Genomic DNA, 57,671 nt, shown 5'->3' on the forward strand with positions numbered 1-57,671 from the left:
CGGCAAGGGCAACTTACCGGAAAATTGCTGAGGACCGGCTAACTTAAGTTCAGCTTGCAGATACCAGCGTCCGGAATCTTCAGGTTTAATCCAGGGCCCGCCCATGCACCAGCCAGAACTCATATTGATCCCTACTGCTATGCCTACCCGCTTGGCCTCTTTCATCGCGTGCCGGTACAAGGCTTTCCATTCCTCAGACATGAACTTTGTGCCTTGAGGGAAGGGTACACCGCCTAAGCCTCCCGAAGAGTTTACCAGCAAAACCTCGCCCATACCCTTGGCTTTAAATTCTTCCATATCGCGGGTAATGCCCTCCTCATCTACCAGACCATTGAACCACCACCAGTAGCAGGAGGATTTTGAGGCATTTGGCGGCTGGATAAAATTCCTTTCCAGCTCACTCTGGCCCTCATAAGGGAAATCATCCCATATTGCCGCAGACCCACCAAGACTGAGCAGCGTTAAGTTAAGCGTACCAACAGAGCCTATCTTTATAAAATTCCTTCTTCCTAATTTCATTTTCTACCTGTTATATGATAAGGCCAATGTTAATATTCAAAATGATAAGTACCAGAACCCAGTTTCAATTCCGTATTGTTATCCACCTGTTTCACATCACTTAATGCTTTCACTTTATTGATGGGCAGGTTTGATTCGGTAATCGCAGCATTTCCGGTTCCCGGTAAAACAACCCTTGCAGTAGTATTAGGAGGAATAATCAGGTCTATTCTGGTTTTACCGCCATCAAGGGACCAGGCCGATTTTACTTTGCCATAAATGGTTTCCAGTTCGGCACTTGCGTTTTTAAGGTTACCCCCGGGTTTAGGTGCAATACTGATCTCTTTATAGCCAGGAGCTGCCTCAGTAATCCCCGCAACCGTACGGTACATCCAGTCGCCGATGGCCCCATAAGCATAGTGGTTAAAAGAATTCATACTTACTGCCTGGAAAGAACCGTCAGGCTTTATACCATCCCATCTTTCCCAAATGGTTGTGGCCCCTTTTTTAACCGGGTAAAGCCATGATGGATAGGTGTCCTGCAGCAACAGTTTATACGCAACATCGTTGTATCCAAAACGGGTAAGTACATGACAAAGGTAAGGAGTACCTAAAAATCCTGTAGTCAGGTGATTTCCATAAGCAGCCACATTATCTGCCAGCCTTTGCGCCGCCTGGGGCCTTAGTGCTTCCGGTAAAAGGTCAAAATTTAAAGCCAGTACATAGGCCGTCTGAGAACTGGAAACCAATCTGCCCGAAGGGGTAACATACTCCTCCAAAAATGCCTTTTTGATCACCTTCAGCAAATCCGTATAGGTTTTCACATCAGCATCATTGCCCAGCACTTTAGCCGCATTGATCAGATTTTGTGTAGAATGTGCATAAAAGGCCTGTGCTATAAAAAACTTGTCTGTAATGGCCGCCTTGCCGTCACGGTCATCGGCCATGGTATAAAAAAGCCAGTCGCCGTAATGGGGTCCGCTGTTCCATAAGTTATTTTTACTGATGCTGCGGATATATTCTACCCAGGCTTTCATACTGCTGTATTGCCGGGAAAGCAATTCCTTATCACCATACGCCTGGTAAAAATCCCATGGGATGATGGTAGATACGTCCCCCCATCCTGCCGATCCGGCATTTTTTACAGAACGCACATCCGGTATAACCACAGGTACATTTCCGCTGGGGTGCTGATCTACTTTCAAGTCATACAACCACTTGCTAAAAAACCCGGCAACATCCATATTGTAAGCTGCTGTCCTAAAAAACACCTGGGCATCGCCTGTCCAGCCTAAGCGTTCGTCACGCTGCGGGCAATCTGTAGGTACATCTACAAAATTGCCTTTTTGCCCCCACTGTATATTGCTTTGCAATTGGTTGAGCAGCGGGTTTGAAGTAGAAAACACACCTGTAGGCTTCATATCCGAATAAACGGCAATGGCATTAACAGTGCTGCTGTCCAGTTTACCTTTATATCCTGTAACCTTAATATAGCGGAATCCCTGGAAAGTGAAATGCGGTTCCAGCACGTCCATTTTAGTCCCACTCAGGATATACTTATTTTCCTGCCTTGCTTTCCTCAGGTTTTCTGTATAAAAATTACCTGCTGCATCCAGTACCTCGGCATGGTTAATAGTAACCGTATCTCCTGCTTTCCCTTTAATTTTTAATTGTACCCAGCCCACCAGGTTCTGACCAAAATCAATTACGGTTTCCCCTTTAGGCGTTTTGATCAATTTAACAGGAGCAAAACGCTCATGTTTGCTAACTGTTGGCCCAAGGGGCGCAACAAGATTATCCGTTTTAACATCAACAATTTTAGCTTTCTGCCATTCGCCGGCATTGAAGCCCTGCACTAATGCATTTTTCTCCAACCGGGCATCGTAGGTTTCGCCATTATAGATATCTGAGGCCTTAACAGGTCCGCCAAAAGAAGTTTTCCAGTCCTCGTTTGAATTGATGACTTCTTTATTACCATCCGTATATTCAATTTCGAGCTGAAACAACAAACCCACCTCTTTACCATACAGGTTACGCTTATTGTTAAACTCCAGGTTTCCGCGGTACCATCCATCACCAATAGTAACCAGCGCTATATTTTTTCCTGTTTTCAGGGCATGTGTTACGTCATAGGTTTGGTATTGCAGCCGTTTATGATAACTTGTCCAACCTGGTGTAAAATAATGATTACCGATCTTCTTCCCGTTTAACTTTGCTTCGTAAAGACCATGGGCAGTGATGTAGAGCCTTGCATTTTTCACTGGTTTTATCGTGTTAAAAGCAAGGCCAAACATTGGTGCAGGCCCTACCTTGCCCTCTGTATCTTTTGCGGTCTGGATCCATTTTGCGGTCCAGTCGTTTGGCGACAGCAGACCCGTTTCCCAGAAATTTACTTCGCTCCAGCCGGAGGATTTTCCCGCATTGTCCCATATCCGTACCTGCCAGTAATACCGTTGTCTGGCCTGCAATGCAGCCCCTTTATAAATAATGTGTGCTGATTGATCAGAATTTACCTTACCTGTTTGCCAAACGAGGTTTTTCCCGTTTAGAATGTCTTTGTCGTTAGTGGACACCCTTAATTCGTAAGCTTTCTGCGACACATTTCTTTCACTTGCTGTTAATTTCCAGCTGAACTGAGGCTGTAATACATCCGTGCCGATAGGATTGTGTTTATAATTGGTGGTTAATTGTGCTACCTCCAGTTTTTGGGCCTGCACCGTGACCGAGAAATAAATAAGTAAAAGGAATGCGCTGAATTTGTTCATCTAATGTTCGATTTGGTTTCATTTATAATACAAGATAGAAATAGTAATGTTAAGTATTTAATAAAGTTAAATTAACTTTCAAAAAATAACATTAAGCATTTCATTTCATTACTAAAGTATAACAATATGAAAGCAAAACTGTCATGAACTGTCCTGTTTAAGGACTTGAAATGGCGCATAACGGAATTAAAGTAGCGTTTTATTTTTAAAAGCGTAATTTCCAATCATTTTATACAAACTGCCATTGGCAATCATCAGCCTCAGTTCAGCTAAATGTTGATGATGATGCAGGTCTGTCCCAGCAAAATCGTAGAATTTTTTTTGTAAAAGGAAACTTGCTGCATGCTTTACTTCTTTACCGTAATATCCGTTTAAAGACAATAAGTTGAGCTGGAACAATACCCCCATATCTTTTAAACGAAGGTATTTATCCACTTTTTTATGGTAATAACCATAGCGCTCCGGATGTGCAATAATTACCTGATAGCCCAGAATCTGCAGATCAAAAACTACCTGTTCAATATTTGGCATTTCAGAGAGGTATGACATTTCAATTAAAATATGCCGGCCGGGCAGGCACAATAAGTTTTTGGCCGGATTAAACGTTTCATCAACCATATATTCCGCTGCAGCTTCAATTTTCACCACGATACCCGCTTCCTTTAAAGCAGTCCTGGTGTCTATTAAAGCTGCATTAATTGTTTCGGCAGTATTGGGATACAATTCGGTAAAGATATGCGGGGTACAAATAAACCGGCTAAAGCCCAGATCGATTAACCCTTTTATCAAACCAACAGATTGGGCAACATCTTTTGCCCCATCATCAATTCCGGGAAGCAAATGTCCATGCATATCTACACCCAGCCATTCTACGTCACGTAAATATTTATTTTTTCTGAAAAATGAGATCATGACCGGTGTTTTTAGGGCTCAATAGATTCTGTCATACAAATTGAGCTATTTTTCTAAGCGGCTTAAGGCATATCCCAATGATCGGGCGCTTTATCCGGTTATCCTTCATTGCCCTGAAATCATTTTTCCATGCCCTGACCCTGTTTTTAAAATTCTGGTTACTCACTCCGCCAGAAGCCATTTTAACTATTACTTTATTCAAATAAAAAACTTTCGCCTGGTGCAAATACATAAAACGCAGCATCAATTCATAATCCGCGGCAGTTCCATAATTAAAATTATACAAGCCAAACTGTTCAAAAAGCTTTCTTTTTACATAAAAAGTTGGATGAGGCGGCATCCATCCCCAATTGAATTTATGATGTTGGTAATGCCCGGACCGCCACTTGCGGAGTACCTTTCCCTTAGGATTTACGTAATCCAAATCTGCATACAGCAGATCAGTATCATGCTGCATAAATGAACTCGCTATCTCGCTCAATACATGCTCATTATCCAGATAATCGTCGGCATTTAACATCCCGATCACATCGCCCGTACAAAAAGAAATGCCTTTATTCATGGCATCATATATCCCAAGGTCTGGTTCTGATTTAAAGAAATGGATGTGAGATTTATATTGATGAATAATCTGCTGCGTACCATCGCCAGAATTTCCATCAATAACAATATACTCTACGTTAGTATAACTCTGGTTAACCACAGATGTAATACACCGCTGGATTGTCGCAGCAGCATTATAAGTTATTGTAACTAACGAAATTTTTACATTGAACATGGCAACAAATTTAATAATTAATTATACACATCTACAATTAATATGTATTTTTGAAGGCGTGGCGTGTTGCTATAAAAGTTAAAGCCTTTTGGTCATTATGCGTTTTGTAAAAAAAACCATTGTTTTGTTTTCTGTTTTAACCCTCTTTATTGCTAGTTTTTCTTGCTCATACAAACAGCAACAGCTACTTTTCGAACGTAAAGAACATATCGATACCACAAAAAATAAGGTTTTTACGCCTACTGCCTACAGGATAAGTCCTCAGGACCTACTCGAGATCAGGAACCTGCAAAACAAAAAATACATTGTAGCAGAAACAGTTACAGAAAAAACCAGTACTACATCCGGCGACAGTGGACAGACCTATCTGGTTAACGCAGACAGCACAATAGCTCTGCCGATATTAGGTCGTGTAAAGATTGCAGGCCTTACACGGGACCAGGCCGAGTATCAGATAGAAAACCTATATCGTAAGGAACTCAAGGATCCCCTAATAGCTTTAAAAATTATTAACTTAAAAGTAACCTTACTTGGTGAAGTCAAAAATCAGGGGGTTTATCACCTGGTAAAGGACCAGACATCCTTAATTGAAGTTATCGGTGAGGCTGGTGGTTTAACAGAAAAGGCAAGCAGCAAACAAATAAAAATAATCCGTGGTGGCATGCCGGCCCCAGAGATTATTGAACTTGACCTGAGTGACAGCAAAGTATTTTCAGATCCAAGAATTTTGCTTCAAAACAATGACATCATATATATCGCTCAAAACAAACGGGCCGTACGTGCTGATAAATTACAAAGCATGTCGGCTGTTCTGCAACCAGTGATTACCTTATTAAATACAGCATTAATTATCTATACGCTTACTCGTTGACACAGGAAAAGGAAAAAGACTCAAAAAAAAACACCAACAGGGAAATTGACTATTTAAAAATAGGCAGGATACTGTTTAGCCGCTGGTATATAATAGCGTCAGGTGTTTTATTGGGTTTATTGTTCGCCTGGGTTTATTTATGGTATACGCCAAAAACCTATGCAACATCCGGTATCCTTAAATTTGAAGAAAAAAAAACCGAGTTGTCCGATTTGGTAAGTGTAATGAGTAACTCCGGAAGGGGGCCTATAAATTTACAAAGTGAAAAATTTATCATCCAAAGCCGGGACTTATTGCTAAACGCGATCCGGAGCCTCGACTATAAGATCAGTTTTTACATTTCGGGCCGGGTCCGCTCCTATGAGCTCTATCCCAACAAACCATTCCAGGTTGATATTTTAAAATTTGAAAAACAGGAATTTTCGCAGGATCTGATCACATTCAAGCCTGTAAATGAGCAGACATTTACGCTGATCTGGAATAGTGGAGGAAATGAGATACAACGAAACTATACATACCATACGCCAATCCGGATCGGTAACGTTGATTTTCTAATCAGATATCCGGGGCAGATCAACGCTAATATTTCATACCAGTTTAGGTTTAACACCCCCGAAACCTTGCTGGCACGTGTGCGAAATGGTTTACGGACAAATGAAACGCTGAAGAATTCTAATATAGTTACCATTCAGCAAACGGATTCCAACCCTCAATTTGCTGCAGACATACTGAATGCAGTAATGATCGAATACCTGAACTACGACCGCAACCAGAAAACACAATCGGCCACTCAAATGATCCACTTCATTAACGACCAGCAACAATACCTGTCTTCAGCAGTAAAAGGTTCTGAAAGTTCCCTGGAAAAATATAAACAAAACTCCGGCATCCTGGATGTAGGTTCATCCGCAGGTGCAGCTTTATCAAAAGTAAGCGAGCTGGAGTCGCAGCGTTCGCTGTTGAAGATACAGCTGATGGCGATTGACCAACTGAAAAAGCAAATTAACGACGATAAGAACAATGTAAGCCTCAATTTTAACCTTGAAGGCGTAGTAGACCCATTACTGGGTATATTGATCAGCAACATGAACGATTTGCTGGCCGACAGGACCGCCGTGTTAAAAACGTACAGCAGCACCTCACAAGCGGTTGCAGATGTCAACAGCCAGATTTCCCAGGTTAAAACAGCTGCCCTGCAAAATATCAGTGCCTCCAGTCAAAGGATCCAGAAAAATATGGACTATCTCCATAACCAGTTGTCTCAGGTCAATCAACAGGTATCGGCTTTGCCAGCTGCAGAAAAGAACATGATCAGTTTGCGGCGCGACTTTGAGATCAATGAAAAGGTATACTCGTTTTTGTCCGAAAAGAAACTCGAGGCGCAGATCAACCGCTCGGCAATATTACCCGGCGCCACAGTTATCGAACAGGCACAGGTAAATAAAACGCCTATATCACCCGATGGAAAGGAAATCTATCGTACCAGCGCAATTTTTGGCATGCTTGCGGGAGTTGGCATCATCCTTTTTATCAGGATATTTAATCCATACATTTATGATAAGGAATCTGTTGAACAGGCAACAACTGTCCCTATTATCGGTGTCATCAGAAAGTTTCCGGACAAGATTGATGCAGACAATGCTCAAATCCTGGCCTTAAGCAGGCCAAGGTCTATCTTTGCCGAATCGGTACGTTCCGTTCGTACCAATCTTAATTTCCTTGCTTCAGAGAAGAAAAGCAAGGTCATCTGCATTACTTCTGAAGTAGCGGGGGAGGGAAAATCCTTTGTGGCACTTAATCTTTCCAGCACCCTTGCACTGATCAATAAAAAAGTGATACTAATAGGTGCCGATTTACGCCGCCCCAAATTACATCATGCTTTCGGGTTATCTAATGCTAAGGGCCTCAGCAATTACCTTGTACATCAAAGTACAGTTGATGATATTATTCAGCATACCACTTATGAAAATCTCGATTTTATAAGCTCGGGGCCAATTCCTCCAAACCCTGCAGAATTACTGCATCATGAACGGATAGCCGATCTGCTGAACCAGCTTAGAACAAGCTATGAGATCATCATGATTGATACCGCACCCATCGGACTGGTTTCAGATTCCATTCCCCTGATTTGCCAGAGCGACATCAATCTTTTTATCATCAGATACGGAAAATCCAAGCACAGTGCGGCAACAATACCACAGGGCCTGGTACATGAATATGGTTTAAACAACATGGCCATTGTACTGAATGCTTTTGAAGAGAACCTTTTGCAATCCAGTTATTATAAGAACAGCACAAGTCATGGTACACTTCATTACTATGCGGATTATAATGGCTATCAAAGTTCAGGATATTATGAGGATGAAGAACGTTTAAAATGGTGGAACATCAGAAAATGGTTTAAATCATAGATTATGGCTTTAACATCAGGAACAGATCAGAAAAAGTGGTACCCGGTTTACACCCAGTCGCGCGCAGAAAAAAAAGCACTCCAGGCGCTGCTGGGTAAGGGTATTGAAGCTTATCTGCCCCTGCATCGGCAGCTTAAACAGTGGAGCGACAGAAAAAAATGGGTAGAGGAGCCTTTGATCAAATCGTATCTTTTTGTACATATTCATCATCACCAGAAAACGGAAGTACTGATGACCTCGGGGGTTTCCAGGTTCATTTATTTTTCCGGAGAAATAGCCGCCATGCCAGACAGGCAAATAGAGGCACTTAAACTGTTGCTGGCCAGCCCATATGAATTAGAAATTACAGAAGAAAAGCTGCTCCCGGGAGAGAAAATTGAAATTAAGGCGGGCCCTTTAAAAGGGATCAGGGGAGAAATCATTGAATACCGCTCTCAAAAACAATTACTGATAAGACTTGGGGATATATCGCATTCCGTTATTGTGAATGTGTCAGCGTCTTTAATTGAAAGAATGAATAACAAAAGTTAAGCTCCGGGCTTACCGGAATTTAACAACCAGGCTGCTAAAAAAGTATAAGTTACAAAAAAGATAATGTGACTTAGGAGGCGAAGCTATGGAAAAGATTTTACTTTTGACATTAGAAACATTCCGTGCAGCCGGGGGCATACAAAGTATGAACAGGGCGCTGGCCAACAGCCTGCAAGGCTTAAGTGTAAAGCATAATTGGATTTTTGACTTATATGCTTATTGCGATCGGAAAGCTGATCTTGATGCCAGATATCTGCCCAAAAAGAGCTTTAGCGCCTTTGACAAACATAAAGTTAAATTTGTAGTGCAGAGCATAAAAAAAGGACTGAAAGCCGATCTGATCATCCTGACGCACATCAATCTATCAGCAATTGCCTGGGTGATCTACCTGCTCAATCCAAAATGCCGGATCTGGCTTGTTGCACACGGTGTAGAAGTCTGGCGGCCATTAAAATTATGGAAAAAATCCATTTGGAATATCTGTGAGCACATCATTTGTGTAAGCAGATTTACACAACATAAAGTGATTGCGCTACATCAGGCGTCAACAGACCGGTGCGTAGTTGTAAACAACATACTTGATCCATTCCTAACCCTCCCTGAGTCTTTCTATAAACCAGATCATTTGCTGAAACGTTATCAGGTCAAAACCACTCAGAAAGTAATATTTACGCTCACGAGAATCTCGGCTTCAGAGCAATTTAAAGGGTATGATCAGGTTATAAGAGCTATCAGCCAGCTGCGAAAAAAGAGAAATGATATCAAATACATTCTGGCAGGGCCTTATGATGAAGCTGAAAAAGAACGTATCCTGCAATTGGTTAGCGACCATGATTTAAATGACAATTTCCTGTTGACAGGTTACATCGATGACCAGGATCTTGCCGATCACTTTCTATTGGCAGACGTATTCGTATTACCCAGTAAAAAAGAAGGATTTGGAATTGTATTTATCGAAGCTATGGCATTCGGCCTGCCGGTGATCTGTGGCAATGCCGATGGCAGCATTGATGCGGTACGCAATCCGCAGATGGGGACCACTGTTGATCCGGATGATCTGGAGGCATTGGAAAAGGCCATAACCCAGCAGCTGGATCGTGTTTTAACTATTGAAACACGAAAGGGTATTCAGGAGCAATGCTTAAAATACTTTAACCAGGAATTGTATATGCAGACCTTAGAAAGATTAATCAAAAATGGAACAGCTTCCTGAAGAAAAGTGGGATATAGAGATCAGGCCAGGGAATAATCTGCTTGATCTGAAGTTAAAGGATGTATGGCATTACCGTGACCTGCTGGTATTATTGGTAAAACGTGATTTTGTATCCTTTTACAAACAAACCCTGTTAGGCCCGCTCTGGTTTTTTATCCAGCCTGTTTTTACCACCCTCATATTCACCTTTGTTTTTGGCAACCTGGCCGGAATTTCAACCGACGGACTTCCGCAGCCCTTATTCTATATGGCAGGTATTACCACATGGAACTATTTTGCAGATTGTTTGAACAAAACCAGTACAGTATTTAAAGACAATGCCAGCTTATTTGGAAAAGTATATTTTCCAAGACTGATCATGCCCCTGAGCATTGTGGCCTCAAACCTGGTTCGCTTCGGTGTACAATTGCTGCTTTTTATCATCATGGTCGGCTATTATTTTATGGCAGGAGCCAATTTTGGCCCCAACTGGCACATCCTGTTGTTCCCCGTACTCGTGGTGCTGATGGCCTGCCTGGGCCTGGGTTTTGGAATGATCATCTCGGCCATGACAACGAAATATCGTGACCTGGCCTTTTTAGTTACGTTTGGCGTGCAATTACTGATGTACGCGACTACGGTAATCTATCCTTTGTCAACAGCAATTGAAAAATATCCGGCATATGCCTGGGTCATTGAATACAACCCCATGACCCCTATTATCGAAACTTTCAGATATGGTTTTCTGGGGAAGGGCAGTTTTAGCTGGGAGCGTCTGGGGTATTGTGCAGGCATTACTTTCCTGGTTACAATTACAGGGATTCTGATTTTTAATAAAGTTGAAAAAACATTTGTTGATACGGTTTAACAAGAGATTCGATTGATGAGTAACATTGCGATCAAAGTGGAAGGTCTGTCTAAAGCCTATCAACTGGGCGAAATAGGAACAGGTACAATTTCCCGGGACCTGGAACGCTGGTGGGCTCGCTTCCGGGGCAAGGATGATCCCTTTTTGCGCATTGGCGAAACCAATGACAGAAGTGTTAAAGGAACAAGTGACATCGTCTGGAGTTTAAAAGATTTAAATTTTGAAATTGAACAGGGCGATGCGGTAGGCATCATTGGCCGTAATGGAGCAGGAAAGAGTACACTATTGAAGATCTTAAGCAGGGTAACATCGCCAACCACTGGTTCTGCCAAGGTAAAAGGCCGCATTGCAAGTTTGCTGGAAGTAGGCACGGGCTTTCACCCGGAGCTGACCGGCAGAGAAAACATGTTCTTAAATGGGGCGATTCTGGGTATGCGGAAAGCAGAGATCAAACGTAAATTTGAGGAGATCGTAGATTTTTCCGGAGTAGAAAGGTATATAGATACGCCGGTAAAACGATATTCTTCGGGCATGTATGTACGGCTGGCATTTGCGGTTGCGGCGCATCTGGAATCGGAGATCCTGGTTGTAGATGAGGTATTGGCAGTGGGTGATGCGGAGTTTCAGAAGAAGTGTTTAGGGAAGATGGGTGATGTGAGCAAGGGGGAAGGAAGGACGGTACTTTTTGTGAGCCATAATATGGGGAGCATCGGCGGGCTTTGCAATAAGGGGATATTATTATCAAACGGAGCAATTCATCAAACTGGTAATATTTCAGACGCAATAGACAGCTATGTGGCCGATCAGGCGCAGGAAGGTGAGATCCCCCTTGCAGCAAGAAAAACCCGTGAAGGTCTGGGTGGTATAAGAATTGAAAAAATTGATTTCTCGCCTACGGTTATTACAACTTTCAAACCCTTGTCTATAATCATTTCCTTTAAAAACAAGGGCAGGGACATTAAAATCAGGGAGGCAGGGATCAGCATCTGGACAAGGGATGGTTTTAGGCTAATTAGTATCTCAACTGATTTTACGGGTGGGATGAACTCAGTTCAATCCAGCAAAATAGCCTGTGTAATTACCCGTTTACCGCTTATAGAGGGCAACTATAAATTAAATGCTTTTATATCATCAGATAATGGCTTAGAAGATTATATAACTTCTGCCAAAACGTTAACGGTAACCCATTCAGATTATTTTGGGTCAGGGAAAACCGTTGACCCACAATGGGGAACACTTGCGGTCGAGCATTCGTGGGAATTCAACATTTAATATATGATTCAATCAAAAGAAGATCTTGAAAAATGGTATGCATCCGGTGACCCCTGGAAATACGGGGCAAATGCTGAGGATATCAAAAGAAAAAAAATACTGCTAGGTGAACTTCCCGACCGAGAGTATAGCACTGTACTAGACATTGGCTGTGGCAATGGTTTTATAACACAGGATTTGCCAGGCAATTCAATACTGGGAGTTGACCTTTCTGAAAATGCCATTAAATATGCCCGTCAAAATAATAAGGATGCCCGCATTTCCTTTGAAGAACGGAATATTTTCGAGCTTTACCACACAGAAAACACTTTTGATTTGATTGTGATCACAGGAGTATTATATCCGCAATATATAGGTGCCTCCTCTAATCTGATTTTTATCATCATTGATCGGCTGCTCAATAAAAATGGCATCCTGGTTTCTGTTCATATCAACGATTGGTACAATTGCAGGTTCCCTTACGACCTTTTTCGCGAACATATTTATCCCTACGAAAAATATCTGCACAGATTGGAGGTATACCAGAAATGATTTTAATGTACCATAAAGTTGACCTGGAAAAACCAACAATGTGGTGGGTTACTGCCAATGAATTTTACCGGCAAATGTTCGAACTGCAAAACAGGAGAATAGTTTATCTTGACGATTACGACCCGGATGATCCTGAGCAAGTAGTAATCACATTTGATGGGGTTTACAAAAACGTTTTAACCTATGCCGCACCGATTTTACATAAATTCTCCTATCCATTTGAGTTATTTATAACCAGTGATTATATAGGAAAAACCAATGAATTTGACACTGTAGAACCGCGAGCTGATTTTGCATCTGTCGAAGACCTGCAAATTCTGCAAAAGTTGGGGGGCAGGATACAGTGGCATACAAAAAGTCACCCTGACCTTAAAGCGCTATATGATCAGCAAATCATCAATTCGGAATTGACCATTCCCGATGCACTAAAGAAATTTGGAACAAATGGTTTAAAATGGTTTGCATATCCTTATGGAAACTTTAACGAGAACGTTATAACCGAAGTCAGCAAGCGTTTTAAAGGAGCTGTATCGTGCAATCAGGGATCAGATACAAACATTTACATGCTAAACCGGATTACAGTAACCGATAAGAGTCGCTTTTCTAATCAAACCATATCCTGCATTATTCCATGTTACAATTACGGGCACTTCCTGGCAGAGGCAATTGAATCTGTACTCCGGCAAACTATTCCTGCAGATGAAATTATCATCGCCGACGATTGCTCAACAGATATGACAGCGGAGATCGCCCTTTTTTTTCAAAAAAAATATCCGGACCGGATCAAATACATTAAGAATAGTGAAAACCTTGGGATCGTTCGGAATTTTAATAAAGCGGTTGGCTTATCGACTGGTGCATATGTTGTTTTTTTAGGCGCAGACAACCGTTTTCAATCAAATTATCTGGAAGAATGCGCGGGGATACTCAATCAACATCAGCATGTTGGTATTGTATATACAGATTTTTTATTTTTTGGTAGCAGGGCAAAGAAAATGTATACTGATTTTAAAAAAGAATATCAGTCAACTGTTGCCAATGGTTTTTTTAAAATCAGATTTCCGGAGGCAGAAGAGATCGATGTTAAAGAAAAACTAAAAAATGAAAATTTTATACACGGTTCTTCTATGTTTCGACGTGCATGCTATGAAAAAGTTGGGGGTTACCAGTTAAACCCAACAATGCCGGAAGACTACAACCTGTTTTTAAGGATAGTTAAAAGCGGTTATCAAATAAAAAAAGCAATTAAGACTAACCTGCATTACAGACAGCATTCTCTTGATCAGGCGAACCATGTTTTTGGCACACAGGTTCTCGTTAACATTTATATGATTAAGATCAAAGAGCTGGAAACTGAGTTACAGCTTTTAAGAAAATACAAAATTGTTCAGGCCATTTCATTTGCGTTCAAGGTAAAGAATAACACCAGGAAACTGATTCGTTACACAAATCAACATGGGTTAGGAAAAACCATACGAAAAGCACTTAGTAAATTATTTTGATCTCCATAATTATCATAAACTACAATACATTTCAGCTTACAGTTAATTGTATAGCTTCTATCGTGGACAATACTTCCTGTAACTATGAAATTATAGTAGTCGACAATGCTTCGACAGAATGCGACCCTGAAGAATTTAAAATCCGGTTTCCGTTTATAAAGCTTATAAAAAACCCGGGCAATTACGGTTTTGCAAAAGGTAATAATACAGGTTTAAATTTGGCATCAGGAGACTATATTTTACTGTTGAACAGTGATACCTTACTCATAAACAATGCTATTGATCTTACTTACGAAAAGATCTTATCTGACAAAAAAATCGGTGCCTTGAGTGCGCAACTTGTAAGTGTTGATGGGACTTTCCAGCAATGCAGTCATTATTGGACAAGTTTGCGGAAAATATTAGGTTGCACTTTCCGGCTACATCACATGTTTAAATCCCTTAAACCTATTCAACCCGATCTAAAAACTGAGCATTACAGTGAATATCTTTGGGGTACCTTTTTCCTTTTTCCTAAGGAAATACTAAAAATCTTTAAAGATAAAAAGTTACCTGAAACGTTTTTCATGTATGCAGAAGACACCGAATGGTGCCACTATATAAAAAAGGCAGGATATAAGTTACTTTATTACCCAACCGCAAAGATCACACATTATGGTGGCGCTAGCTCCAACAACAACACTAAGAAATGGACAAATGGATTTCATAATGAATATCGCTTAAGCAAAATGGTCAACGGTCAGTTATACACTTTCTTTTATTATCAGGCCATTGTGCTTTTCTACTTTTCAGGTATTAAAAAGGAAACTTTTGAAAAAGGGATCTACATTTTAAGACACATGTGTAAAGACATGATAAAGTCCGCTTAATTGACATGGATATTTTTGGATAATAAGGGAGTTCAGCTTTGTGGAATATATGATACCAGGAGATGTCTATTGGATAAAAGCTAACTGTGGTATTCTAACAAGTCTTATATTAAAAAAATTCATCCTTAAGATAAGGACCTATAGGTACTGAACTATAATGAATATAAAACCAATTAACTTATTTTATGAAGAACCTGATCCAGATAGGTGGTTAAAATACGATCGGTACCCAAGGAGGATCATACGTCGCATCCTAAGAGGCAAACAACGTCCAGGTGGCGTGATGACAATTGCTATCAGTTTAATGAAAGGGCTGGATAAAATTGATTTCCCATATCGGTTTAACGACTTTAAATATATTAAAGATCATCCAGACGAAATTGCCTGCATTATTGGCAAACCACAGTTGCTCTTTAACAGACGCTGGCAGAACCCAGTGATATTTGGCGCTGGTGTTTATTCTCATCCCATAGACTGCCCTGACTTATTCGTTAAATATCCAAATGTAAAATGCTTTCTGGTACCTGGCGAATGGATGCGAAAGATGTGTGAACCTTATTACATGGGTAAAGTAGTTGCCTGGCCGGCGGGAATTGACACCGATCATTGGCGACCGGCAACTACGACTACTAAAGAATTTCATTTCCTGATATATGATAAAATACCGGGAAATGAATTAACCAGAGGTATTATTAACATACTAATAAAACAAGGGCTTACATATGAGCATATCAGGTACGGGACTTATACACAACCAGTATTGAAGGATAAACTCGCCCATGCAAAAGCTGCAATTTTTCTGAGTAAAAGTGAAACACAAGGATTGGCCTATCAGCAAATATTAGCTACCGGTTTGCCAATATTAGCATGGGACAAGGGTGGCTACTGGGAAGATCCGGCCTATTATCCGCATAAAGTTAAATATCAGCCGGTTAGTTCCGTTCCTTACTGGGACAAGCGCTGTGGTATAAAATTTAACAACATCGTAGATTTCGAAACACAACTGCAAAACTTCATGGAGAATACAGATCAGTTTAAGCCACGTGATTATATCCTGGAACACTTAACCCTTGAAAAATCTGCAATGAGGTTTCTTGATATTTACCAACAGGTAAAGATTGGACTCAAATGAGAATATTGCTGGTAATGGATCCATTTATACCGGTACCACCTGAGCATTACGGTGGTATAGAGCGCGTAATTTATGACATCGCTTGTCAATATGTAAAAATGGGGCATCAGGTAACTATCGTCGCTGGGCCAAATTCGAAATCGCCTGACAGGTTAATCATTTATGGAGAGAATGGCTCATTGAGTCCATCGATCAATTTCAAGATACTTACTGATGTTTTTTTTATACTGCAAAAAGAGATCAGACAGCACGATGTGGTTCATAACTTTGGCCGTTTACTATTTTTGCTCCCGTTTTTAAAGAACAGCATACGTAAAGTACAAACCTACATGCGGTATGTAGATCAAAAAAATATTGAATGGCTGGATAAATTACGGCCGGTAAACCTTACGTACACTGCAGTTTCTGATGCTGTTGTAAATACAGGGAAGACCCGGCGAAGTAACTGGGTAACCATATATAATTGCGCCCCCATAGCGCAATTCCGGTTTAAGAAAGATGTGCCTGCTGACAGTTATCTGGCTTTTCTGGGTAGAATAGAACGGTGTAAAGGTCTGCATAGTGCCATCAAAGTAGCTCTGCTATCGAAGCGCAAACTTATTATAGCCGGAAACATATCAGACCTGGAACATGAGAAGACTTACTTTGAACAGGAAATAAAACCGCTGATAGATGGAGATCAGATAACCTATATCGGTCCGGTGGACAATGTGCAAAAGAATGAGTTCCTGGGCAATGCGAGTGCGTTGCTTACTCCTGTTGAATGGTTTGAACCATTTCCGATCATCATACCCGAAGCCTATGCCTGCGGAACACCGGTACTTGGTTTTAATAATGGTGGAATTGCTGAGGGCATTGATGAGGCCATTACTGGCTTTATCAGTACAAATGTAAACGAGATGGCTGAACAAGTAAAAAAAGTAAGCAGGCTCGATCGCCATGCCTGCCGTTTGAAGGCTGAAATTTCATACAGCGACATAAATATAGCTAATGATTACTTACATGTTTACGAATTGGATATATGAAGCCGCACAAAAACATTAACTCGCTGGATGTTTTACGGGGCTTAGCCTGCTTACTTGTGTGGCTAAGCCATGTAAGGGTAACCACCCGGTATTTTGAAGATTCCAGGTTTGACTTTATCCAGGTCTTCTCCGCCTGGGGAAGGGAATCGGTAGTTGTATTCTTCATGTTATCAGGCATTGTGATTAACCTTAGCTCGCAGGATAAAACGGATACAGGGCAATATTTTACCAAGCGGTTTATACGCATCTATCCCATTTACCTTGCTGTACTTTTAATTTGCTTTTTATGCGATCATTTAATTTTTGGAAACCCTATAGATAGCCGGACACTTATTGGTAATTTGCTCGTCTCGGGTACGCTGCAAGTTAATTTCGTACCAACTATGCCATTAAATCTTGTTGTTTGGAGTATTACCTGTGAAGTTTTTTTTTACATCATATTCGGCCTCGTGTATACATTAAACAAGATTAAATATGTATGGATATGGCTTACTATTTGCTGCCTGTCCATAATTTATAAGATATCATCAGGCGAGAATCTATATATCGGCATGACCGGTCATTTCATTTATTTACTGAACATTTCCTTTGTATGGATCCTTGGCTATCTTGTTTTTGAATACCGTGATAAATTCTGTGCCAATTTACCTGTTGCCCTATGCGGAATACTTCTTATACCTTTATTAACAAGGCTTCACCGCTTATCCAGCGACATTCACGAGCTTATGTATTCTTTTGCAGGTATATGCTTAATTCCGCTTTTTATCTACTTGCTCAGGGATTACAAAACCGGGAATAAAGAAAGATTAAATATCAACCATGCTTATGTCGCTCCTGCTTATATCATCGGAGTGATCCTCTTATGGCAGCATTCCAATTCATTGACCATCAGTAAAATTCTTTATTCGTTGCTGCCTTTTACCTCATTTATTTTGTATTACAAGCCGGTTACAGTAGCTGTGAAACGAATATATCATCATTCAAAATCATTTCTCGGGTTCTTTGCAAATATTTCCTATCCAATATACCTGGTACATGCTCCGGTAATGTTTATAATATATCACTTCCTTCCTGATCAAAAGGTCATCGGAACCCTGCTGATCATCTTCCTTACCATATCAATAAGCTACCTGTTTGAAATATACCTGTTTAAAAAACCAGCTCGATTGTTGAATGCATATCGTTCTGCAAGATCGGTGAGGATAAAACAAGTTCCGCTTTGAAAATTGTATTGGTTACTTCCGGCCAGCCATCGCTAAATCCACGTTTAGTAAAAGAGGCTGACACATTGAGTTTTGCTGGTTACGAAGTAACCGTTTTATATACCTACTGGAACGATTGGGGAACTAAATTAGATGTAACTTTACTAAAAACTAAAAAATGGAAAGCCATACGAGTCGGTGGTGATCCGGAGCAAAAGCCGCTGGTATATCTTTTTAGCAGGATAATGCACAAACTGACCATTTGCGGAGCCAAAAAGACAAGATTAAAATACTTTGCTGAATTCGCTATTTCCCGGAATAGCTATTGGCTGATGAAAGCGGCCTCAGCACGCCACGCTGATCTTTATATAGCCCATAATCTGGGCGCTTTACCGGCCGTGATAAAAGCAGCAAAGCACCACAACAAACCATGCGGATTTGATGCGGAGGACTTTCACAGGAACGAAGTAAGCGATGACCCACATAATTTTGATGTTTTACTAAAGGCATGTATTGAAGATAAATACATCCCACAAACAGATTATCTAACAGCAAGCAGTCCCCAGATAGGTGAAGCTTACCGAAAACTATTCCCTTCAAAGGAGCCAATTATTATACTTAATGTCTTTAAAAAGAATCTGGATATCAAGGCAACTCATATTAAACCAGATACTCCGCTTAAATTGTTTTGGTTCTCGCAAACTATCGGCACTAACCGTGGCATTGAAGAGGTGCTTAAAGCACTTGGAACTATCAACCACAGGAAATTCGAGCTACATCTGATGGGGAAACTGCAACATAATATCTCGAAAGGACACTTTGAAAAACTGGCCGGGCATACATTCTACAGTTTGTATTTTCATGACCCTATTGCACCCGATGACTTAACTGTCTTTGCATCACAATTTGATGTGGGCTTAGCGCTTGAGCCTGCCTTTTCGTTTAATAATGACATGGCTCTTAGCAATAAAATATTCACCTATATGCAGGCAGGGCTGGCCATTATTGCCAGTAACACGACAGCCCAACGGATCCTTTTACAGCGACAGCCAGAAATTGGCAAAGTATATGAAATAGGTAATGTCCAATCATTATCAAATATCTTGCAGCATTATGCAGAAAATACAGATGAGGTTTATAAAGCCAGGCAGGCATCATTACATCTTGCGCAAACCTCACTAAACTGGGAGACAGAGCAGTTAATGTTTTTAAATATTATTGACACATTCAACCGTTGAATCGAAGAGTTCTAATTATTTCCCCATACTTCCCGCCTTCCAATGCAGCAGACATGCAACGGATTAGAATGAGTCTTCCCTATTTCAAAGAATGTGGATGGGAAGCGGAAGTAGTAACCGTTGATCCCAAATATTCAGATCTGCAAAAAGACAACCTGTTAACGCAAAGCATTCCGGATGGCATAAAATTGCACTTCGTTAAAGCCTTCAATAAAAAATGGACCTCAAAAATAGGCTTAGGCAGTCTTGCATTAAGATCAATTGGTTCGTATATGTTTAAAGCCAATCAAATACTTAAAAATCAAAAATTCGATCTCATCTATTTTTCAACTACTCAGTTCCCTGTTTGTATTTTAGGTGCGTACTGGAAAAAACGTTTTAAAATTCCTTATGTAATAGATATGCAGGATCCATGGCATTCCGATTATTATCAGGATAAACCCAAAGCACAACAGCCCCCCAAATACTGGTTTTCCTATCGGCTTAACAAATACCTGGAGCCTATAGCAATAAAAAATGTTGACGGGCTCATTAGTGTATCCAGTGCCTATATTAAAACATTAAAAACTCGCTATCCTCAGATTAGTAACATACCTTCAACCGTGATTACTTTCGGAGCATTTAAAAAAGACTTTGATATTGCCAGAGATAATCAAGATTTTTTTAAGCCATTGCTTCAAAATGATTTTATAAACATAGTATATGTTGGCAGAGGTGGAAACGATATGCACCATGCCATAAAACCATTATTCCAAGCCGTAAAGAATGGGATGAATGATGACCCTTTAAGATTTAAAAAGATCCGGTTGCATTTTATTGGTACAAGCTATGCACCAGCAGGTGAAGGCAAACCAACTATATTGCCATTAGCAAGGCAATATAATATTGAAGATAGTGTAATAGAAATTACAGATAGAATAAGCTTTTACCATACGCTGCTTACATTACAAAATGCTAATGCTTTATTTGTTCCGGGCTCTAATGATCCTAAATATACAGCTTCCAAAATTTACCCTTATTTACTAACTAATAAAAGTATAATATCAATTCTAAACAAAAACAGCCAAGCGATGGCTATTATGCGTGAATACGATGTAAAGCATTTGTACAGCTATGACGATCTGGATCTTAGCCTTAAGATTGATTGTTTTTTAAATGAAGTATTGGATAAGCAATCGCCCGACATACACTATAACCTAAATGCCATTGATAAGTATTCTGCAAAAAACATGACCAGACATCAATGTATACTATTTAACAAAGTAGTAAATGAATAAATTTAAGCGAACATTTGGATTTATATTTTCTCATCCTTTAGGCAGGAAGCACCCCATCAAAAGCCTTTTCAGGTTTGCATTGTGGCAGGTACAATGTATATTATACCCATCTAGACTTTTAATAAAAAAATTCCTGCCACCTGTTAAATATTATGCTCGTAAAGGATTAACTGGAATAACCGGTAATATCTATATCGGTTTGCATGAATTTGAGGACATGCTATTTATGCTACATTTCTTAATAGCTAAAGACAATTTTATTGATATAGGTGCAAATGTAGGTTCGTACACTTTATTAGCTTCAGGTATATCTGGCGCAAAGAGTATAGCAATAGAACCTGTTCAAGCCACATTTGAACTGCTTAATAAAAATATTTTACTTAATAACTTACAGGATAGGGTAGTTTTATACAATGCAGGTGCAGGCTCAATTCCTGGCACATTAGCTTTTACCTCAGACCAAGATACGACAAACCACGTACTAACCCCTCAGGAGGAACAAAAAAATAACATCACATATGTGCCTATCCTTGTTATTGACAGTTTGTTTATCGCTGATGCGACAACATTAATTAAAATTGACGTTGAGGGTTATGAAACAGAAGTTTTAAAAGGCATGTCGGTTACATTGAGGAATCCTGCATTAAAGGCGATTATTATTGAATTGAATGGTAGTGGCGAGCGGTATGGCTTTACTGATATGCTGATTCATGAATTATTCATAGCAAACAGTTTTAAATCTTATACATACGATCCATTTAAACGGTTGCTAACGGAAAGGGAGGGCTATGGAATCGCCAATACGATTTATTGCAGAGACCTTGGATTTGTAAATAATCGGATAAAAAATGCAAAAGCGATAAGATTGATGGGAGAAACAATTTAAATGCGTTTAGTAATCATAACCACGCATCCTATTCAGTATTATGCGCCTGTCTTTAAACTCCTGCAAGAACGTGGGCAAATAAATATCAAAGTATTTTATACATGGGGAGACGGAGCCATTTATAAACATGACCCTGGCTTTGGGAAAAAAATTATATGGGACATCCCCTTACTGGAAGGATATGATCATGAATTTTTAACAAACAGTTCAAAGCAACCTGGTTCAAGCCATTTTAAAGGAATTGTAAATCCCGATGCGATTCAAAGGATCGATGCTTTTCAACCAAATGCTATTTTGGTTTACGGTTGGGCCTATCACTCCCACTTAAAAATCTTAAGATATTATAAAGGCAAAGTCCCTGTTTGGTTCAGAGGAGATTCAAACTTAATAGACAAACAAACTGGATTGAAGAATATACTTAGAAATGTTTTTCTACGATGGGTTTATAGCCATGTTGATAAAGCGTTTTATGTCGGCTCAGCAAATAAAGCATATTTTAAAAAATATGGGCTAAAAGAAAATCGATTGGTATTTGCTCCGCATGCAATTGACAATATACGGTTTGCTGAAAACAGGCATACTGAAGCCTTAGCTTTAAGGAAAAGTCTTAATATTAGAGAAACGGATATTTTAGTATTATTCGCGGGGAAACTGGATCCAAAAAAAGATCCTGAGCTTTTACTGGGAGCATTTATGGAGGCAGCCAGAGAGAACGTGCACTTGCTTATTCTTGGGAATGGATTATTAGAGCTCCAGCTAAAAAGAACTGTAGAAAGTAAAAAATTAAAAAGAGTCCATTTCCTAGACTTTCAGAACCAGCAGCAAATGCCGGTTGCTTACCAGGCTTGCGATGTCTTCTGCTTGCCTTCTAAAGGACCTGGCGAAACCTGGGGCTTAGCTGTAAACGAAGCCATGGCTTGTTCAAAAGCAATTTTGGTGTCGGACAACGTTGGCTGCGCAGTTGATTTGGTGAAAGATGGCTATAATGGAATGACATTCAAAAGTGGTGATGCAACAGATATAAGAAGGTGTCTGGATCAATTAACAAGCTCAAAAGCATTGTTAAAGCAATATGGTTCTCATTCCTCTCTAGTCATAAAAGATTGGAACTTCTTGAACATTGCCTTAGCAATTGAAAACGAAATAAATGAAGCGAAAAGATAGGATCAGATTAATTTTTACCCGTAACTGGAAGCTTACAGGAAAACAAAGGTTTATAAATTGGTTTAAACCCTCAGCAAGTGTAAAAGTTGATTTAAAAAACGGCATAACATGGCTAACTGATGAAGATATTGCTATTTATACTACAGCCGATAATTATATAGAATGGAACATCTTAAGCACAGGTACTTATGAACATGAGATCAATAAACTCATTAGAATATCGCTTAAAGATGGAGATGTAGCCTTAGATGTCGGGGCGAACATTGGGCTGCAAAGTATTAGAATGTCAAAAAGTGTTGGTGAAGCTGGTCGGGTACTTGCCTTTGAACCGCTAACTTATTTGCAAAAGAAGTTAGCTGCTAATATATTACTAAACAGATCATTAAATGTTACGCTACTTCCTTATGCACTTGCAAATATAGAAACAGAAACTAAATATGACATTAATGAAAATGAATGGAATCAGGGAGCCTTTAGTTTAGACAATAATACAGAAAATGGGGATTCAGCACAGAAAATAGCAATAAAAAAAGGCGACATACTTCCTGAAATAATAAATTTAAACCGATTGGACCTTATAAAGATAGATGTTGAGGGATTTGAGTTTCAGGTTATGCTTGGTCTTGCTGAAACTATTAAAAAATATCTACCGAGAATCATATTTGAATATGATCATAATTACTGGACAAAAACAAATCAAAATATTAGTGAGTGCTTTAACTTTTTAAAGGTAGCAAACTACAAAGTTTTTCAGATTACATCCGTTGGATGCGAATTGAGGGAATCCCCGGAACAAATCACCGGAGGAAATTTATTTTGTCTACAGGCGGAACATGAGTAACCACATTCCCATAAGCAAATATATCATACTCTTTATCCCATGGCTATTGGCATTGCTGTTAAAGGATAATTACATTTTGTCATACCTCATCGCATGGCTAGGTTCATTCTTCCTATTTTATATCAGCACTACCGGAAAAATAAAACCCTTGCCGGATGATCGAAACATCGCAGAGCAACTCATGCGGCCCATCTTTCTGGTACAACTTATTTTCGCGGGATACATGTGTTGCACTTCGATATTCTATTTTTTTGATGTATTGGGATATATAGACTTTAATAAAGTAAACGATTCATACTTAATTGATGAAGAGAAATTGAACCTCACAGCACAATGCCAACGGTATTATTGCCTTGCACACGCAGCCTTCGTTAGTGGCTTGTTTGCGTTTATGAGATATCCAGTAGAGACAAAACATAAATATGAACGAGCGGGGCTAACCAAATTAATCTTTAATATGGCGTTAATAACCGTCTCACTGTCTTATTTTCTTACTTTTTTTAATGGATTATCGCAATTTTCCCATCAGCTTAGATCAGTAAGTTTTATAGCCGTTACCCTTGCCCTTGCATTTGCCATACCGCAAAATAAAATATGGAATATACTGGCCTGCCTGGTAATGTATGGGTTTAATTTCTATCAGGCGCTGATCTCAGGATTTAAAGAACCTATCATTTTAAGCGTGTTGATATTAGGCCTTTTTTTATATCCTAATTATAAAAAAACAGTAGCCTTAACTTTTATTCCTTTATTGCTGCTGCTTTTTATAGTATTGCCTACTTACAATCGTATTTTTCGTGAACATGCCTGGGGAGGAGATTTGAATGCCGAAGATGCTTCGGAACTGGCATTGAGTAGTGTCTTTAGCCAGGATGGCACTGATGACAGCAACTGGTCCTTTCTTACACTTCGGCTAAGTGAAATCGATATGTTTACTAAATACGTCCAGTCAACACCTGCTTACGTGGATCATTATGGAACGCAATTATTCAGACAATCATTAACAACAATTATACCTCGTGTATTTTGGCCATCAAAACCAATTACCGAAACAATGGTAATGGAACGTGTTTACAACGCCGGAGTGGTATCAAGAGGATCCAGAGCTTCTGCCAAACCCGCTTTTATAGTCGATGCTTACCTTTCTGGCGGTTCACTAGGTATTTTTATATCCTTGTTCATTTTCGGAGCCGCATGCCAGTTGATTGCGATAAGAGCTGAAAAACTATTTGGAGGTTATATTCTAGGTACAGCACTTGTTTTTACTGGTCTTTTCCAGGCATTCTGGCGTGGACAAAGCTTTGAATTTCTAATAAATACGGTATTCTGGAGTTACATCACCATGTACTTGATTTTTTGGACATTACGCTTTACAAACATTTTAAAACCAATTTGAAAATCCTCCAGATTAATGCCTCTTATAAACCCGCTTATATTTATGGCGGGCCAACCATGTCCGTTTCCAGGCTTAGCGAACAGCTGGTAAAATATGGTCATCATGTAGCCGTGTTTACCACAACAGCGAACGGAACCGAAGAGCTTCCAGTTACCAGGAACATACCACAAAATATTGATGGGGTATTGGTCAGCTATTTTAAACGCATGACTAAAGACCACAGCCACTTTTCCCCTCAGCTATTGATCAAACTCTGGAAAGAGGTAAGGAAATTTGATCTGGTACATATTCATGCCTGGTGGAACCTGGTGTCGGTATTGTCCTGTTCCATTGCACTGATAAAAAAAGTGCCTGTGATCGTTTCTCCTCGTGGCACTTTAAGCCCTTACTCTTTTACAAACAGACATCAGTTCATTAAAAAGCTTTTACATACGCTTATTGGTAAGCCATTATTAAACCGTTGCTACATACATGCTACCTCATACCGTGAGCAGGAAGCAATGCAAAAATTACTTAAATCCAAACCTATTTTCACCATTCACAATGCAGTAGTACTTCCAGCCTATCTGCCTGAACAGGGAAAGGAAAGCACCGTACTTAAACTATTGTTCTTTTCCAGGATAGATCCCAAAAAAGGCCTGGAACTGTTATTTGCAGCACTATCAGGCATTTCCATTCCTTACCGTTTAACCATTGCCGGAAACGGGGATGAGGAGTACATTACTTCATTAAAAAACCTGAGCCGCCAATATCAGATTGAGCAGCACTTGGATTGGGTTGGTTTCAAAAGCAATAATAAATTTGACATGATGGCCCATCATGACGTATTGGTATTGCCTTCCTACGATGAAAACTTTGCCAATGTAGTTATCGAAAGTCTTAGTGTAGGCACAGCTGTACTGATCAGCAAAGAAGTTGGCCTTGCTCAATACGTTGAAAAAAATCACCTGGGCTGGATCTGTGAAACCAATGTCCAATCTATTAAAGAAACACTGATCAGCATACACCAAAATCCGGGCACATTAAATATCATCAGAGAGTTTGCTCCTGTTATTACCTTACACGAGTTTAACGAAGACAGGCTCATCAATCAATACCTGGAAATGTATCAGAAAATAAGCCCGTGACCAATCCCCATTACACTTTCCTGATCCTCACCTACAATGAAGAGGTACACCTGCCCAGGTTACTGAACTCCATATATGAACTCAATGCGGCAGTTTGCATCCTGGATTCCGGCAGTACAGATCATACCCTAACCATTGCGGCTACCTATGACGCCCAGGTTAAACAACACCCTTTCGAAAACCACCCCCGGCAATGGCATCATGCACTAAATGCATTTGAAATAAAAACCCCCTGGGTTATTGGCCTCGATGCAGACCAGGTGCTTTCCGATGAGCTTAAACAGCAATTGTTACATTTTAAAGATGAAGATTACCAGGGGATAGATGGCATCTATTTTAACCGCAAAAATCATTTCAAAGGAAAATGGCTAAAATACGGGGGCTATTATCCCTTCTATCTGCTTAAAATGTTCAGGTATGACAGCGGATATTCCGATCTGAATGAGCATATGGATCACCGTTTCATCGTTCCCGGAAAAACCATCATCTGGAAAGACGCATTCCTGCTCGAAGAAAACCTGAAAGAGAACAACATCAGCTTTTGGATAAATAAACACAACCGTTATAGCGACCTCCTGGCTTGCGAAGAAATAGAACGCAGGCAAAAATTAAGATTACAAACCGTCAAGCCGCTGTTTTGGGGAACACCCGATCAGCGTACAGCCTGGCTTAAACAATTGTGGTGGCGCATGCCATTATTTATCCGTCCGGCCATATATTTTATTTACCGCTACATCTTCAGGTTTGGCATTCTGGATGGCTATGCCGGTTTTATCTTTCATTTTATGCAGGCCTTCTGGTTCCGGCTGGTTGTAGACATCAAAATTAAGGAGCTATTAAACAATGAGAAAACAGACTGACCTTTCCACTTATATCCATTCTGCCCCGCATCGAAATTATAGCCCCATTAAAAGAATAGTATGGTTTTATGTCAATGCCCTGGTATTTAAAACAAGCATTTTTCCTTCAAGCCGGCTCAAAGTAAGCCTACTGAGGTTTTTCGGTGCCGAAATTGGCAAAAAAGTGGTCATAAGACCTGGTGTAAACATCAAACATCCCTGGTTGCTGAGCATTGGAAATCATTCCTGGATTGGTGAAAACGTATGGATCGACAACCTGGTTAAGGTGTCTATTGGCAATCACGTTTGTTTATCACAGGGCGTTACCATACTTACCGGGAGCCATAATTATAAAGATCCGGCTTTTGGCCTCATTACCGGAGCCGTAACCTTAGCAGACGGCGTATGGATTGGCGCCCAGGCAACCCTTAACCACAGCATCACTGCAGCCTCGCATGCTGTACTTACTTCCGGCTCTGTAGCCACAAAAAACTTAGAAGCCTGGTTCATTTATCAGGGCAATCCTGCCCTGAAGGTCAGGCCCCGTTTAATCAGTTAATTTAAATGCAATGACAACCTATTTACAAGAGCACCAGCTGTTTTATTATATCCTGATCGTGCTCAGTTCCATCTCCGTCACCTTATTGAGCATCCCTTCTATCATCTTTATCGCCCGCGAACGCAACTTATATGATGACCTCGGGCATTTGCGGAAATTACATAAACCAGGCATTTCCCGTTTAGGCGGCGTCGCCATATTTGTTAGTTTTACCATTACCCTATTATTTTGGGGCATTACAGATCCTTCCTTACCGGTCAACTACCTGCTTACCGCCTGCATCATGTTATTTGCGATTGGGATTAAAGATGATCTTGCCGGTGTAAACCACCATACCAAACTGATCATCCAGTTTATGGCCAGCTTAACACTCAGCATTCCCGGCAATATCCGGTTCAGCAACCTACATGGTCTCTTTGGCATTTATGAGCTATCCTATTTCCCGGGTGTGATCTTATCCATACTTATCCTGATGTTTCTCATCAATGCCTTTAACCTGATCGATGGCATCGATGGCCTGGCTGCTACCACCGGAATTATCGTCAACAGTGTATTTTCTGTTTTATTGATCAGCATGCATCAATACCAGCTGGCAGCTGTTTCCCTATCCCTGGTTGGTGCCATTTTAGGGTTTATAAAATTTAACATTACGCCGGCAAAAATATTTATGGGCGATACCGGCTCCTTATTAATTGGGTTGATATCAGCAGTTGTGGCCTTAAAACTTGTAGAACTGGCACATTTATCCACCGATCAGCTGAGCTGGATGCCCTCTGCCCTGGGCATCACCATTGCCATTTTAATCGGGCCCATTTCAGATACCATCAGGATTTTTGTGGTCCGCCTGTCACAAGGCAAATCCCCTTTTCTCGGAGACCGGAACCATATCCATCACCGGCTGCTAAAATTAGGGCTCAGCCATTCACAAACTACACTTGTTTTAGTGGCCCTAAACGGCGCCATCATCGCACTTGCCTTCTTTTTAGCCGATTACGGCAACGGGTTTATCATCTTGTCCGTCGGTCTCCTCTTAATGCTCTTTAACTGGGCACTCACCTATTTTATCCGGTCAAAAGACCGCGAAAGTTATACCCTCCGAAATCTATTTGTTTAACAAATTTTAATTTGCATATTGCAGTAATCCTCCCTTATATTATTTCGAATCAAGTATTAGCGTTCAATGGACAACCATTTTAGTAGAGATCAGACTGTGCCCAATTTTAAAGAACTAGCCGAACGCAGCCATTTGATGGCCCAATTCAAAATAGAGGAAGAAAAATACAACAACCTGCTCACCCGTTTCAATACCCTTTCCAAAGCCACCAGTGATGCCGTCTGGGATTTAGACATCAAAAGCGGGCACATGATATGGAACAAAGGTATCACTGGCATATTTGGCCATCGCGATATCGATCCTACAAGGGAATGGTGGCAAAGCCATATCCATCCTGAAGATCTGCACCTGGTGCTCCACGAATTTGAGCTGCTGTTTAAAAATCATAAAAACAGGTCCCAGACTGAATACCGGTTCAGGTGTGTAAACGGAACCTATAAATCTGTTTTAGACCGCTCTTTCATCCTGTTCGACGAACAGGAAAACCCGATAAGGATCATTGGCTCCATACAAGACATTACCGAACGGGTTAACTACGTAAATGCCATGCAGGAACAAAATGTCCGCTTAAGAGAAATATCCTGGATCCAGTCTCATCAGGTACGGGCTCCACTGGCGCGCATTATGGGACTAGTGAAATTGCTGGACGCTACCGTAGCAGACCCTGATGTTAAAGAGATTGCTAATCACCTGAACGCCTCAGCTGAAGAGCTGGACCATGTGATCAGCAATATCCTTAAAAAAACTTCCTGATTTAATCGGGTTGTTGCCCTGCTTTTCCAGGCCGTTTTATTCTCCGCACCCTTCTGATCACCTTTTCAGGAACCCTGTCAATTATTTTTTTGTAATGATCGCAGGTGATGTTCTGATTGGTCAGATCCCCATACCTCAGCCCGAAAATAAGTTCCAGTTTCCTGATCGTACTGTAAGGGATGTCCTGTTTACTGGTAATCTTGATCAGGCTGTAATTGATCAGGGTATTGCGCGAAACCCCTATAACCCGGTGCAATTGCGTGTTCAGTTTCCTGTATTCAATTACAGGAAGCTGGTCCATAAGTTCTTTAATCTTATATTTATACATGGCTGGTATTTTTTGTTAAATTAAGCAGGATGCTTATAGAAACACACAAAATTTGCAGCTCATTTCAGCGAAAAAATAAGGTTTTACAAAATAATATTTGGCAAGGATCATCCATCCCCACAGAGCAAAGTACTGGTTAATTTTCCTGTTCCAGTGGTATCTGGAACCAGAACTCAGAACCCTTTCCTTCTTCACTTTCTACACCAATCGTTCCCCGGTGCCTGGTTACGATCTCGGCACAGATGTAAAGGCCCAGGCCAAGGCCTGAAAATTGATAATTCGTCTGGTCTACCCTAAAAAACCGGTCAAATACCATTTTCGCCTTATCCGGGGGAATCCCGATACCAAAATCTTTCACACACACTTTTAATTCCTTACCAGCCAATTTCGTGTAAATAATCACAGCTTTACTATCCGGAGAATATTTGATGGCATTGGACAGAAAATTCTTGATCACCTGCTCAATCCTATGCTGGTCTGCATAAATCTCCACATCATCAATATGCTTAACGATAATTTCATAGTCCTCCGTATTCTGCATGTCATCCACACATTCCGCAATCAGTGTCCTGATGTTGAAACGGGTATAATTGAACTGCATTTTCCCTGCCTGGATCTTGGATACGTCCAGCAGGTCATTCACCAGGAAAGTTAAATTCTCCAATTGCCTGGTGGCCTTATCAATATAAGTTAACATGCCATTATCCCCACCTCCTCTTGCCGCAGCCCTTTTAGTCAATTGCAAAAACCCTTTAATGCTGGTAATCGGAGTTTTTAATTCATGGCTCGCAATACTCATAAACTCATCTTTCTTCTCCATCAGCTCTTTTTGCAGCTCATTCGTCTTGGTGATATCTACCATCGAGCCCACCATGCGGTAAGGGGTATTAAAATCATCATGTAAAATACTGCCCCGGTCAAAAATGATGGCATATTCCCCATTGGCCTTCAATACCCGGTACTCGGCCGACCAGTGTTTCTCATTTTTATTGATGGCCTCATAAACGCTGTCCTGCACCATTTTCCGGTCTTCCGGATGTATCTTATCAAACCAAAACCCAATGTTGTCGTTTTCACTGGAATTGGAATAGCCAAACATCACATTCAGGTTCTCGCTTCTCCACATTTTATTGTTCATCAGGCTCCAGTCCCATATGGTATCATTGGTGGCCTTGGCCACCTCATTAAAGCGGTTCTCGCTGGCGGTCAGTTCTTTTGTACGTTCCGTAACTTTCTCTTCCAGTTCTGCATTCAGTAATTTCAGGTTTTCTCTTACCGTAATCAGTTCATTATAGTTTTTTTTCAGTTTCTGATCCGCAACCTTACGGTCGGTAATGTCTGTTAAAGTGGCCGCAAAGCCGTCAGACATTTTAACTGCCACCAATTGAACCCATTGACTCCGTTCCGTTTGAAATTCCGTTTGCAGCGAAGTCCCTTTATCAACCACAGCAGCATACTTGCTAAACAAATTACCAGTTGCAAGCTCTGGCAATTGCTTTACCAGCATCGCATTATCCAGTTCTTCCTTTTGCTTGCCCAGAAAACCCAGTGCCACATCATTAAAAGCAACACATTTAAAATCCACTATAAAATGGTCCTGATTTCTGATGGCAGTGAAAGCCATTACCGCATTTAGGCTCGCATTAAAAACACCTGAAATGATGTTGTTCAATTCGGTGATGTGCGAAACATCAACAAAAGTAATCACTACTCCATCCGTTTTTTTATCCTTGCGCAAGTAAGGCATGATCCGCATCAAACTGCGTTTCCCGCTTTTCAGCATTACCTCCTTTTCCATCACCTGGCCTGTAAGCAGTACCGAGCGGACATCTTCCGATAAATTGTCAGCTCTGATGTTGTTCGAAATATGGTCAATTGACCGCCCAATATCCGCAGCAATCAAATTCACCATACCTGTGGCAGCGGGATTAAATTTCCGGATGTACAAATTGGCATCTAAAAAAAGCTGGCCAATATCCGTGCTCCTGAAATAATTGTCCAGGTCATCGTTCAGTTCCGTCAATTCCCTGATCTTAACCTGATGTTCTGTATTTAAGGTATGCAGCTCCTCATTCAGTGACTGCAGCTCTTCATTTCCCGATTGCAGCTCCTCGTTGGCAGACAGGAGTTCCTCGTTACTCGATTGCAGCTCCTCATTGGTGGTTTCCATTTCCTCTATGGCCAGCTGAAGATTGCTGCGTGTCTCGTTCAGCTCAGCCTCCAGCTCAAAAACATATTCATTTTGCTGGTCGTTGGAAAGGAGCGACATCACCAGGTCTTCTTTATCCGGGATAACCTCCATCGTACTTTCGCCAAACACAATCATGGTGTAATCACTCCCGTCACGGGCCTGCGGCGGGCGGATAGCAATATTCAGGTAAACATCTTCATCCCTTCGTTTAAAACGGATCCTTTTTAAATGCGTATTCTTATTTTCTTTCCAGGATTTCCGCAACGCACTGTTCAATACGATAGAGATCTCTCTGGGCACCATTTTCAACAAATTGAGCTCAATCTTATCATCAGGTAAAGAAAGGAACTGCCGGTAATTGCCCACGGCATCCTGTATAAGGTATGCTTTATCAATAAATATCCCCACATAGCCCAGGTCGTTGGTGATAAATTTATTGAAACTTTTCTCCGCCAGTGTAAGGGGTGTATCTGGGATGCTCTTCTTCTTTTTGTCCGGGTTGCCCAGTATTCTACCCCCGGTATTATAGGTATTGAAATTCGAATAATTGATCGGTCCGGATTTCTGATAAACTTTCCATTTTCCCGAAATTTCTCTCAAACCATCCTTTAATGCTACAGCCGTTTCACTCGACCCGAGGAACAGGTAACCATCCTTATTTAAGGAAAAATGAAAGGTCGATAAGATTTTCTCCTGCAAAATGCCGTTTACATAGATCAGCATATTGCGACAGGTCACCATATCATTTTTTATAAAAGGCGGTGATTTGATCACATCGTGCTTTGCAAATACCATCTGCTTACGGATTTGGGGGATCACCCCATAAAACTTACCATCCTTCACAAAATACTTGCGGAACAGGGCCGGCGGGATGTCTTTAATGATCGATTCCGGGTACTGGTTGGCCGAGGCAATCTCAATACTTTTCTCATCAATATCTGTGGCAAAAATTTTGATGTCCAGCTTCTTGCCAGACTTCTCCACACAATCATTTAACAACACCGCTATAGAATAGGCTTCCTGTCCTGTGCTGCAGGCGCATACCCAAACTTTGATGGTCTCGTTATCTACCTTGGTATGGATCAGGTCAGGAAATATCTTTTCTGCAAGCAGCTCATAAGCCTGATGGTCCCGGAAAAACTTGGTTACCCCGATTAAAAAATCCTGCGCAAGGATCTTCACCTCTTCTGCATTCGATTCCAGGTACTTTACATAATCTTCGAGTTTCTTGAACCTGTTTTCGTTCATTCTCCGGCCAATACGGCGGATGATGGTAGGCGTTTTATACAGATTAAAGTCGTTGCCACTTTGACGGTGTACCATATTAAAGATCTCGTCCAGCAGGCTTTCATCCACTTTCCCATCCTCCAGCACCAGTACAGGTTCCTCTTTGATGTAATTGAACAGCTCCTCCTGCATTTTATTTGCAGGCATGATAAAATCGGCACTGCCCGAAGCAATGGCACTGTTGGGCATGCCGTCAAATTTCGCAGTTTCAGGATCCTGAACAATCACCATTCCACCGCATTCTTTAATGCGCTGTATGCCCTTGGTGCCATCGGTGCCAGTACCCGATAAAATGATGGCAATGGCTTTTTTTTCCTGATCTTCAGCAAGACTATGCAGAAAGGTATCAATTGCCGTATTCGGGGCCTTGATCAGCGATTTATCCGCCAGCTTAAGTTTGCCCCGGCTTACCGTCATCAACTTATTATTAGGGATGATGTACACACAGTCTGGTTCAATCAGCATGTCATTCGCCGCTTCAATCACCTTCATATTGGTATGCTTGGCCACCAGTTCCACCAGCAAACTCTTGTAATCAGATGAAAGGTGCTGGATCACCACAAAAGAAAAATTAGCGCTCAGGGGCATATGGTCAAAAAACTCATGTATGGCTTCCAATCCACCTGCCGAAGCACCAATGGCTACGATATATTTATCCTTCTGTCCTGGCTTCATAAATTATCAATTGTATAGCTGTTTCGTCCTGAATTCAAATAGGAAAGTCCTCAGCGCCTCGGCCGCATCCAGTTCCTGCTGCTTCCAGGGCAGCGCATGTTGTTCAACTCTCTGCTTCCATAACTTAAACGAATTTCTGGGATGGTACTTCAACCCATCCTTTTCAAAATTGATGGCTTCGTTTGGATTTCCTCCCCAGTTGATGGTTTCTACCAGCTCTGGCCTGAAACAAATGATGTAATCACCTTTAGTGCTGTCTATAGGAATCACCAGCGCCCCGCTAGCCAGCCCCGCAAATTCTCTGGCCTCATCATACAAGGCCGCCAGGTGCTCCGTCGCAAAAACCTTGTTGATGCTTTTACCTTCTGCCCACATCAGCAGGTTATCAATGGCATCCTCGCCAGGTACAATCCCTTTCGTTTCCATCCTGCCGTTTAAAATGACCGCTGCACCACTGGCATTAAACAGATCCAGCAGATTTGTTCCCTCCTCCGGTAACAAGCCGGCCGTGATGTTATCCCTTTCATAAACCCGGTCTGTTAACGCAGCCCGCATTTGCTGAAGCAAAATAGAAAAATCGTAGGCCTCCTTGTCCAGAATACGCGACACCCCGTTAGAGATCACCGCAGACAACCATTCAAAAATAGCACATACTTCGTGGTCCAGGTATTTTTCAGTCAGGTGATGACAGGAGACCAGCCCCCATAGCTCCCCATTCCGGATTACCCGGATAGACATGGAGGCATCAATGTTCATATTCTTCATGTACTCCAGGTGCACCGCCACCACACTTCTCAGGTTACAGTCAGACAGGTCTATGAAAGAATTGGTAACCGGATTGATCACGGGATATAAACGCACCGGCTGATAGGTCCGGTTCGGGATCAGCCGGTAGGGATTTTTCAGGTACAATTGGCGGGCCTGCTTAGGCACATCAGAGGCCGGGAAAGTTTGCCCTAAATAAGGCTCCAACCTTTCATCCTTTTCTTCAGCGATCACGGTACCATTCCAGTCCTGGTCAAACTGATACATCAGTACCCCGTCAAAACCAGATATTTTACGGATCTCCCGAACCGCAATTTCACAAACCGACCGGACCGTCTCCGCCTGCTCAATTTCGGCCATGATCTTTTTTACCTCCTGAAAAACATCGGTAAAGAGCTTTCCCTCCAGATCCTTCGCCTTTTCCAGCTCAATCAGTATATAATCTGCTTTAACGTGCATCAAAGCATGGAAACGGCCGGTTTGCTCTCCGTTTTTTAGTGTTAAATTGAAAGGAATCCTCTGCCTGATCCCTGATTTTAAACTATCGGATAATTTAAGGGTACTTTCCTCGTCCAGGTATTGGGCCAGTGTCGTATCTATCAGTTCCTGAACCGGCTTACCGGTTATTTCAACAGTATTTTCACTGGCCTGGATTATTTTCAATCCCGCAGGTTCAAGTACCAGCAGGTAACCATAATCCTGGATCAGGTTCACATTGTGCAGCGGCAGGTTGCCGCAAAATTCAGAATCAAAGTTCTTTTTTTCTACCATTTATCCCTTAATTTTCTGCTTATGCCGCCAGTTGTTCCCCGTTTTTTGTGTAAGTAAAACGGCTGTAGTTTAAACATATCTCTTAAATACCAAATAATGTACCAAAATGTTTGCCAATGACGATAATGCACCAGCTATATTTGGCCAGGATTCATCCTCTAAAACATATCTTTGCAGCAGGAATTTAAAACAGCATAAAGAAAAAAAATGATCGCCGATAAAGTTAAAGCAGAAACCAGTATATACCACAAAGAACTTGAAGCCATGCTGGTACGGAAAATAAAGTCCATCAGTTCGGTACAGGATTATATCCAGATCTTAAATGATTTTTACAGCTATTTTGGCGGGCTCGAACAGCTGATCGGCAAGCATTTGAACCCTACACTTGCCGATGCAGGTCAACGCAGAAAAACAGCCGCCATTGCAGATGATCTTAGCTATTTTAAAGCAATAGTTCCGGAGCTGGCTGGCGGGGCAGCACTTCCGGTTATTTCAAACCACTTCCAGGCACTGGGTGCATTATATGTGATTGAAGGTTCCACATTGGGCGGAAAATACATCAGCCAGATGATTGCCAAACAGCTAAATATTCCTGCGGATCAGGGTTTATCCTTTTTTAATGGTTATGGTGAAAGCACCATGGAGATGTGGAACAGCTTTAAAGATTATCTGAATAAGGAAGCAGTTACCGATGAGCAACAGGCAGATGTGGTTGAAGCTGCAAACCAGACGTTTTTAAAGTTTAAAGATTGGGTTGAAGAATAAAGCTTGATCATATGATTTGATTGTCCCATTTACCGTATTAAAGTAATCGATCCTTTTTTAACCACAGCCTCTTTCCTTTGCGTAGTAAAAGTTGCTACCCAAAAATAGGTTGCGGTGGGTAATGCTTCACCTTTATAATCTCCATTCCAGCAATTGTGCAGTTCGCTCGAGGTTGCAACCAATACACCCCGTCGGTCATAGATCTGGATCTTGAAATTACTTGCTTTACTATTGCTGTTCGCTTTAAAAATATCGTTAACACCATCTAAATTAGGGCTGAAAGCATTAGGAAAGACTACATCACCACAATCCTCTCTGGTCAATTGTACATCAATATCATCTACAATACAACCATTTTTTTTGAGTATCGAAAAATGATGACTGCCAGCATATAAATTGGTAAAAGTATGATTAACAGGATATGTTGAAGAATGATACCTGATGACATAAAGCTCCGGATTGGTTTTTATGGTAAAACTCAACTGCCCGGGAAGATCACAAACAGGCTCTGTTTTATTCACCACACTTAACGGCTTGTTCAGTGTATAATCAGGTATAATAACGTTAAGACTTTTCGGCCTTCCTCCCGCTGAGGCTGAAACATTTAAGGTATAATTCCCCGGATCCAGCATATTAAAGATCCCGGTATTATTACTCATGCCATTACTTAAAGAGTAAGTATAAGTCTCCGGAATAGCTGGGCAGCTTACCCGGATTACTCCCTTGCCCAGCACATCACATTCTGCAAATACTTCCACATCGTTAATCACCACATCACAAGCTTGATAAATCAGCTCCACATCATACTCATCAACCAAACATCCGGCTTGATTTAAAACAACAAAATGATGTATGCCCACAGGAAGATTATCAAATAAATGATCAAATGGAAGTACATCCGTTTTATATTTTATTTGGTATAAACTGCTGTTTCCCGCTATGCTGAATTTGATATCCCCTTTTAGATTGCATGATGGATCATTTTTATTGTAGGTAATCAATGGATGTAGTAATCTGTAATCAGGAACGGTAACGGCCCGCGCTTCAGGAGTACCGCCTCCGGAGGCTGTTACATTTAAAATATAATTTCCCGGATCTACCATATTAAATAGCCCTGTACTGCTGGTCATTCCGTTGCTAAGGGAATAAGTATAGGTTTCAGGAATGGCTGGTGAGGTAACACGAATTGTGGCTTTACTGAGCACATTACATTCGGCCGCTACCTCGATAGCTGTAATTTCAACATTGCAGGGCTGGTACACAAGTTCTACATCATATTCGTCAATTAAACACCCTGTTTCACTTAAAACTACAAAATGATGGGTACTGGCAGAGAGGTTCGTGAACAAATGATCAAATGGAAATGTATTAGTCTGGTATTGGATCTTATATAAACTGCTATTCGCGGTAATATCGAATTTAATATCCCCTTTAAGACTGCATGATGGATTATTCTTACTATAGCTAATTGCAGGCTGAGTCAGTTTATAGTCGGGCACTGCTATCGATGGTATCTCCAGTTCATCCTCTGAAGAAGTTATTTTAACGGTGTATTGCCCGGGGCTTAGGTTATGAAAGACACCGGTTAAATTACTTACTGAACCGTTTAAAGTATAGGTATAAGCGTAAGTATTTGGCTTTGTCAGCACCTTAATTACCCCTTTGTGAAAAGCATCGCATTGTTGTTGTAACTGAATCTGTTCGAGCTCGATTTTGCATACATCTTTTAACATGGGAATATCTGCTTCATCAACTTTACAGCCATTTTTATTAATGATTTCAAAATGATAAGAAGCGCCGGAATTTAAACCCATGAAAGTGTGGTTTATTGGGTAGGAGGTATTGTTGTATTTAACCTGGTAGGTGCTATTGGGTTCAGGAGAAGTAAAAGTAATTTCTCCGGCTATGCCACACATTTCATTTTTACGTTGCCAGCTATAGTCAGGCTTACGGAGATCATAAGTTCCAACGGTAATTGTACTGGAAAACTGATCTGATGCAGAAGTAATGTTCATGGTATAAGTTCCCGGATCGATACCTGTAAACTTACCAGTAGTGTTGCTTATGCCATTCAATACATAAGTGAATTCTTCAAGGTGGGGTTTGGTCAGAATTTCAACAATAGCTTTGTTTGGGGCACTGCAATCCTGGGTAATTTCTATTTTATCCAGTTCTATTCCGGTTATGCTGCCATCTTCCACAGGGCTTGCCGCATCAAGAATAGCATAAGGAAGCGTTCCGACAACACCTATAATTTGTTTGTTTTCCAGATCGAGTTCAAGAACATCAGTTTGATTGTTGCCAACACTGCATAAGCCATAAACAGTATTTTTGTGGAGGCTTGTAGCCACACTTACCAATCCAAACATGTTCAGGTTAGGACTTAAAGGAAGGTATACATAGCTTTTAGTAGGATCAGTTATATCTACCTTGATAATACCCTGATTTGCAGCCATATATAAGCTACCGCTAAAAAAGCACATGTCACCTGTTGGCGTATAATTCATTGGCCCTAAACTAACGGTTTGTAAGGTAGTTAAGTCAGTTGCATACAATCTATTTGAGGAATAATAAGCTCTGTTGTCTGGACCAATGGTAAGTGCAGAGGAACCTGTAGTTCCACCAGCTAGTATTTGGCAATTGATCAAGGCGTTTGCATTTAGATCTCCTTTATATAGATACGGACTCCTGAGCCAGTAAAAGCCAGTCTTATTCATTGCAATCGAAAAAAACTGATCATTTGGCGAACAGTTAGTTAATAATTCTGAAACCAATCCATTAGCTGTTACAGTAACCTTATAGATATCGCTTCCTGTAGTGATGTTCGTTGGACTTTTAGGAGCACTTACGTAAAAAGTTTGGGCCTCTGTTGTAAAACAACAGACCAATAAAACAAAACAGAGTAATTTAAGTTTGCTGATCACTACGAGCGTTAAGATTAATGCTTTTAAAATACTAATTTAATATTTTAATCTTTCTATGCAAACCTTTAAACTATCCCTCCAGTAAGGGATTTCTAAATTGAATGTTGATTTAATTTTGCTTTTGTCCATTACCGAGAACTTCGGCCTTACTGCTCTTGTAGGATATTGAGATGTTGGGATGGGTTTCACTTTAATTTTAGTGCCGCTTAGCTCAAATATGCCAACAGCAAAGTCGTACCAGGAGGTTACCCCTTCATTGCTATAATGATAAACCCCGTAATCTTCCTGCCCGGACTCGATTATGGATAGTATTGCTCCTGCAAGATCAATGGCATAGGTTGGCGTTCCAATCTGATCCGCGATCACATTCAGTTCATCCCGGTCTGCACCCAGCCTCAGCATTGTTTTTACGAAGTTATTGGCATATTCAGAATAGAGCCAGCTGGTGCGTAATATAAAATGCTCTTGTAGCGTATTGATGACATCCTGCTCCCCCTCCAGTTTAGTGAGGCCATAAATATTGATTGGCTCGGCAAGATCATCTTCTTTCAGCAGTTCCGGTGCGTCACCTTTAAAAACAAAATCCGTAGAGACATGGATTAATATTGCTTTATTTTCTTTGCAAAGCTCAGCAATATTTAAAGCGCCGTCTTTATTGATTTTTCTGCAGAGTTCAATGTCATCTTCTGCCTTATCCACTGCGGTATAAGCCGCACAGTTGATCACATGCGTAGGTTTTTCGTCAGCAAATAGTGTATGAAGTACAGCAGTATCCAGAATGTTTGCGATGCTTTCATCAGGAAAGCTGATGTTATTGATGTTTCTTTCTGCAGCAACTTTTTTGAGGCACTGGCCAAGCTGACCGGATGCTCCGAGAACTAGTATTTTCAATTTTATGTTATTAAACTATTAAAAATCCTGATATAAATTTCTAAAGGTACTGCGTAACCCGAAGGTAAACAATGCTGTGTTTTTAGTTACATTGCTACTTTCTCTTCTTAATACTCCACCTAATTCCAGGCGCAGGTTATATTTTGGATTGATCAGGTATGAAGCCCGGCCTTCCGCAAAATAAAGATTGGTTTTTATGCCCTGACCGATTTTGTTACCATAATCAGATGGATGCACATAGTTATTTAAGAAAATATTCTTTCCATAGTTAAGTCCTTCCGGATCCAAGCCATAGCGTGCATACATCAATTGTCCTTGCAGGTCAAACCGCTTATAGCTATAATTTAAAATCCCTAAAACTTCTCTAAAATTAGCCCCTAATGGATGTGCCAATGGCTGATTCATGGCTGCATAATTAGACACACGACTAAAATGCGCGTAAGTATATGGCCTGGCTGTATTAAACTCAGCGAGATAATTCAGATTCTCGACCTTAAACAGATCTGATCCCCGGAAGCCCAATTGTAAGGCCCATTTATTGGCCCAATAACCTTTGTTACCAAAAAATTCTTTCGCTGTAAATTCATCGATCATGAACTGCCCGTAAACAGTGGTCCTATCCAGAACTTCGTACTTGGTATTGATTCCCAATCGCATCTTATCAGGCGATGTACTATTTGCACTTTCCACGGACCTTAAGAAGATAAAGGGATGTATATAGTTGAAATCAAAGCCACGCTTGCCTTCTGGCTCCGCATCTGCCCAGGTTACGGCCTGGAAAAAACCTATAGAAAAACGGTTGGTGGCATTCCAGTCGATATAATGCATGGCGGCCCATTTGCCCCTGTCTCCTAAACGCCTGTCTGTGGTCAGTTTCTCCGCTCCTGGATCCAGCATATAGCCAAATATAGTTTGATACTGCACATTACCCAAGCTCGCCCTAACCCTTAAAAAAGAATAGTTGGCAGCTACATCAGACAACAGCATCGAACGGTAACCATCTCCAATAAAGTTTTTGTCATAGCCCAATGCAACATTTAGGTGTTTATTGGGTGTATAAGAAAGTAAAGCTGTCACGTACGACCAATCTTTTGTTTTTTTACCCAGTTTCCCCGACATCTCGCTTGGCACAACACCGTTTGAGTCAATAAAATCAGTAATATAATTGGCAAATACAGCCTGGTTCTCGAAGCCATTGGTATAAAAGGAAAATTTTTTACCAACTGTTCCTCCAATCTGAAAACCTCTTGTATTTTTCCAGGTTGTTGTACCGTTTTTAAAATCCCGTCCAATCTGCAGATCCGGGAGATAATCCGCATAAACTGTATAATCTTCACCTACAAAATTGAGCAAATGTTCATCAGTCAGCTTTCTGCGTACCCAGGAACGTTTGATTGTAGAATCAGCGCCCAGCTGCATTAAGCTCTGGTAACGATTGACCAGGAGGGAGTCATCCGCATAAAAACCTTTAATCGCAGAATGGGAACGGCTGTTTACATCATATACCGGTCTATTCAGCTTCTGATAAAATTGATAAGAATAAGGAATATTTACATTGGGTGTCTGGGCTTTTAAGCTGTAAAAAGCTAAAAATAGTACACCCATTAACAGGGATTTTTTCATTTTAGGGGGCTTTCTTCTACCTGAACTTCGGCATCCAATTCCTCAAATACCGAATTTTTACTGACGAATTCAGGAACAATGACCTTCATTTGCCTTACTACCTGCCTGGTATTACCTACACTGGCATGCTGCAGCAACTGATAGATCTGGGTTTCTATTTCGTTAAAAATATATTCTCGAACTTGTCCAATCATGATTTTTTCATGATGGGTAGGCTTAGTAATTTCATTATCATTTAGCAATTCTTCAAACAATTTCTCTCCAGGTCTTAAACCAGAATAAGAAATCTTAATGTCCTGATTTGGCACTAATCCAGCTAAACGAATCATTTTCTTAGCCAATTCTACGATCTTTACTGATTTGCCCATATCGAACACAAAGATTTCGCCACCCTTACCCATACAACCCGCTTCCAATACCAACCTGCAAGCTTCAGGTATAGTCATAAAATACCGGGTAATTTCAGGGTGGGTTACCGTAACCGGGCCACCGTTTTCTATCTGGTGTTTAAATCTGGGGATGACAGACCCATTCGAGCCTAGTACATTCCCAAAACGGGTAGTGATAAACTTGGTGATAGGCTTGATATTGGCATCGTTTAAATAACTCAATCCATTGGAAAAGATCAGGTCCGGATTGTTCAGCGAATTGTTTAGTGACTGTACATAGATCTCTGCGATTCGTTTGGAAGCCCCCATTACATTGGTTGGGTTTACTGCTTTATCAGTCGAGATCATTACAAATTTTTGCACCCCATGCTTGACAGATAGGTCAGCAATGGTCTTGGTACCCATTACGTTTGTTTTAATTGCTTCTGCCGGATTGTCTTCCATCAAGGGCACATGCTTGTATGCTGCTGCATGGTATACGTAATGCGGCTTATAAGTATTGAACAACGACTCCATCCGCTTCTGGTCTTTCACATCCCCGATAAATGCATGAAAATTCGTATTAACATGCGTTTCTTCCAATTCCAGGTAAATGTTATGCAAAGCCGTTTCGCTCTGATCACACAAAATGATTAGCCCAGTTTCAAACTTCAACAATTGCCTCACAATCTCACTTCCTATAGAGCCTGCCGCACCGGTGATTAAAATTCGCTTATCCTTTAACTGATTTTGAATGCCATCAATGTCAATTTCTATGGTTTTCCTATTCAATAGGTCTTCAATATTGATGTTCTGGATTTGTGCTGTTGTCACATGCCCTTTAGCCCAAACTTCAGGTGAGGGGATATTTAGTATTTTAACCTCGTTCTCTAAACAAACATCTACTACCTGGTTCTTACGCTCTGATGGAATAGTATAAGAGGCAAAGATCACTTCATCTACCTCATGTTTGGTAATCAGGTCTTCCAATTGTGCAGCATCCAAAATTCTGACGCCATCTATGGTCTTACCAACCTTACGCAAATCATCATCCACAAACGCAATGATAGTTTTATTCACTTTAGGGTCATGATCGAAAGTTCTTTTAGTTGCCACACCCGCTTCACCTGCACCGTAAATGATAATTCTGATTTTGTCCAGATTAGCATTCTTAATGTACATAAAAAAGTACTTTACAATAATCCGGTAAGTGATTAGCATTAAGAAATTAAATAGCGTATAGGTGATGATAGTAACACTGCTAATCACATGCTGACCGGTAACGACAATAGCTAATGCATGGGTAAAAAACAGGATTAGAGAACTCAGCACAACAGCAAACAGAATTCTGAAAGAATCCTGCGCCGAAGTATATCTGACAATGCCAGCGAAGGTTTTAACGCTATAAAACACAAAAGAATTTACTATAATCACTAAGACCACAGCTTTATAAAAAGCAAGAAAATCTATTGTATCAATAATAAAATTATTCTGCAAAATAATGGCAAATAACAATGCAAGGACACTTAAACAAATATCAATCGTAAAAATAACCCAGCGCGATACAATTTGTAGTTTTGTAAACATACACCTTTACATAAAATGATCTTTGCAAAACTAACAATAATTGAACCAAATTGTTATATTAAGCTAATTAGAAAAATTTAAATACCCACTAAAAACGTAAACAGGCTCGTTTAACATACTTTATCCACCAATAATGGTATGAAAGGAGGCGCGTTTCATATTAAATTATAATATATCATGAGAACTGATCCCCAAAATTTGCGGCCAATTCTTTACCAACTTGTTTAATTTCTTGCTCGTCATTTTTAGGATAAATTAACAAAATTTTGCCGTCATCAACAATTATATAATTGTTCATTCCTTTAATTACCGCGGCCTTGCCAGTGGGGAGTTGAATTATGCAATTTGATGTATTATAAAGGCTTGCGATAGAACAATTTACGGAGTTTTCGTGCTCGTCTTTATTTGCTACGGCATATAATGATGCCCATGTTCCTAGATCAGACCAACCAATATCCGCAGGAATGGTGTATACATTGTTTGCTTTTTCCAGAATGGCATAGTCAATTGAAATATTGGGTGTATGAGGATAAAATTCTTCAATGAATTCATTTTCTTTGATGGTGTTAAAAAAATCATTCCCTTTCTTAAATAAGCTATCAATTTCGGGTGCGTATTGTTCAAAAGACTTTTGTATCGCCTTAGCCGACCAAATAAAAATACCTGCATTCCAAAGGTACTTGCCGCTAAAAAGATATTCTTGTGCTTTATCTAAAGACGGTTTTTCCATAAATGCCACAACTTCTCTAATACCCAAATTACTATGATTATCGGACTTCTTATGCTCAATGTATCCATAACCTGTATCCGCACGGGTCGGTTGAACACCAAGAGTTACCAACGCGTCATTTATGGAGGAAAAATTCAAAGCCTGAGTTATCTTCTCTAAAAAGACATCCTCTTTAAGAATCAAATGATCGGAAGGAGCGACAACAATATTCGCATCCGGATTCAATTGTAGAATTTTATAACAGGCATAAGCAATACACGGTGCCGTATTGTTCCTACTAGGTTCCAATAATATATTTGTATTTAAAAGAGAAGGCAATTGTTCCTGAACCAGATTAGCATAACTCTCATTCGTTAAAACATAGATTTGCTCATTCGGGCAAATCTTCAAAAAACGATCGTAGGTAAGCTGTATTAAAGATTTACCTAATCCCAATATGTCTATGAACTGCTTAGGAAAATTGTTACGGCTTTTTGGCCAGAAACGGGATCCGACTCCACCAGCCATTATCAATATGTATGTATTACTTGCTCCAGTCATTTTCTTTTATTTCGTCAAAAACTTTTCTTATCCCATCTTCCAAAGTGATTTTCGCTTTCCAGCCAAGATTGTTTATTTTATGAACATCCATTAATTTCCTTGGTGTACCATCAGGTTTAGAACTATCTTTTAATATCTTTCCTTCAAAACCAACAATTTTTTTGATCAACTGTGCCAATTCCAATATGGAAATATCGTTTCCTACACCAATATTAACTAATCCTTGCTCATTATAATTCTGCATTAGATATACACAAGCTTCAGCAAGATCGTCAGCATGTAAAAATTCCCGCATAGGTTTACCTGTACCCCATATAGTCACTGCTGTATCACCATTGTTTTTTGCGACAATAAATCGGCGTAACATAGCAGGTAAGACATGAGAATCGTTTAAATCATAATTGTCATTGGGGCCGTATAAATTAGTAGGCATAACAGAAATAAAATTACAACCATACTGGGCACGATAAGCATCGCACATTTTTATACCTGCAATTTTCGCAATAGCATAAGGTTCATTAGTTTGCTCCAATTCGCCCGTTAAGAGATACTCTTCCTTTAATGGTTGCGGAGCTAATTTCGGATAAATACAAGATGAACCCAAAAACATCAACTTTTTTACCCCATTTAGATAAGATTGATGAATAGCATGATTTTGTATCATTAAATTTTCATATAGAAAATCTGCCCGATAAGTATTATTCGCAACAATACCTCCTACTTTAGCTGCTGCTAAAAACACATACTCAGGTTTTTCCTGTTCAAAAAAGGCAGAAACCGATTTAAAATCTTTTAAATCTAATTCTTTTGAGCCTCTGAAAACAAGATTATTAAAACCGTCACGTTTCAATTTACGAACAATAGCCGAACCTACCATTCCTTTATGTCCAGCAATATAAATTTTATCGGACTTATTCATTATTCAAACTGATTTTTCACAGCGTAACCAGCTTCCCTTAACATAAGTTCTTTCCGGAAATGGTCCACATCAGACGCCATCATTTCTTTTACTAATGCTCCTAAATCATACTTCGGATTCCAACCTAATTTTGTTTTAGACTTTGTAGGATCACCAATTAATAAATCTACCTCAGTAGGTCTAAAATATTTTGGATCTACAGCGATTATTTCTTTCCCTATTTCAATGCTAAAATCAATATTTGAGCAAGACCGGACAAATCCTTTTTCCAGCGCACCTTCGCCTTTGAACTCAATTTCAATTCCAACTTCATTAAACGACATTTTTACAAAATCTCTAACTGTTGTTGTAACCCCTGTTGCAATTACGTAATCCTCTGGGGCTTCTTGTTGCAAAATTAGCCACATAGCTTCTACATAATCTTTAGCATGTCCCCAATCTCTTCTGGCATCCAGATTCCCTAGATATAATTTATCTTGCAAGCCCAAAGCGATCTTTGCCGCTCCTCTCGTGATTTTTCTCGTAACAAATGTTTCTCCTCTTAATGGGCTTTCATGATTAAATAAAATACCATTACAAGCAAACATACCATAAGCTTCTCTGTAATTAACTGTGATCCAGTAGGCATACATCTTTGCAACAGCATAAGGTGAACGGGGATAAAACGGCGTTGTTTCAGACTGTGGGACAGCTTGCACTAATCCATACAACTCTGACGTAGAAGCTTGATATATTCTTGTTTTTTTCTCTAGGCCCAGGATCCTTAACGCTTCCAACAACCTTAAAGTTCCAATACCGTCAGCATTTGCGGTATATTCAGGGGTGTCAAAACTCACCTTTACATGGCTCATGGCTCCAAGATTATAAATCTCATCTGGTTGAACCTCCTGAACAATTCTAATTAAATTTGTGGAGTCACTTAGATCTCCATAATGTAATTTAAATTTCAAATCGGCTTCATGAGGGTCTTGATATAGATGATCAATCCGATCAGTATTAAATAGTGAACTGCGGCGTTTTATTCCATGTACTTCATATCCTTTTTTTAATAATAAATCGGCAAGATAAGCCCCATCTTGACCCGTTATCCCAGTAATTAAAGCTATTCTCATATTATTTCTGTTTTTTTTAGGACATTACTTTTCGAATTACTTTAATCACTCTATCTAAATCGGATTTAGTTAAATTAGATCCCGAAGGCAAGCAAAGACCATCTTCAAATAGCATTTCAGAAGTTCCATCACTATAAAATGGTGAATCTTTAAATACTGGTTGTAAGTGCATTGGCTTCCATAATGGCCTGGATTCTATATTTTCATTCGCCAATGCTATTCTAACACTTTCTCTAGTTATTTCGATGTTTGGTTTAATTAATATGCAAGTTAACCAACGATTTGAGTAATATCCTAAAGGCTCTTCCAAAAACGAAATTTCTTCAATCTGATCCAACTTACTTTTATAATAAAAAAAATTGCTTCTACGATTTTTAATATGTAGATCTAACACTTCCATTTGCCCTCTCCCAATTCCTGCAACAATGTTGCTCATACGATAATTATAGCCAATTTCGGAATGTTGATAATGTTGAGCATTGTCTCTAGCTTGCGTAGCGAGAAAGACAGCTTTATCACTACTAGACTTATGTTTCGCAATCATGGCACCACCGCCAGAAGTAGTAATGATTTTATTTCCATTAAAGGATAAGCATGCCTTAATACCAAAAGTACCACACATCTGACCATTTAATTTTGAGCCTAAGGCTTCAGCGGCATCCTCAAATATAGGAATTGAATACTTAGCTGCGATTTCCATAATTTCATCCATCTTTGCTGGCATACCATACAAGTGAACAGGAATAATAACTTTGGGTTTTTTCCCTTTTGCAATTCTATCCTTAATACACACTTCAAGCAGTTCAGGAGACATATTCCAAGTTTCCTTTTCAGAGTCAACAAATACCGGAGTTGCGCCTAAGTATACAATTGGATTAGCGGTAGCAGAGAAGGTCAGACTTTGACATATAACTTCATCTCCAGGGCCGACACCTAATAGGATTAAGCCTAGGTGAATAGCTGCTGTTCCTGAACTCAGTGCAGCTACGTAAATATCTTCGTTTAAATATTTTTTCAGATCTTCTTCAAAACCAGTCACATTTGGCCCTAAAGGAGCTATCCAGTTCGTATCAAAGGCTTCTTCTACGTATTTTCTTTCCCCACCACCCATATGTGGCGAAGAAAGCCAAATTTTCGAATTAATTGACATTCATTTCTTGTTTACAACTTATTTATATATTTCATTCAGCATAGTAATATACAATGGGCATCTAATTCCTATTCAAGAAGAATATATTTGGTGTCATTTTGAGTAAATAATCTTCATAATTGAGAATTTCTTCAGAATTTTCGTTTTGTATTTTATATCCAAGATCTTTAAATAGGTTAATTATCGTCGATTCATCCTTTTGAATTTCAATCATAAATTCCGGGCGATTTTTTTTTATTGTCTCGAGAAAACCCTTTATCACATTTAGTTCAAATCCTTCTACATCAATTTTAACAAAATTTGGTAATTGACTTTTGCCCGCAAAATAAGAATCTAGTCTCATCATCTCTACTTTTTCGTCCATATATTCTGATTCCCTTTCAACTGACTGTTGTCGATTAATATAAAAGCCATCAAAATCTTTAACGAAAGAATTATTTTGCCCAGTTAAAGGATCTAAAAAAAAAGTTTCTATCCCATCATGATCTCCTGCGCCCTTTTCTTCAATTTTAATATTAGATGTATTATAATAACTAATATTTTTTTTTAGGTAAGGCAGATTGTTAGATCCAGGTTCAAAAACCAGAACACGTCCTTTTTCTCCCACTAACGAAGCAAAAAAGGTGGTTATATAACCAATATGTCCTCCTATTTCTAGTACAAAATCACCTTTTTTTATTATGTCCTTAAATTGGTTCATCGTTGTTTCTTCTCTCTTTTTACCATAATACCAATATCCCTTATGGTAATAGGAGTTTAACACCAACTTCTTTCCAGTGTAGTGATGATTGATAATTATGTCCCTGGCTGTCAGCTTTAAAAATTTTAAAGCAATCATTCTAATAATTTTCATTATATGTTGTTTTTAGGCGTGATTTTAATTTGTAATTCGGTAAAATCTGAAACCAATATACAATTAGTTGGCAAAAGTTTGATATCCTGTTTATGAATGTTTTTATTGCCATCTCTGATACATACCATTTGCCATCCCAAATTTAACGGAGCAATAAAATCTTTATTTAAATTGTCTGCAATGTAAATAAAATTAGCCTCTGGATACTTGTTTTCAAAAAAAACAAAATTCCGATAGTCTGGTTTTTCTGATCCAAATTCTTCTGAAATAATAATGTCATCAAAATAATCCTTTAAACCTAGAGATAGTAGCTTATTACGTTGTGTGACGCTTCTACCATCGGTTATTAAACCACTTTTAATTCCTTTTTCCTTAATAGAATTTAAAAAAAATCTAGTCGCATTATCGAGTTCAATATTAGGAACATGGTTTCTATACTCATTCAATAGTAACTCTTTATTTAAATTGGGCACAACTGAAGAGTATTCCTCCAAAACCCAGTCGAACACATTACTTCCTGAATAATAATGATGCAACATTTTTTCAACTAAATCCTTACGCGTAGGCTTAACAATGTTTAATGCGATATGTCTATATGCAGAAACCAAATAATCAATTTCTTTATACAATGTATCATCTAAATCGAAAATCACTACTGAATTACTATCAATTTTCAAATCCATGAACGATTACTTCATCATCATAACGCAACATTAATAAATTTTCTTCCCAATTTTCCTGATAACTACATGTTTTTCCAAAAAAATATTCGTTAATAAGCCATCTGGGGAAGTTTCCCCCAGCAAGATAAGAAAGCGGAAATCCTCCACCAAATCTTGGATTAATTTCAATGCCTAATATATTCTTAGTGTGTACATTAAAGAAAAGCTGCAGCGTTATACAACCTACTGCTCCTTCTATATAGTCTAGCCGCTCTTTTAAAAAACTGATGATTTCATTCTTAATAGTCACCCCTTTACTAATCTCTCCTGCTCTTACCTCAATCCTTTTTCTTGGAACAATACATTTAACGAAATTATCACCTCCGTAATACATATCAATTGTATATTCATGATTGTTTATTGGATCTATATATTCCATAAACATTAACTTATCGTTATTTAAATGATAATCAGTAATCTCACTTTCTTTGTTTATGAGGAAAATATCTTTGCTTAAACTCCCATCATATGGCTTAATAAATACTGGGAATGTCAAATTTCTTTTATCTATCTTTCTAGGAATACAGATATCATGGTCTTGAAAAAAGATATTAATTAGCCTCTTATCTCTACATTTAGAAATGAATTTGGATTCTGATAAAATTAAATGAATATTATGTTCTTTAAACCTATCACTCTGATCAGCAAGAATCTGCAATTCTGTATCAATAGTTGGAACAACCATCTTAATATTATTATCAATGCATATTTTTATGATCTGATTAACGTAATCTGATGACGTAACTTTGCAAATGCTAAAGTATCCATCTGAGATCCTGCAAGCTGGTGAAAGGTCAGGACTTAAATCAGTTGTAAATACCAAACCCGTTGGAACGATGTCCCTTAGTTCTTTTTGAAAAGCTCTAACCAGGGAAACCCTTTTCCCAGCAGAACAAATAATTATATTCATTTAATTGTCTCCCTTAAAATATTCCATTGTCGCATGGCCATCTTGACTGATATTCTCAGATTTAAATACTTTTTTTACAGTTAAGTAAATTATTTTCACATCCAAAAGAAAGCTGAAATTTTCAACATACCAGACATCGTATTTAAACTTTTGTGTCCAGGTAATTGCATTACGACCGTTAACTTGCGCCCAACCAGTAATGCCAGGTTTTACTTGATGTCTTTTCAACTGTTCATCATTATACAATGATAAATATTGAGGCAATAGGGGTCTTGGTCCAATTATACTCATTTGACCAATAAATACATTTATAAGCTGAGGAATTTCGTCTAGCGAACTATTTCGGATAAACCTGCCTATTTTAGTCATCCTTTCAGAGTCAGGCAACAAATTACCATCTTTATCTTTTTTATCATTCATTGTCTTAAATTTAATAATGCTAAATAAGTTTTCATTTTTTCCGGGTCTTTTTTGAAAAAAGAAAGCTTTTCCGTTGTTAGTTATGCATAAAATTATTAGAACGACGACAAAAACAGGAGATAAAACAACAAGTCCCGCTAGTGACAAGATAAAATCTAAATACCTTTTTAAGAAGTTTTTATACATTCCAAGAAACCAAGTAGTCAATTAACAATTTAATAAGCCCCCTCTACATAACACTATTATAGACGTCAATCGTTGATTGAGTGGTCTTCTCCCAGCTGAACCTGTTTATATTTGTAAAACCGAGCTCAACATACTTTTCATTTAGTTGTTCATCTAGCAATTGCTTAATCGCAACCTGTATGCTTTCTGCAACTGGCTCATCCAAAAGAATTGCAGCATTTCCAGCAACTTCAGGCATTGATGAATTGTTCGTCGTAATTACAGCACAACCACTAGCCATTGCTTCTATAATTGGAATTCCAAATCCTTCGTACAACGATGGGTACAGCAAACAGATTGCACTTCTATAAACATCAGAAAGTTGGGCATTATTTACGTTTTGCATGTGCCTGTAACGATTTGGTATATTTGAATTTAATAGAGTTAGTTCATTTTCATTTAAATCTTTACTCCCAATAATAACAAGTTCGACTTCAGAAATGTTACGCAATGCCATGACACATTCACTGAAATTCTTATGCACCGATCTCATCCCAACAAACACAACATATGGTTTATGAAACTTCTTGGCATGGGCTTTTGAATCTATAAGAGAAAATTCAGCTGCATACGATAAATGAATAACAAAAACATTATCCCTGTTAAATTTTGGATAATACTCAATAAAATCTTTTTTTGTATGCTCAGAATTGCAAATAATTGCATCTGCATGCTTGATTGCATTACTTTTTTGCCATATATGTAAATTCCTTTTTATAGGATTTTTCTCGTATTTTTCATAAATAAAATCATAGACAGAAATTACATTCTTTACTCCTTTATCTTGGGTATAACGATAATAACTACTATGCAAAAGCTTTGATTTACCAGCCTGTGGGAGATTAACGGTTCGCAGTTTTTCTAAGAAACGTTTTTTTAGCAGCTTTGAATATAAACCACTTGAATTCGGAGTTTCGTCATAACATAAAAGCTCCACGTCTAAATCAGATACGATCATTTTTTTAATTATCTCATTAAAAGTAGTTGAGATCCCACCATATTTTTGCAAAGAAAATATAATCCCGTCGATTACAATCATATTAATACTTGTATGTTAAAGATTTGCTATCTGACCTATGTAAATTTCTTCCAAACAATCCTATTTATATAAGCTGTATAACTTAGAATTATACGAAGAACTTTCTTTGATACATTATCTACATCATAATCTTCGACAATCTTAAATGCCGCCTTATTACTTGCACTTTGTTCAATTACAATTTCTATTGCTTCGACAACAGAGTCTGATTCTAATCCACACATAATAAGCGTTCCTTCATCCATGCCCTCTGGGCGTTCATGTGCTTGTCTTATAGTAACAGCAGGGAAATTCAAAATTGATGATTCTTCCGTAATCGTGCCACTATCTGATACCACACAAGCAGCATTCATCTGTAACCTTATGTAATCGGGAAAGCCTAGCGGTTTTAAAAACCTTATCCTAGAATCCAAATCTGTGATTTTTTTATCTTCTAATTTTTTTCTTGTCCTTGGATGAGTAGATACAATTACAGGTTTGTTAAACTTGGCTGCAATCGCCGAAAGGGACAGCAAAAGATTATCAAAATTAGTTATAGAATCAATGTTTTCCTCTCGATGTGCGCTTACTACAAAATATTCACCCTTCGACAGATTAAGCTGCGATAAAATATCCGATTGGTCAATTCTTTCAATATATTTTCCTAATACCTCTTTCATAGGTGAGCCTGTCTTAATTATCATTTCAGGCTTTAGGCCTTCAGCGATAAGATACCTCCGGGCATGCTCAGTATATGTCATATTGATATCGCTTAGATGATCGACTATCTTCCTGTTAACTTCTTCTGGTACACGTTGATCAAAACATCTATTTCCAGCTTCCATATGAAAGATAGGAATCTTCCTCCGCTTGGCTGCAATCGCAGCTAGACAACTGTTTGTATCACCTAAAAGAAGTACAGCGTCAGGTTTTTCCCTTTCTAAAACTTCGTCCGCTTTTATAATCACATTTCCAATCGTTTCAGCAAGTGTCGAACCAACGGCCTCTAAAAAATAATTAGGTTTAGGAATATCTAATTCTTTAAAAAAAATTTCATTCAGTTCATAATCATAATTTTGACCTGTATGTACCAAAACATGCTCAATATGCTTATCTAATTCTATGATTACACTGCTTAACTTAATTATTTCAGGCCGTGTGCCTACTATGGTTAAAACTTTCATACGATTCTTAGTATTATAACTTTAGTTCGTCAATCATATCCGACCAAGACGGTGGTGTATAATTAAATTCAGAACGAAAACGCGATGAATCAAGGCTCCTATCACAAAAGAAGTTCTCATTTGGAATTATCTCAATATCATGTCCTAATTTTTCGGCAATTAATTGAAGTAAATCATATTTACTTATAGGATCACTTGAAACCTGATAAACACCATATGCCATAGGGAAATCGCAAAGAATCGAATTAATAATTCTTGCCATTTCAATAGTTGTAAATCCAGTAAATATTGCGTTCTTAAACCCTTCAATCGGTCCTTTTTGGGAAAGAAACCAATCTAACAAACTGGAATGTCTTGACAGTTCCCGTCCTATAATAGAGGTTCTTAAAGTTAAACAATTGTTTCCATGAACTTCGCCAAGAAACTTAGTCCTACCGTAAATATCCTGAGCATCTGAAAAGTCATTTTCCTGATAATTTCCCCTTCGGCCAGAAAATACACAATCGGTACTCAAATGGATAAAACGAGCTCCAATGCTGGCACAAAATTCCGCTAGTTTATGTGGCAATAGCGAGTTAATTTCAAGGCTCGGAATTATTTCTTTTGAATCTGACCTTTGCTTAACAATTCCAACTCCATTTATTACTGCCTCTGGTTGGAAATGCAATATAATTTCGAATAATCTTTGAGAATCTCTGGCATCTATTTCAAAAAAAGAATTAGTATTATCAAATGTGTCCAAATGAAGGTAGGCATTTAGTCCTTGCCTTAAAGTTACCTTTACTTCATGTTGTATTTTCAGAGATTTATAAAGCTGGTGTCCGAGCATCCCATCTCCGCCTAGAATCAATATTCGCATATTAAATATTTTTAAGTTCCTCTTGTATATAACTAAGTCCCAAGAGTTTTTCCTTAATTTCCGGAATTGTCAATCTCTTAGTATTATGCGAGTTGTAATCATCTAATCTCGAAATTTCTTCTTCACCTTCAGTAAAGTATCTTCCATAATTGAGATCACGGCCATCTGGTACAATGCGGTAATAATCCCCCATATCTTCTGCCTTCGACATTTCTTCGCGCGTTAACAGCGTTTCATATAACTTCTCCCCATGTCTTGTTCCTATAATTTTAATTTCAGTATTAGAATCAAACAATTCTTTGAGTGCCACCGCTAAATCCAAAATGGTTGATGCAGGAGCTTTCTGTACAAATATATCACCCTGACTAGCATTATTAAATGCATACATGACCAAATCTACAGCATCTGATAACGACATCAGGAAACGCGTCATCTTTGGATCTGTAATAGTTATAGGCTTGTCTTCCTTAATTTGTTTAATGAAAAGTGGGATTACTGATCCCCTAGAAGCCATCACATTACCATATCTAGTACTGGTAAATGTAGTTTTGTCTTCAGGTGTCATTCTTGCTTTTGCAGACATTAATTTTTCCATCATAGCTTTAGAAATCCCCATAGCATTAATTGGATATACAGCTTTATCAGTACTTAAGCAGATGACTTTCTTAACGTTATTTGCAAGTGAGGCATTTAAGACGTTTTCTGTTCCCAAGACGTTGGTCCTCACCGCCTCAACTGGATAGAATTCACATGAAGGAACCTGTTTAAGAGCTGCAGCATGAAATACGTAATCTACACCGGTTGACGCAGCATAGACACTATCATAATTACGCACATCTCCAATATAGAACTTAACTTTTTCGCTATTTAGTTCTATTCGCATGTCCTCTTGCTTCTTTTCGTCTCGACTTAAGATTCTTATTTCCTTAATATCTGTTTGCAGATATCTTTTAAGAACAGCATTACCAAAGGATCCAGTTCCTCCGGTTACAAGTAGTATTTTATTTTTGAGCATATATTATTTACAATACCTTTTTTGTCCTTCTGTACAAAGGATAAATTATATTATTTGCGAATGTATAAATTAATATGGCTGTTTAAAAATAATGTGATGAAATGAATTCAAGATCCTATTTTTAACGATTTCCAGCCATATTTAATCTATTGTGATTGAATGGTTCTCTTTTGATGTATAATTAGATCCATAGCTTGCTATTATTAAATTCTCCATTTATAATTTTTTCATGGAAGTCAACTTAACTGTTTATTTTCCAATAGATAAAATTAACATCAAGTTGTCCTGTAATATGTATTATTTTTTTTCTTTTCTATAGACCTTCTTATAAGTAAAACAATTAAAATAACTGGCAATATGGTCTTCACCAATGGGGTAAGGTGATAAAATATAGTATATTTTAATGTCAAAATACATGTAGCATAACAGTACACGTAAATGATTACTGACCACCATTTTGAACTCCGCTTAATAAACCACTTCATGATGAAAGCAAAAAACATTCCATTAATTAATCCTCTAAAAAACAAATCTATTTCACCTCCCCATATTGCACTATCAGCGATTGGACCTAATGTAAACGGAGCTATGGTGGATTCAGGAAAATAATTTTTTGCATACCAAGCCATGGGGTTCCACCGCTCAAAATCACCAAATGTCACTATAGAAATAAAGTCATTAAAGAACATTTCCCATTCTACAGAGGGCAGAGAATTTGCATTTCTTTCCGCGTAAAGATGAAACCCTGGATAATATACCGCACCGAATTCTGATGCAGACTTAATCCCATCGCTAGATACAGAATCTTTCAAATCACTTACAGATCCTAGCTGCCGAACAAATTCAACAACAGAAAATAAAGCTGCCAAGGAAATTCCCACTATCAGACCCTTTCTCAATGTAACCTTTTTTATTAAAAAATTATACAAGCAAAACGATTCTAATAGTATAATTAATGCTTGAATACGCGAACCAAAGGAATATACAATTTCGTATGTACAAATAACAACAACAACAATAGGTATAAAAAACTTATACTTTTTATAATCCAGAAAAAGAAACAAGAGCAATAATGAGTAAAACCCCTGATTAAAACGTACACATAAAGAAACAAATTTCCTTACTATCCATGGTAAATGATCATATCTTGTATAGTGATCATAATATGATGCCACAGGAGCGGATAACAATAATGTCGACAATAAACAAACACCTATTAGGATAAATAGAAAAAAAATGACCAAATCATTTCTACTATTATTTTTCTTTATAATATCACTACTTATCCTACTTGTTCCCCTCCACAATATATAGCCTAAACCAATGGCAGTGAAAAATAAAACATGCCGCCATAAATGAATGCTTAAATCTGGCGGAGAAGGGAGTAAACGGGAAAGTGGATCGCTTGAATCTTGGGCTGCGATAAAAGCAAAAGCTGGAAAAAGTGTATAAACTAATAGAAGTCCTAAATAAAGGAATCCAATTTCGCCAAACAAATTATCTCCTACCTTCCACTTTAAAAAAATAGTAAAAATGCCAAACAATGATAACATCGCTATTGTCGGTTGTAAATAGTATTGTAGATATTGCTCAAAGAATTGTCTAATTAACAAACTTGCAATTCCCCATATTAAGAGTATGCATGCTGAATAGATAATAACTTCTGCTTTCTTAAACATTTTCAAATGAATAGCTTTAAAATGATTTATAAGCTTGACAGCCTAAACCAATACAAATTAAAAGTCGATAATGTGAAACAATCCTACAACCAAGCTTCTTCGTTTGGTAACGCTGCTCCCTTACTTTTACCAGATAGGCCATATTTAATTGAATTTTTTATAAAACCGAGTAAAGTAGAAAAGGTTAATTTAGGAATAATTTGATGAATATAATTTGCCACGTATACGGCATCATATACATTATGAATATTAAACTGGTTTGCGTCAAGATATATTCTTCCTGCACTAATAGCATTTCCTTCTAAAGTATTTCGCTTGTTTCTATGCGCAGATCTCACCTTGGATTTAAAAAAATCTTCTAGGCCATGATATTTCGCAATTCTATGAAGGATTCCTAACTCTCTCGAAACTTTATCATAAGCAAACAAATTGTCTGATAGTTCAGAGATACTTTGGGTTAATAGTTGTTTAAAATCTATCGGGGGAAAAATTCCAGGCCACCCGGGAAGATCTCTTGCCGTCAAAAGATAATCGGCAGTCATAACTGTAATAAGTGGAGAATATTCTTGCGTTGCCAATTCCCTATGCATTGGAATATTTTTCGCCT

49 protein-coding genes (2 of these 49 cut by a window edge) are annotated in these 57,671 nt (G+C 39.1%); 24 read left to right on the forward strand and 25 right to left on the reverse strand.

Annotated features, from left to right (window positions below):
• The 4 genes from R2Q85_RS08740 to R2Q85_RS08755 form a co-directional block, all read right to left on the reverse strand.
• Positions 1-519: the beginning of a glycosyl hydrolase gene (locus tag R2Q85_RS08740; protein ID WP_316811381.1), read on the reverse strand. It extends 2,499 nt beyond the left edge of the window; 519 of the gene's 3,018 nt are visible here — the first part of the coding sequence; it begins with the start codon at positions 517-519; the stop codon falls past the left edge of the window.
• Between the two features lie 29 nt (positions 520-548).
• A complete protein-coding gene (locus tag R2Q85_RS08745) occupies positions 549-3,263 on the reverse strand; it encodes a glycoside hydrolase family 78 protein (protein ID WP_316811382.1) in 2,715 nt (904 codons plus the stop codon).
• Positions 3,264-3,449: 186 nt separating this feature from the next.
• On the reverse strand, positions 3,450-4,175 hold the full coding sequence (locus R2Q85_RS08750) for a tyrosine-protein phosphatase (RefSeq protein ID WP_316811383.1): 726 nt from the start codon (positions 4,173-4,175) through the stop codon (positions 3,450-3,452).
• Positions 4,176-4,206: 31 nt separating this feature from the next.
• Positions 4,207-4,953, reverse strand: a complete 747-nt coding sequence (locus tag R2Q85_RS08755; protein WP_316811384.1) for a glycosyltransferase family 2 protein — start codon at positions 4,951-4,953, stop codon at positions 4,207-4,209.
• Between the two features lie 97 nt (positions 4,954-5,050).
• Between R2Q85_RS08755 and R2Q85_RS08760 the strand changes: the two genes are divergently transcribed.
• The 23 genes from R2Q85_RS08760 (at position 5,051) to R2Q85_RS08870 (ending at position 29,553) form a co-directional block, all read left to right on the forward strand.
• Positions 5,051-5,824 carry a polysaccharide biosynthesis/export family protein gene (locus R2Q85_RS08760; RefSeq protein WP_316811385.1) on the forward strand — a complete coding sequence of 258 codons (774 nt, stop codon included), beginning with the start codon at positions 5,051-5,053 and terminating at the stop codon, positions 5,822-5,824.
• On the forward strand, positions 5,821-8,235 hold the full coding sequence (locus R2Q85_RS08765; protein ID WP_316811386.1) for a polysaccharide biosynthesis tyrosine autokinase: 2,415 nt from the start codon (positions 5,821-5,823) through the stop codon (positions 8,233-8,235). The genes R2Q85_RS08760 and R2Q85_RS08765 overlap by 4 nt, the downstream gene beginning before the upstream one ends.
• A 3-nt stretch (positions 8,236-8,238) precedes the next feature.
• Entirely contained in the window at positions 8,239-8,766 is a 528-nt protein-coding gene (locus R2Q85_RS08770) for a UpxY family transcription antiterminator (protein ID WP_316811387.1), read from the forward strand.
• An 85-nt stretch (positions 8,767-8,851) separates the two neighbouring features.
• Entirely contained in the window at positions 8,852-9,979 is a 1,128-nt protein-coding gene (locus R2Q85_RS08775; protein WP_316811388.1) for a glycosyltransferase family 4 protein, read from the forward strand.
• Positions 9,963-10,826: an ABC transporter permease gene (locus tag R2Q85_RS08780; RefSeq protein WP_316811389.1), complete on the forward strand. Its 864-nt coding sequence runs from the start codon at positions 9,963-9,965 to the stop codon at positions 10,824-10,826. The genes R2Q85_RS08775 and R2Q85_RS08780 overlap by 17 nt, the downstream gene beginning before the upstream one ends.
• Positions 10,827-10,841: 15 nt before the next feature.
• Positions 10,842-12,098 carry an ABC transporter ATP-binding protein gene (locus tag R2Q85_RS08785; protein WP_316811390.1) on the forward strand — a complete coding sequence of 419 codons (1,257 nt, stop codon included), beginning with the start codon at positions 10,842-10,844 and terminating at the stop codon, positions 12,096-12,098.
• Positions 12,099-12,101: 3 nt separating this feature from the next.
• On the forward strand, positions 12,102-12,629 hold the full coding sequence (locus R2Q85_RS08790; RefSeq protein WP_316811391.1) for a class I SAM-dependent methyltransferase: 528 nt from the start codon (positions 12,102-12,104) through the stop codon (positions 12,627-12,629).
• A 5-nt stretch (positions 12,630-12,634) separates the two neighbouring features.
• A complete protein-coding gene (locus tag R2Q85_RS08795; protein WP_316811392.1) occupies positions 12,635-14,131 on the forward strand; it encodes a glycosyltransferase in 1,497 nt (498 codons plus the stop codon).
• Positions 14,128-15,000, forward strand: a complete 873-nt coding sequence (locus R2Q85_RS08800) for a glycosyltransferase family 2 protein (RefSeq protein ID WP_316811393.1) — start codon at positions 14,128-14,130, stop codon at positions 14,998-15,000. The genes R2Q85_RS08795 and R2Q85_RS08800 overlap by 4 nt, the downstream gene beginning before the upstream one ends.
• 157 nt (positions 15,001-15,157) lie before the next feature.
• The gene (locus R2Q85_RS08805; RefSeq protein ID WP_316811394.1) at positions 15,158-16,132 is read left to right on the forward strand and encodes a hypothetical protein; all 975 of its coding nucleotides are present in this window, start codon (positions 15,158-15,160) and stop codon (positions 16,130-16,132) included.
• Positions 16,129-17,157 carry a glycosyltransferase gene (locus R2Q85_RS08810; protein ID WP_316811395.1) on the forward strand — a complete coding sequence of 343 codons (1,029 nt, stop codon included), beginning with the start codon at positions 16,129-16,131 and terminating at the stop codon, positions 17,155-17,157. Before R2Q85_RS08805 ends, R2Q85_RS08810 begins: the two co-directional genes overlap by 4 nt.
• Positions 17,154-18,380: an acyltransferase gene (locus R2Q85_RS08815; RefSeq protein ID WP_316811396.1), complete on the forward strand. Its 1,227-nt coding sequence runs from the start codon at positions 17,154-17,156 to the stop codon at positions 18,378-18,380. The genes R2Q85_RS08810 and R2Q85_RS08815 overlap by 4 nt, the downstream gene beginning before the upstream one ends.
• Complete coding sequence (locus tag R2Q85_RS08820) at positions 18,377-19,597, forward strand: hypothetical protein (protein WP_316811397.1); 1,221 nt, start codon at positions 18,377-18,379, stop codon at positions 19,595-19,597. Before R2Q85_RS08815 ends, R2Q85_RS08820 begins: the two co-directional genes overlap by 4 nt.
• Positions 19,598-19,869: 272 nt before the next feature.
• Positions 19,870-20,874 (forward strand): hypothetical protein, encoded by a 1,005-nt coding sequence (locus R2Q85_RS08825; RefSeq protein WP_410478864.1) that lies wholly within the window; start codon positions 19,870-19,872, stop codon positions 20,872-20,874.
• A complete protein-coding gene (locus R2Q85_RS08830) occupies positions 20,867-21,760 on the forward strand; it encodes an FkbM family methyltransferase (RefSeq protein WP_316811398.1) in 894 nt (297 codons plus the stop codon). Before R2Q85_RS08825 ends, R2Q85_RS08830 begins: the two co-directional genes overlap by 8 nt.
• Positions 21,761-22,924: a glycosyltransferase family 4 protein gene (locus R2Q85_RS08835; RefSeq protein WP_316811399.1), complete on the forward strand. Its 1,164-nt coding sequence runs from the start codon at positions 21,761-21,763 to the stop codon at positions 22,922-22,924.
• Positions 22,908-23,765 carry an FkbM family methyltransferase gene (locus tag R2Q85_RS08840; RefSeq protein ID WP_316811400.1) on the forward strand — a complete coding sequence of 286 codons (858 nt, stop codon included), beginning with the start codon at positions 22,908-22,910 and terminating at the stop codon, positions 23,763-23,765. The genes R2Q85_RS08835 and R2Q85_RS08840 overlap by 17 nt, the downstream gene beginning before the upstream one ends.
• Positions 23,758-25,161, forward strand: coding sequence for an exosortase Y-associated Wzy-like protein (locus R2Q85_RS08845; protein WP_410478865.1), 1,404 nt, complete (start codon positions 23,758-23,760; stop codon positions 25,159-25,161). The genes R2Q85_RS08840 and R2Q85_RS08845 overlap by 8 nt, the downstream gene beginning before the upstream one ends.
• The gene (locus R2Q85_RS08850; RefSeq protein ID WP_316811402.1) at positions 25,158-26,288 is read left to right on the forward strand and encodes an XrtY-associated glycosyltransferase XYAG1; all 1,131 of its coding nucleotides are present in this window, start codon (positions 25,158-25,160) and stop codon (positions 26,286-26,288) included. Before R2Q85_RS08845 ends, R2Q85_RS08850 begins: the two co-directional genes overlap by 4 nt.
• The gene (locus tag R2Q85_RS08855; RefSeq protein WP_316811403.1) at positions 26,285-27,148 is read left to right on the forward strand and encodes a glycosyltransferase family 2 protein; all 864 of its coding nucleotides are present in this window, start codon (positions 26,285-26,287) and stop codon (positions 27,146-27,148) included. Before R2Q85_RS08850 ends, R2Q85_RS08855 begins: the two co-directional genes overlap by 4 nt.
• On the forward strand, positions 27,132-27,686 hold the full coding sequence (locus R2Q85_RS08860) for a WcaF family extracellular polysaccharide biosynthesis acetyltransferase (protein ID WP_316811404.1): 555 nt from the start codon (positions 27,132-27,134) through the stop codon (positions 27,684-27,686). Before R2Q85_RS08855 ends, R2Q85_RS08860 begins: the two co-directional genes overlap by 17 nt.
• 10 nt (positions 27,687-27,696) lie before the next feature.
• On the forward strand, positions 27,697-28,800 hold the full coding sequence (locus R2Q85_RS08865; protein ID WP_316811405.1) for an MraY family glycosyltransferase: 1,104 nt from the start codon (positions 27,697-27,699) through the stop codon (positions 28,798-28,800).
• A gap of 66 nt (positions 28,801-28,866) precedes the next feature.
• Complete coding sequence (locus tag R2Q85_RS08870) at positions 28,867-29,553, forward strand: PAS domain-containing protein (protein WP_316811406.1); 687 nt, start codon at positions 28,867-28,869, stop codon at positions 29,551-29,553.
• Position 29,554: 1 nt separating this feature from the next.
• Here R2Q85_RS08870 and R2Q85_RS08875 read toward each other — a convergent pair whose 3' ends face one another.
• The 3 genes from R2Q85_RS08875 to R2Q85_RS08885 all read right to left on the reverse strand — a co-directional run bounded on the left by R2Q85_RS08875 (position 29,555) and on the right by R2Q85_RS08885 (position 35,570).
• Positions 29,555-29,881, reverse strand: a complete 327-nt coding sequence (locus tag R2Q85_RS08875) for a hypothetical protein (protein WP_316811407.1) — start codon at positions 29,879-29,881, stop codon at positions 29,555-29,557.
• A gap of 136 nt (positions 29,882-30,017) precedes the next feature.
• Positions 30,018-34,034: a chemotaxis protein CheB gene (locus tag R2Q85_RS08880; RefSeq protein ID WP_316811408.1), complete on the reverse strand. Its 4,017-nt coding sequence runs from the start codon at positions 34,032-34,034 to the stop codon at positions 30,018-30,020.
• Positions 34,035-34,040: 6 nt separating this feature from the next.
• The gene (locus R2Q85_RS08885; RefSeq protein ID WP_316811409.1) at positions 34,041-35,570 is read right to left on the reverse strand and encodes a GAF domain-containing protein; all 1,530 of its coding nucleotides are present in this window, start codon (positions 35,568-35,570) and stop codon (positions 34,041-34,043) included.
• A 207-nt stretch (positions 35,571-35,777) separates the two neighbouring features.
• On the opposite strand from R2Q85_RS08885, the gene R2Q85_RS08890 reads away from it, so the two are divergent.
• Positions 35,778-36,335 (forward strand): biliverdin-producing heme oxygenase, encoded by a 558-nt coding sequence (locus tag R2Q85_RS08890; protein WP_316811410.1) that lies wholly within the window; start codon positions 35,778-35,780, stop codon positions 36,333-36,335.
• Positions 36,336-36,364: 29 nt separating this feature from the next.
• On the opposite strand, the gene R2Q85_RS08895 is transcribed toward R2Q85_RS08890, so the two are convergent.
• From R2Q85_RS08895 to R2Q85_RS08980, 18 genes are all read right to left on the reverse strand, one after another.
• Positions 36,365-39,259: a gliding motility-associated C-terminal domain-containing protein gene (locus tag R2Q85_RS08895; RefSeq protein ID WP_316811411.1), complete on the reverse strand. Its 2,895-nt coding sequence runs from the start codon at positions 39,257-39,259 to the stop codon at positions 36,365-36,367.
• 36 nt (positions 39,260-39,295) lie between these two features.
• Entirely contained in the window at positions 39,296-40,150 is an 855-nt protein-coding gene (rfbD, locus tag R2Q85_RS08900; protein WP_316811412.1) for a dTDP-4-dehydrorhamnose reductase, read from the reverse strand.
• A gap of 18 nt (positions 40,151-40,168) precedes the next feature.
• Positions 40,169-41,773, reverse strand: coding sequence for a gliding motility protein RemB (locus R2Q85_RS08905; protein ID WP_316811413.1), 1,605 nt, complete (start codon positions 41,771-41,773; stop codon positions 40,169-40,171).
• Complete coding sequence (locus tag R2Q85_RS08910; protein WP_316811414.1) at positions 41,770-43,728, reverse strand: nucleoside-diphosphate sugar epimerase/dehydratase; 1,959 nt, start codon at positions 43,726-43,728, stop codon at positions 41,770-41,772. The genes R2Q85_RS08905 and R2Q85_RS08910 overlap by 4 nt, the downstream gene beginning before the upstream one ends.
• 175 nt (positions 43,729-43,903) lie before the next feature.
• Positions 43,904-44,998: a mannose-1-phosphate guanylyltransferase gene (locus R2Q85_RS08915; protein ID WP_316811415.1), complete on the reverse strand. Its 1,095-nt coding sequence runs from the start codon at positions 44,996-44,998 to the stop codon at positions 43,904-43,906.
• Positions 44,982-45,917, reverse strand: coding sequence for a GDP-L-fucose synthase (locus tag R2Q85_RS08920; protein WP_316811416.1), 936 nt, complete (start codon positions 45,915-45,917; stop codon positions 44,982-44,984). The genes R2Q85_RS08915 and R2Q85_RS08920 overlap by 17 nt, the downstream gene beginning before the upstream one ends.
• Complete coding sequence (gene gmd, locus R2Q85_RS08925) at positions 45,917-47,029, reverse strand: GDP-mannose 4,6-dehydratase (RefSeq protein ID WP_316811417.1); 1,113 nt, start codon at positions 47,027-47,029, stop codon at positions 45,917-45,919. The genes R2Q85_RS08920 and gmd overlap by 1 nt, the downstream gene beginning before the upstream one ends.
• Before the next feature lie 16 nt (positions 47,030-47,045).
• A complete protein-coding gene (locus tag R2Q85_RS08930; RefSeq protein WP_316811418.1) occupies positions 47,046-48,179 on the reverse strand; it encodes a DegT/DnrJ/EryC1/StrS family aminotransferase in 1,134 nt (377 codons plus the stop codon).
• Between the two features lie 61 nt (positions 48,180-48,240).
• Positions 48,241-49,032, reverse strand: coding sequence for an FkbM family methyltransferase (locus R2Q85_RS08935; protein ID WP_316811419.1), 792 nt, complete (start codon positions 49,030-49,032; stop codon positions 48,241-48,243).
• On the reverse strand, positions 49,032-49,715 hold the full coding sequence (locus R2Q85_RS08940) for an HAD family hydrolase (protein ID WP_316811420.1): 684 nt from the start codon (positions 49,713-49,715) through the stop codon (positions 49,032-49,034). The genes R2Q85_RS08935 and R2Q85_RS08940 overlap by 1 nt, the downstream gene beginning before the upstream one ends.
• Positions 49,699-50,664, reverse strand: a complete 966-nt coding sequence (locus R2Q85_RS08945) for an ATP-grasp domain-containing protein (RefSeq protein WP_316811421.1) — start codon at positions 50,662-50,664, stop codon at positions 49,699-49,701. Before R2Q85_RS08945 ends, R2Q85_RS08940 begins: the two co-directional genes overlap by 17 nt.
• Positions 50,665-51,291 carry a sugar transferase gene (locus tag R2Q85_RS08950; protein ID WP_316811422.1) on the reverse strand — a complete coding sequence of 209 codons (627 nt, stop codon included), beginning with the start codon at positions 51,289-51,291 and terminating at the stop codon, positions 50,665-50,667.
• A 22-nt stretch (positions 51,292-51,313) separates the two neighbouring features.
• Positions 51,314-52,348 carry a glycosyltransferase family 1 protein gene (locus tag R2Q85_RS08955; protein ID WP_316811423.1) on the reverse strand — a complete coding sequence of 345 codons (1,035 nt, stop codon included), beginning with the start codon at positions 52,346-52,348 and terminating at the stop codon, positions 51,314-51,316.
• 35 nt (positions 52,349-52,383) lie between these two features.
• Positions 52,384-53,511: a non-hydrolyzing UDP-N-acetylglucosamine 2-epimerase gene (gene wecB / locus R2Q85_RS08960; RefSeq protein ID WP_316811424.1), complete on the reverse strand. Its 1,128-nt coding sequence runs from the start codon at positions 53,509-53,511 to the stop codon at positions 52,384-52,386.
• Positions 53,512-53,524: 13 nt separating this feature from the next.
• A complete protein-coding gene (locus R2Q85_RS08965) occupies positions 53,525-54,370 on the reverse strand; it encodes an SDR family oxidoreductase (protein ID WP_316811425.1) in 846 nt (281 codons plus the stop codon).
• Position 54,371: 1 nt separating this feature from the next.
• The gene (locus R2Q85_RS08970; RefSeq protein ID WP_316811426.1) at positions 54,372-55,385 is read right to left on the reverse strand and encodes a nucleoside-diphosphate sugar epimerase/dehydratase; all 1,014 of its coding nucleotides are present in this window, start codon (positions 55,383-55,385) and stop codon (positions 54,372-54,374) included.
• A gap of 275 nt (positions 55,386-55,660) precedes the next feature.
• On the reverse strand, positions 55,661-57,064 hold the full coding sequence (locus R2Q85_RS08975; protein ID WP_316811427.1) for a hypothetical protein: 1,404 nt from the start codon (positions 57,062-57,064) through the stop codon (positions 55,661-55,663).
• An 83-nt stretch (positions 57,065-57,147) separates the two neighbouring features.
• A protein-coding gene (locus R2Q85_RS08980) for a glycosyltransferase family 2 protein (RefSeq protein ID WP_316811428.1) crosses the window boundary here: on the reverse strand, positions 57,148-57,671 show its end. 790 nt of this gene lie beyond the right edge of the window; only the last 524 of its 1,314 coding nucleotides appear in the window; the start codon falls outside the window, past its right edge; its stop codon occupies positions 57,148-57,150.

The sequence above is a fragment of the Pedobacter heparinus genome, assembly GCF_032678725.1.
GTDB classification, from domain to species: Bacteria; Bacteroidota; Bacteroidia; order Sphingobacteriales; family Sphingobacteriaceae; genus Pedobacter; species Pedobacter heparinus_A.

Coding starts and splice junctions, on each gene's coding strand:
- R2Q85_RS08875 (WP_316811407.1), bottom strand. CDS start 29,881: ATGTATAAATATAAGATTAAAGAACTTATGGACCAGCTTCCTGTAATT.
- R2Q85_RS08935 (WP_316811419.1), bottom strand. CDS start 49,032: ATGAAAATTATTAGAATGATTGCTTTAAAATTTTTAAAGCTGACAGCC.
- R2Q85_RS08905 (WP_316811413.1), bottom strand. CDS start 41,773: ATGAAAAAATCCCTGTTAATGGGTGTACTATTTTTAGCTTTTTACAGC.
- R2Q85_RS08760 (WP_316811385.1), top strand. CDS start 5,051: ATGCGTTTTGTAAAAAAAACCATTGTTTTGTTTTCTGTTTTAACCCTC.
- R2Q85_RS08945 (WP_316811421.1), bottom strand. CDS start 50,664: ATGAATATAATTATTTGTTCTGCTGGGAAAAGGGTTTCCCTGGTTAGA.
- R2Q85_RS08880 (WP_316811408.1), bottom strand. CDS start 34,034: ATGAAGCCAGGACAGAAGGATAAATATATCGTAGCCATTGGTGCTTCG.
- R2Q85_RS08890 (WP_316811410.1), top strand. CDS start 35,778: ATGATCGCCGATAAAGTTAAAGCAGAAACCAGTATATACCACAAAGAA.
- R2Q85_RS08750 (WP_316811383.1), bottom strand. CDS start 4,175: ATGATCTCATTTTTCAGAAAAAATAAATATTTACGTGACGTAGAATGG.
- R2Q85_RS08920 (WP_316811416.1), bottom strand. CDS start 45,917: ATGAATAAGTCCGATAAAATTTATATTGCTGGACATAAAGGAATGGTA.
- R2Q85_RS08915 (WP_316811415.1), bottom strand. CDS start 44,998: ATGACTGGAGCAAGTAATACATACATATTGATAATGGCTGGTGGAGTC.
- R2Q85_RS08975 (WP_316811427.1), bottom strand. CDS start 57,064: ATGTTTAAGAAAGCAGAAGTTATTATCTATTCAGCATGCATACTCTTA.
- R2Q85_RS08745 (WP_316811382.1), bottom strand. CDS start 3,263: ATGAACAAATTCAGCGCATTCCTTTTACTTATTTATTTCTCGGTCACG.
- R2Q85_RS08970 (WP_316811426.1), bottom strand. CDS start 55,385: ATGCTCAAAAATAAAATACTACTTGTAACCGGAGGAACTGGATCCTTT.
- R2Q85_RS08770 (WP_316811387.1), top strand. CDS start 8,239: ATGGCTTTAACATCAGGAACAGATCAGAAAAAGTGGTACCCGGTTTAC.
- R2Q85_RS08785 (WP_316811390.1), top strand. CDS start 10,842: ATGAGTAACATTGCGATCAAAGTGGAAGGTCTGTCTAAAGCCTATCAA.
- R2Q85_RS08775 (WP_316811388.1), top strand. CDS start 8,852: ATGGAAAAGATTTTACTTTTGACATTAGAAACATTCCGTGCAGCCGGG.
- R2Q85_RS08830 (WP_316811398.1), top strand. CDS start 20,867: ATGAATAAATTTAAGCGAACATTTGGATTTATATTTTCTCATCCTTTA.
- R2Q85_RS08815 (WP_316811396.1), top strand. CDS start 17,154: ATGAAGCCGCACAAAAACATTAACTCGCTGGATGTTTTACGGGGCTTA.
- R2Q85_RS08930 (WP_316811418.1), bottom strand. CDS start 48,179: ATGTCAATTAATTCGAAAATTTGGCTTTCTTCGCCACATATGGGTGGT.
- R2Q85_RS08835 (WP_316811399.1), top strand. CDS start 21,761: ATGCGTTTAGTAATCATAACCACGCATCCTATTCAGTATTATGCGCCT.
- R2Q85_RS08910 (WP_316811414.1), bottom strand. CDS start 43,728: ATGTTTACAAAACTACAAATTGTATCGCGCTGGGTTATTTTTACGATT.
- R2Q85_RS08845 (WP_410478865.1), top strand. CDS start 23,758: ATGAGTAACCACATTCCCATAAGCAAATATATCATACTCTTTATCCCA.
- R2Q85_RS08825 (WP_410478864.1), top strand. CDS start 19,870: ATGTTTAAAGCCAATCAAATACTTAAAAATCAAAAATTCGATCTCATC.
- R2Q85_RS08955 (WP_316811423.1), bottom strand. CDS start 52,348: ATGATTGTAATCGACGGGATTATATTTTCTTTGCAAAAATATGGTGGG.
- R2Q85_RS08885 (WP_316811409.1), bottom strand. CDS start 35,570: ATGGTAGAAAAAAAGAACTTTGATTCTGAATTTTGCGGCAACCTGCCG.
- R2Q85_RS08940 (WP_316811420.1), bottom strand. CDS start 49,715: ATGGATTTGAAAATTGATAGTAATTCAGTAGTGATTTTCGATTTAGAT.
- R2Q85_RS08780 (WP_316811389.1), top strand. CDS start 9,963: ATGGAACAGCTTCCTGAAGAAAAGTGGGATATAGAGATCAGGCCAGGG.
- gmd (WP_316811417.1), bottom strand. CDS start 47,029: ATGAGAATAGCTTTAATTACTGGGATAACGGGTCAAGATGGGGCTTAT.
- R2Q85_RS08795 (WP_316811392.1), top strand. CDS start 12,635: ATGTACCATAAAGTTGACCTGGAAAAACCAACAATGTGGTGGGTTACT.
- R2Q85_RS08860 (WP_316811404.1), top strand. CDS start 27,132: ATGAGAAAACAGACTGACCTTTCCACTTATATCCATTCTGCCCCGCAT.
- R2Q85_RS08805 (WP_316811394.1), top strand. CDS start 15,158: ATGAATATAAAACCAATTAACTTATTTTATGAAGAACCTGATCCAGAT.
- R2Q85_RS08870 (WP_316811406.1), top strand. CDS start 28,867: ATGGACAACCATTTTAGTAGAGATCAGACTGTGCCCAATTTTAAAGAA.
- R2Q85_RS08965 (WP_316811425.1), bottom strand. CDS start 54,370: ATGCGAATATTGATTCTAGGCGGAGATGGGATGCTCGGACACCAGCTT.
- R2Q85_RS08840 (WP_316811400.1), top strand. CDS start 22,908: ATGAAGCGAAAAGATAGGATCAGATTAATTTTTACCCGTAACTGGAAG.
- R2Q85_RS08755 (WP_316811384.1), bottom strand. CDS start 4,953: ATGTTCAATGTAAAAATTTCGTTAGTTACAATAACTTATAATGCTGCT.
- R2Q85_RS08865 (WP_316811405.1), top strand. CDS start 27,697: ATGACAACCTATTTACAAGAGCACCAGCTGTTTTATTATATCCTGATC.
- R2Q85_RS08790 (WP_316811391.1), top strand. CDS start 12,102: ATGATTCAATCAAAAGAAGATCTTGAAAAATGGTATGCATCCGGTGAC.
- wecB (WP_316811424.1), bottom strand. CDS start 53,511: ATGAAAGTTTTAACCATAGTAGGCACACGGCCTGAAATAATTAAGTTA.
- R2Q85_RS08810 (WP_316811395.1), top strand. CDS start 16,129: ATGAGAATATTGCTGGTAATGGATCCATTTATACCGGTACCACCTGAG.